This window comes from Roseibium sp. AS2, from assembly GCF_038900065.1.
In the GTDB taxonomy this organism is placed as follows: domain Bacteria; phylum Pseudomonadota; class Alphaproteobacteria; order Rhizobiales; family Stappiaceae; genus Roseibium.
This window is the reverse complement of record NZ_JBBMQN010000011.1, coordinates 56,703-114,373: the sequence shown is the minus strand read 5'-3', so window position 1 is coordinate 114,373 and position 57,671 is coordinate 56,703. Positions and strand designations below refer to the sequence as shown.

The following is a 57,671-nucleotide window of genomic DNA, read 5'->3' as shown; positions in this document are numbered from 1 at the left end:
TCCTGGCCAAAGCCGGTGATCGAGCAATAGATCAGCTTCGGATTGACCTGCCGCAGGCTGTCGTAGTCCAGTCCGTATTTGGCAAGACCGCCGACCTTGAAGTTCTCCACCAGGATGTCGGCCTGGCCGACGAGCCGGCGGACGATGTCCTGGCCTTCTTCGGTGCGGAAGTCGACCGTGATCGAGCGTTTGCCCCGGTTGCAGGCGTGGAAATACGCCGCATCGCGGTCGTTGCCGTCTTCGTCGCTGACGAAAGGCGGTCCCCAGCCCCTTGTGTCGTCCCCTTGCGGACTTTCCACCTTGATGACGTCCGCACCGAGATCGGCGAGTGTCTGTCCGGTCCATGGACCGGCCAGTATGCGGGCGAGTTCAACGACCTTGATGCCTTCCAGCGGCGCGCTCATTTCGGAATTCCTCGCGTGGCCCCGGTATCAGGCCTCGGCAGTCTTGCGGTAGATGTGATAGCGGCCGGGATGAATGCCATCGGGTTTTTCGAGCACCTCGAAATTCGGCAGCGAGAGGTCAAGCGCCGTCAGCACGAAGCCTCCGACCGCCATGCGCTCGTCGACAAGCGGGGCGAGCCAGTGAACGATCGCAAGATCGTTGGTCGGGTCCGCCGATCCGATATCGATGTGAGCGAAGGAGGCTCTGGCCTTCACGCGCGGACCGCAGAACGCGAGCGTGTCGCGAATATCCCCGAGGATCATGTGCTCGGCATCGGGCGCGCAGCTCGGATGGCAGTTCATCGTGAGATCGAAAACGAAAATTTCCTTGTCCGGATAGATTTCGCGCAGATGATCGTAGGTTCTGCCGTTGCCCAGCCCAAGTTCCAGAACCGGACCCTCGACTTTATTGACCCTGTCGACGAGGTACTCCAGCAAAATTTTCTGCGATGTCATGCGGCGGATAAAACTGTCCAAGCGGCTCATAAACCAAAATCCCCATTCGACAGGTTCTTCGCCGGATCCTGCCCCAGCTTCCCTTGCCCCATCTCGTGTGGTGCTGTTTGGCCCATTTTCCCGTATAAGGAAACCCCTCGAAACGAAGGAATTCGATTATGGAGTTTGATCCGGAAAGACGGCCAACTCCCGTCGGCCGACGTTGCGGCAAGCCTTCCGAAATGCCGCAGGGATGCCGGTATCCGGCGAAATTTCCGTTCCGGCCGTTGTGACAGAACCCGCGCGCTCCTGAACGGACGGATCCGCGCGTGCCGGGTGTGCACGTCACGGGCACCTGTTCGAGAATGCGCAATTGGCTGTTCTCCCGGTTCGTGGTAACGCGGTACCAGCGCGCCCTATGGCCGCATTGTGTGCAGACCGACTGTCCAGGAGTTCCAGATGCGTTCCGAAACGGCGCCGGCCATCCGGCTGGAAGACTACAATCCGCCCGCCTACCGCATCGACACGGTGTATCTGAATGTCGAACTCGAGCCAAAGGCGACTCTGGTCACCGCGACTATGTCCGTGCACAGACAACCAGAAACGGCCGAGGGCACGCCCCTCGTTCTGGACGGCGACGAGCTGACCCTGAAGGCCCTCAAGCTGAACGGAGAGCCCCTGCCCGCCAGTGCCTTTGCCGCCTCCGACGACCGGCTCGAACTGCGGACGCCGCCAGGTGAGCCGTTCGAACTCACGCTCGAAACCGAAATCGATCCGGACGCCAACACCAAGCTGATGGGTCTTTACCGGTCCTCCGGAACCTACTGCACGCAATGCGAGGCGGAAGGCTTTCGGCGCATCACCTATTTCCTGGACCGGCCGGACAATCTGGCGGTCTATACGACCCGGCTGGTCGCACCGAAGGCGACGTGTCCGGTCTTGCTGGCGAACGGCAATCCGGCAGAGACCGGCGATCTGGAGACCGGCAGCCGCCACTATGCGGTCTGGCACGACCCCCATCCCAAGCCCGCCTATCTGTTCGCCCTTGTCGCCGGCGACCTGGCCCGGGTCACGGACACCTTCACCACCGCGTCCGGCAGGCCGGTCACGCTGAACATCTATGTCGAGCACGGCAAGCAGGACCGCTGCGGCTGGGCCATGGATTCGCTCAAGCGCTCCATGCGCTGGGACGAGGAGGTCTTCGGTCTAGAATACGACCTGGACGTCTTCAACATCGTCGCCGTGTCGGACTTCAACATGGGTGCGATGGAAAACAAGGGCCTCAACATCTTCAACGACAAGTATGTTCTGGCCGACCCGGAAACCGCGACCGACCAGGACTACGCCAATATCGAAGCGGTGATCGCGCACGAGTATTTCCACAACTGGACCGGCAACCGCATCACGTGCCGTGACTGGTTCCAGCTGTGCCTGAAGGAGGGCCTGACCGTGTTTCGCGATCAGGAGTTCTCTTCCGACATGCGCTCGCGCGCGGTCAAGCGGATTTCCGACGTGCGCCTGCTGAAGTCGCACCAGTTCCCGGAGGATGCCGGTCCGTTGGCGCATCCGGTTCGCCCGAAAATTTATCACGAGATCAATAACTTCTACACAGCGACCGTTTACGAGAAGGGCGCGGAAGTCGTCCGCATGCTGAAGACGCTCCTGGGCGACGACGCCTTCCGGGCGGGCCTGGATCTCTATTTCGACCGCCATGACGGCGACGCAACCACCATCGAAGCCTTTCTGGCATGTTTCGAGGATGCCACCGGCTCGGACCTGTCCCGGTTCTCCCTGTGGTACGAGCAGGCGGGCACACCCGTCGTCACCGTCGAGACCGAATACGATCCCGGCCGCATGACCTTCGAGCTGTCGCTCAGCCAGGAGATCCCGCCGGTTCCCGGGCAGAAAACCGGCAAGCCCGCCGTCATCCCCCTGCGCTTCGGTCTTCTCGGTCCCAACGGAGAGGACCTTGAGGTGACGTCCGCGGAGGGCGCGCAGATTTCCGGTGATGTTCTGATACTGGACCAGGCCCGCCAGAAGGTCCGCTTCGGCAACATCGCCTCAAGGCCCGTTCTGTCGCTTCTGCGCGGATTTTCCGCTCCTGTGCGTCTTGATCAGCAGCAGGATCCGCAAGACCTTGTCTTCCTGGCGGCCCATGACAGGGACCCGTTCAACCGCTGGCAGGCGGTCCAGGATATTGCCATGCAGGACCTTGTGCGGCTGACCGCGCTCCACGGGGATGGCCATCCGCCTGTGTGTTCGCGCAACGTGATCGACGTGTTCGGCGCCACCTTGCGCGACATGTCCCTGGACGAAGCGCTCCGCGCCCTGGCCCTGACCCTGCCGGGCGAGGCCGATATCGCGCAGGAAATCGGCAAGAACGTGAACCCGGATCACATTCACGCCGCCCGCGCGGTCCTGCGCCGGGAAATCGGCCGGGCGCATGTTGCGGCGTTTCTGGAACAGGCGACGGAGCTTGTGCCGGCTGGCGCCTACGCTCCGGACGCGGCGTCCGCGGGAAAACGCGCTCTCGCCAACCGGGCGCTTCATTATTGCGCGGTGTCCGCATCCGGAGCGGCCGGGATCGTGCTGGAGCGGTTCACGTCAGCCGACAACATGACGGACAGGCTGGCGGCGCTGACCCTGCTTGTCCATGACGCAATGCCGGCAAAAGACGAAGCGCTGGAACAGTACCGCGCCCGCTATGAACACAATTCCCTGGCAATGGACAAATGGTTCATGACGCAGGCCACAGACCCGGGTCCCGAGACCGTTGAAAAGGTCAGGGACCTGATGATCCATCCGCTCTACGATCCGACCAATCCGAACCGCGTGCGAGCGCTGCTCCAGTCCTTCGCGACCGGCAATCCCACCCAGTTTGCCCGGCCCGACGGAGCCGGTTTCGAGCTGATTGCCGAATCGGCTCTCGAGATCGACAAGCGGAACCCGCAAGTCGCCTCGCGACTTCTGACAAGCTTCCGCTCCTGGCGCGCCCTTGACCCACAGAGATCTGCCCTTGCGGAATCCGCGCTCCTCAGGGTTTCTTCCTACGAAAATCTATCGAGAGACAGCCGCGACATTGTCGACAGATCCCTGCAATAGTGCGCAATACTGAAAGAGGTTAACGCAAGAGCAGAAAAACCCGGCGCGCGTTAACCATTTTCTTCTTGCCCGGGTCTGGACAACACCAAACCTTTTGATTCAAATGGAAGTGATTCGGGGAGATCTCCGAAGCGGCGGATTTTGAGGCACACTTTCCATGGCGCGAACACTGGCCGGCGACGCATCCGAGCGGCGCGGCGACAAGGATTCCGATGTTGAGAATAGCGCGGCCCTGACGGGTCTGCCGCTGCGCTCGATGGTCGGTTCCTTTCGTGACGGCCTGGCACGCTCCGACGCGCTGATGCGCCGCCTCATTCCGGGCCTTGCCATCCTGTTCATATTCGTGCTCGCCGTCTTCCGTGCCGGCGAACTTGCCAATGACCACACCCAGACCCGGCAAAGCGCGCAAACAACCCTCAGCCTGATGGCCTCTGTGGTCGCCAGCGGCCTCGCCCTTCCGGAAGAAGGCCTGCCGAAGACCGGTTACCGGACCACCCTCAAGCGCATCCTGGCCGACAGCCTTCCGGCGGGTGCCACCAGCAAGGGGCGCATCTTTCTGGTCGCCGACCAGGCCGGCAGGATCGTCGCCTCGGCCCCGGCCCAGCCCTCACTGGAAAGCCGCCCGATCAGCGACATCCTCGGCCCCTCGCAACCGCTGACGGTGTTCGGCGCCCGCGCGGGCGTCCTGCCTGTTGCCGTGGACTTCGGCGATGGCGCCGGTGACGTCCAGTCCCTTGTGACCGTCCACCATCTTGAAGGGCAACTGGGCATGATCGCCGTGCTCCAGCCGGAAAGCGCGATCTTCTCCAAGTGGCGGGACGATCTTTCGGCGAATGTGACCCTGTTCGTCGGGACATCTCTCGTTCTCCTGGCCGTCATCTACGGCTTCTTCAGCCAGGCATCCCGCGCAGAAGCCGCGGACGACATGTATGCCGCCACGCGGGGACGCATCGACACCGCCCTGACCCATGGCCGGTGCGGCCTGTTCGACTGGGACCTTTCCCGCGGGCGGATGTTCTGGTCGTCATCGCTTTACGAATTGCTCGGGCGTGAACCCAAGGACGACATTTTGAGCTTCGGGGATGTTGCCGACATCACCCATCCAGACGACATCGACCTGCTCGGCCTGGCCGAACACCTGCTGGAGAGCGGCGAGACCCTTGTCGATGAAACCTTCCGCATGCGCCACGCGGATGGCAGCTGGATCTGGTTGCGCGCCCGCGGCGAGATCCAGTCCGAGCCGGGACGGGCCGAACCGCACCTGATCGGGATCTGCATCGACATCACCGAACAGCACGAACTGGCAGAGCAAAGCCGCATGGCGGATCTGCGCCTGCGCGACGCGATCGAGACGATTTCCGAAGCCTTCGTGCTGTGGAACCTCAAGAACGAGCTGGTGATCTGCAATTCCAACTACCAGTCCCTGCACAACCTGCCCAATGCGGTGATCAAGCCCGGGACCCCCTACAAGGACGTGATGGCCGCGGCTTCCAATACGGAAATCGCGCCGCAGCGGGTCACCGTGCGCCAGCGCGGCGGTGCACCGGAAGGCTCCTATGAAGCCCAGCTCGAGGACGGGCGCTGGCTTCAGATTTCAGAGCGCCGCACCAAGGATGGCGGCTTCGTGTCGGTCGGCACGGACATCACCGCCCTGAAAAAGCACGAAGAGAAGCTGATGGAGTCGGAGAAGCGGCTCAAGGCCACCGTCTCCGACCTGCAGAAATCCCGGCAGACCCTGGAATTCCAGGCCCGTCAGCTGGTTGAAATGGCCGACAAGTATCAGGAAGAGAAAACCCGGGCGGAAGCCGCCAACAAGGCCAAGTCCGAGTTTCTTGCAAATATTTCTCACGAACTCCGCACGCCGCTCAACGCCATCATCGGGTTCTCCGACATCATGACCCAGGAAATGTTCGGACCGCTCGGCACCAACCGCTATTCAGACTATTGCAAGGACATCTATTCGTCCGGAACGTATCTCCTCAACGTGATCAACGACATTCTGGACATGTCGAAGATCGAGGCCGGGCGGATGAGTATCGAGACGGAGACCGTCAGTGCCGCGGCCGCCGCCGAGGATGCCGGCCGGATCGTCACCGGTGCGGCCACCGAGAAAAACATTACGGTCACGGCTGATGTGGCAAGCAATCTTCATGTGAAGGCGGACAAGCGCGCGCTGAAACAGATCCTGCTGAACCTGCTCGCCAACGCCGTCAAGTTCACTCCCGACAACGGCACGGTGACCCTCAAGGCGCACCCGCGCGGCGACAAGCTGCGGTTCGAGGTGTGCGATACGGGCATCGGCATTTCCGCCAGAGACATTCAACGGCTCGCGAAACCCTTCGTGCAGGTGGAAAACCAGTTCACCAAGACACACCAGGGCTCGGGCCTCGGCCTCGCCATTGCCCGTTCTCTGGTCGACCTGCACGGCGGCAGCCTGAGCATCCGCTCGGAGGTCCGCAAGGGCACCACGGTCAGTTTCACCCTGCCCCTGGCGGAGCAGGACGCCGCCTGAACGGCGGCGGCGCACGATCGGGGCCGTTCCTCAATGTGCCGGCGGCGGCGGCGGCGGCGGCGGCGCATTCAGGATCGGGTCACCCTGGGTTTCCGGATGGGCCGCATCCAGTCCCGCGAGCCGGAATATCTCCTCCACGCGCTGCTCGAACTCCATCTTCTGACCCATGTTCCGGACGGCGTTCACCTGCTTCTTCTGTTGCCCTGCAATGTCCAGATGCATTCCGTGTCTCCGGTTGGCATTCTGGAAACCGGTCAGATTGACACCCGCCCTGCTGAAATCCTGGGACATTTCCTCGGGGAACTGCGTGCGTTCGAGCGCGATGAAGATGAGCGTTGCCCGGTAGTAATTGAAGCTCTGGCCATCGGTGTCTCCGGCTTCGAACCTCTGGCTGTTCGGCCTTTCCGGGTGAATGTCCGGTGGCTCGGCGCCGTGTCCGATGCCCGTCCCTGCGGAAGCCACCAGTTTCGGCAGCTCCGAACCGAAGTATCTCAGGTTTCTTTTCCTGTACCTGGTGATGATCCTGATGACTTCCTGACGTGTTTCCCTGGTGTCGCAGTAAACAAGAACGGTGTCCGTCTTGACCGCTCCCGGCGCGGCAACCTTCGCGCTGCTGACGCCGGGCAGATGCCAGATCTTCTTCAGAATCGCGCTGAACGCATTCGCCCTCGTCGGTTCCTTGAGATTCACATAGACACGCTCGGTGCATACGGGCATCGGGCGCTTCTGAAAATGGATGAATGCGCCGACCCATTCTCTGGGCGCCGGAAAATTGGAAAGGTCCCTCATTTCCTTAACATCGTCGGTCTGGCAGAGATACCTGATACGGCCAGCAAGCTTGTTGTGGAGCTTCCTGTAGAGTGTCTGGGAAAATCTGGTCATCGTCCTTTCGGAAACAGCTGTTCCTTTGGCCGCGCCGCAGATATAGCCGTAAATCTCCTTGACCGCGGGATTGCCCCGCGCCAGATGTGTCTGTCCTTTCGGCCGGCCGGTGGCCCGGGCTTTCCGCATAAGGTCCGCTCTTGCCAGCCACGCCCAGTCAGTAATGTTCTTCAAATCCCGATGCAGCGCCAATTGAATTCTCCTTGCTCGGCTCATGACCGGTATATGGAGGATCCGGCGGCGGCATCCCTGTGCCGCGCGTCACCGCGCAAGCACGCAAGCCGGTCTTTTTCCAGGAAGGAGTTTTCAGTCGATGGGCTGCGGGAACCGTTGCAGGTCCCGGCCCAAGCGGGTCTCGTTTCTCATGGCGGGAACAGGACGCCGCGCGGACATGCGGGCAAGGGGAGAGCCCCGGCGGATCAGTTCTCGGCGGGTTGAACCCTTCCAACGAACCGTTCGAAGGTCGCCCGCACCCGCGACTGAAGATCGGCGAGTTCCGTTTCCACGCGCTCGAACGTCGGAACACTGGACGCCTGCACCAAAAGGTCGAGCACGCCGCGCGGCGCCTCGGCAGGCACGAATTTTCCGGACAGGGCAAGGCGCAGAACCTGGGTCAGGCGATGGTAGAGCCGCAGAGCTTCCAGCAGCAGTTCGGCGTCGTCAACGGCCAGGACGCCCGCGTCGCGGGCCGCTTCCAGGGCCTGCTCGGTCCCCTGGGCAAGAACCGACCTGTCCTCCTGAGCGTGGGCGAGCTGCAGGAATTGCGCGATGAACTCGATATCGACGAGGCCTCCGGCAACGTGCTTGAGGTCCCAGATGTATTTCGTGCCTTTTTCCTTCTCGATCCGCGCCCGCATCTCCCTCACGTCGTCGGCAAGCTTTTCCCGGTTGCGCGGCTGGACCAGGGTGCCGCAGATGCTGTCGTAGATCTTGTCGCGGAAGTCCGGCGAGGTCGAGGCGATCACCCGCGCCCGCGTCAGCGCCATGTGTTCCCAGGTCCACGCTTCCTTTTTCTGGTAGGCGATGAAGCCCGAAAGGTTCGTGGCAAGAGGACCGGCGTTGCCGGATGGCCGCAGGCGGAAGTCGACCTCGTAAAGCAGGCCTTCCGCCGTCGGGGCGGACAGCGCCGTGACCAGGCGCTGGGTCAGGCGGGTGTAATACTGGGTGACGGCGAGCGGCCGTTTGCCGTCCGACTGCCGGACGTCCTCCGGCGCCTCGTAAAGCAGGATCAGATCGAGGTCCGAGGCCGCCGTCATCTCCCGCCCGCCAAGCTTGCCCATGGCAAGCACCGCAACGTTGCCGCCCGGAACGTCGCCATGGCTCTCATTCACATGGGCGATCACCTGTGTCAGCAACCGGTCCACAACCACTTCGGCAAGCCGGGCCAGCGCGAAGCCGACCCGGTCGGCCGACAACGTGTCGGAAATCAGCCTGAGACCGATCAGAAACTGCTGCTCCTGGGTGAATATGCGCGCCCGGTCCAGCGCTTCTTCATAAAACCGCGCCTGGGAGAGCGTGCGGTCCAGACCCTGCCTGAATTCCTCGACACTCGGCATCGCCCCGAAAAACGCAGGATCCAGCACCGCATCGAGCACATGAACCCGCCGGGAAACGGTTTCGGCCATGCGGGGCGCGGCGCCCATCGTCGTCGCCAGCAGTGTCAGGAGCTGGGGGTTGGATCTCAGCAGCGAAAACAGCTGAACGCCGGCCGGAAGTTTCGCCAGAAAGCTGTTGAACGCGCGCAGCGCCGTATCCGCGTTTTCCGTGGCCGCGAGCGCGCCAAGCAGCGCCGGATGCATTTCGGTCAGCCGCTCGCGCGCCCTGGTCGAGCGCGTGCACGGATAGCGTCCGAAATGCCAGGACTTGACGATCGCGGCCGCTTCCGCCGGCTGTTTGAAGCCAAGTCCCGCCAGGGTTTCCAGCGTGTCCGGGTCGTGGTCGTCGCCGGTGAAGACCAGATTTCCAATCTCGGTGGACAGAGCCGGGACGTCCTCGAACAGTTCCGCATAATGTCCCTGCACCTTGTGCAGATGTTCCAGAAGAGCCGCTTCGAAGGCCTGCAGACTGTCAAACCCCATCAGTGCCGCCACCTGCCGCAAACCGTCCTCGTCCTTGGGCAGGAGCTGGGTCTGTTCGTCGTTCAGCATCTGGATGCGGTGTTCGACATCACGCAGGAAACCATAGGCTCCGGCCATGTCGTCCCGCGTGCGCGCCCGGATCCAGTCCGCGTCGCAAAGCGCATCCAGCATCTCGAGCGTGCGCCGCCCCCGCAGTGCAGGATTGCGCCCCCCGGCGATCAACTGCTGGGTCTGGACGAAGAACTCGACCTCGCGGATGCCGCCGCGTCCGAGCTTCACATTGTGGCCCGCGACCGCGATGGTGCCGTGGCCCTTGTGCATGTGGATCTGCCGCTTGATCGACTGGACGTCGGCAATGGCGGCGAAGTCCAGGTATTTGCGCCAGATGAAGGGGGCGATTTCATGAAGGAAGGACGCACCGGCCTCAATATCGCCCGCGCAGGGCCGCGCCTTGATCAGGGCGGCGCGTTCCCAGTTCTGGCCGAGGGATTCATAATAGACCAGGGCCGCCGGGACAGACATGGCAAGCGGCGTCGCGCCGGGATCGGGGCGCAGCCGGAGATCGGTACGAAAGACATAGCCGTCTTCCGTGCGGTCCTGCATGATCTTCACGAGCCGCCTGGTCAGCCGGACGAATTCGACCGGAGCTTCCGCATTGCCGGCCATCGGCGCTTTCGCCGGATCGTAGAGCACGATCAGATCGATGTCGGAGGAATAGTTCAATTCGTTGGCACCGTGCTTGCCCATGGCCAGCACGATCAGGCCGCTGTCAACTTCAGGCTTCTCCGGATCGGCCGGCTCGAACCTGTTGCGGCGGGCAAGGTCCGCAAGACAGAAGCGGATCGTGGCGGTCAGGGCCGCATCCGCGAACCCGGCCAGCGCATGGGTGACCCGGGTCAGATCGATGGCGCCGCAGATGTCGGCAAGTCCCAGCGTCAGGGCAAGGTCATGCTTGAGAAGTCGCAGGGATCGCATGATGCCGGCCTCGTCCTCGGCCCTGGCCTCACGGGCCGACACAAGCAGCCGGTCCAGCCGGACTTCGGGCGCTTCGCGCAGCAGATCGAGCAGACGCGGCGGATCGGCCAGCATCAGATCGCGCAAATAGGGTGAGTTGCCGATGATACCGGTCAGGAAGGCTTCCAGTCCGGCCTTCTCCCGCAACAGCGCGCTCAGAGCTTCCCCCGCCTGCGTGCAAGCCAGGAGATCCTTGAGAAACAGGGCGGCGTGGTACGGATTCGGGGTGCCGGGCATCACGGCGATCCGGTCGGCAAGAATGCCCGCGCAACCGTCAGGGCTGTCCAGGTTGTCCGGACTGTCCGGTTGTTCCACCTTGCTCATGCCCGCTCCTGCTGATGACCGGTTTCAGGTCGATCCGGGCCTTCAGTCCCGGCCCCTCATTCTTGAAGCGCAAGTCTCCCCCATGCAAGCGGGCAATCGCCTTGACCAGGCTCAAACCGAGGCCTGTACCGGGTTCCGAACGGCTTTCTTCAAGCCGGACAAACCGTTCCATCACCCTGTCCTGATCGCCTTCCGGAATTCCGGGTCCGTTGTCCGAGACTTCCAGGACCACGCGGCCGTCTTCCTCGCCTCCCGACAGACGGATCACCAGCTTCCCGTCTTGCGGACGGCCATATTTCAGGACGTTTTCGATCAGGTTGACCAGGGCCTGGCTGACAAGGTCGCGGTTGCAGTCCGCTCTGAGGCTTGGTGCCAGCGCCGTTTCCAGCCGGCCGCCCTCGTCCTCCACCAGGGGCTCGTAAAGATCCGCGACCTCGGCAACAAGCTTGTTGAGATCCGTCGGCGCCATCACCGATCCGGGCGCCATGGATTCGATCCGCGCGATGTGCAGCAGCGCATTGAAGACCCGCAGCAACTGGTCCGATTCCTCCAGTGCCGCCTCCAGGGCGCTCCGATAACCCTGTTCGCCCTTCGCCTCGCGCAGCGCCGTCTCGATCCGCGCTTGCAGACGCGCCAGCGGGGTCTTAAGATCATGGGCGATGTTGTCGGTGACATCCTTCATCGACTGCATCAGAACTTCAATGCGATCGAGCATGGTGTTCAGATTGACCGCAAGCCTGTCGAACTCGTCATTGGTACCGGCGATCGGCAGCCGTCCGGACAGGTCGCCCTGCATGATTGTGCGGCTGGTGGCGGACAGTTCGTCGATGCGCTTCATCACCCGCCGGCTCACGAACAGCCAGGTGATCGCGGCCATGACCACAACGACGATCAGCCAGAGGCGCAGCGCATTGGCCAGCAGATTGGCAAATCTGAGCTGGTCACCGAGATCCCGCCCGACCAGGAGGCGGAAACCGCCGCGCAGCTCGAACGTGCGCACCATGGCCTGACGTTCGACACCTTCCAGGTCCTGGCCGATACGGGTGTAGCGAACCCGGCGCAGGCCACCGTCCGCCTCTTCCAGAACGGTAGTCGGCAGCCGGGCGATGTTGCCCACAAGGGCGTTGCCCGCGAAGTCGACCAGAAGATAGAGGCTGGCATCGGGATGTCGGGACCGCCGGCCGATGGTGTCCACCAGTTCGCGGACACCGCCGCGCACATAGACATCCGCGAGATCCTTCATTTCGGAATCCACGGACTGCACCACCTGCTCCGACATCAGATGATCGGTGTTGTCTGCCACATACAGAAGAAGAAACCCCGACATCACCGTGAAAACGGCAATGTAAAGCAGCGACAGCTTGAACGCCGTCGTGCGTGTGAACCGTCTAAGCCGCGTCACGAATCGTGTATCCGGCACCCCGGATCGTATGCAGGAGAGGTGTCTCGAAGCCCTTGTCGATCTTGCCGCGCAGGCGCGAGATGTGAACGTCAATCACATTGGTCTGCGGATCGAAATGATATTCCCAGACATTTTCCAGAAGCATGGTTCGGGTGACCACCTGGCCGGCATGCTGCATCAGGTATTCCAGCAGGCGGAATTCGCGCGGCTGCAGCGGAATGTCGGTATCTCCCCGGCGGCAGGCATGCGCCATGCGGTCGAGTATCAGGTCGCCGACCTTGTAGGTCGTCTCGACCTGACTGGCCGATTTCGGGCGCCGCGCGAGTGCCTCGACGCGGGCCTGCAATTCGGTGAAAGCATAGGGTTTGGGAAGATAATCGTCGCCGCCGGCCTTCAGGCCCTTCACCCGATCGTCGACCTGACCAAGCGCGGACAGGATCAGGACGGGGGTGTGATTGCCCTGGGCACGCAGTTCCTGGATGACCGAAAGACCATCGAGCTTCGGCAGCATCCGGTCGACGATAAGGATGTCGTATTCGCTGTCCAGAGCCATCTGCAGCCCGGTCTGGCCGTCGCCGGCCCGGTCCGCGGTGTGGCCGAGCTCGCTCAGGCCCTTGACCAGGTAGTTCGCCGCTTCCGGGTCATCTTCAATGACAAGAATCCTCAACATGTCATCCTTCTACATTGAGTTGGGCGGGAAGAAAATGGCTGGTGGCGGCGCCGGATGTGAGACGCCACCACCAGAAGTCAGGGTTTGGGGCAAAACCCTCGGTCTGCCTTCCTTGTGCGGAGGCATGACGTTGGCGATGACCGGCCCGTCGGGGTTTGGGGCAAAGAGCAGGCCGGTCATGCCGTACAGGTGCCGGATTGCTCCGGCCCTGATCAGGCCAGGTTCATGGGCAGGGCCACAAACCGGGTGTTGTTGTTGGTCTCGACCCGGAAGAGCACGGCCTTGCGGCCATCCTTGCCGGCCTTTTCGAGCGCCTTGAGCACATCCTGCGGGCTGTCGACCTTCATGCCGGCAACTTCGAGAATGACATCGCCGGCGTTGAGGCGTTTCTCGGCAGCCGGGCTGTCCGGGTCGATTTCGGCGATGACAACGCCTTCGCCTTCCAGTCCGGCTTCGGCCTTGGTGGTCAGCACCAGCCCGAGGTCGTCAAGACTGGTCCTGGCCTTTTCGGCTTCCGGCTGAACCGCCGCGACCTGTTCCTGGTCCTGCAGGCGGCCAAGGGTCACGGTCACATCCTGTGTCTCGCCGTCGCGCCAGACAGTGATGTCGACCTTGGTATCCGGCTCGTAGGCGGCGATGATCTTGGACAGCTCGCGCGGGTCCTCGACGTCGGTGCCGTTCACGGCCAGGATGGTATCACCGGAACGCAGGCCGGCCTTCCGGGCAGGACTGTTTTCCTGCGCTTCGGCGACGATGGCGCCACGGGCCTCGTCAAGGCCGAGGCTTTCCGCGATGTCGTCGCTGACGTTCTGGATCTGGACGCCCAGCCAGCCGCGCACGACGGTGCCGCCGTTCCTCAGTTCCATGATGACGTCCTGAGCGGTCGATGCCGGGATCGCGAAGGCGATGCCGACATTGCCGCCGGACGGGGAGAAGATCGCCGCATTCACGCCAATCACTTCACCATGCATGTTGAATGCCGGTCCACCGGAATTGCCCCGGTTGACGGGGGCATCGATCTGGATGAAGTCGTCGTATGGTCCAGCGCCAATGTCACGGCCGCGTGCCGAGACGATACCGGCCGTCACCGAGCCGCCCAGACCGAACGGATTGCCGATGGCAACGGTCCACTCACCAACCTCGGGAGCTTCGTCGGCAAAATCGACATAGGTGAAATCCGTGTCGCTTTCGACCTTGAGCAGGGCCAGGTCGGTGCGCTTGTCGGCGCCGATCAGCGTCGCGTTATACTCGTCGCCGTTCTGGTCGATGACGGTGAATTCGGTGCCCTTGTCGATCACGTGGTGGTTGGTCACCACGAAGCCGTCCTCGGAGATGAAGAAGCCGGAGCCCTGGGACAGACCGTAGCTGCGCGGCTTGTCAGGCTGGGTCTTGCCACCCTGCCCCTTACCGCCGAATTCGCGGAAGAAGCGCTCGAACGGGTGGCCTTCGGGCAGTCCCTTGAAGAACTCCTCGAAACCGTTGCCATTTCCGTTGCCGCTGCCTTCACCGCCACGTCCGCCAAAATTCATCATGCGCGGCTCGACAGCCTGCTTCACCTGAACGCTTACGACTGCCGGGCTGACAGTGCGCACCACATCGGAAAAATCCGCAGGGGCGGCAGCTTCGACGCGCACGGCCTCGGCAAATGCCAGTTGGCCTGGAACGAGTGTCTGCGTGGTCATCAGACCGGCGGCACCGAGTGCGACGACACCGGCCAGCAACCTGGCACGGCGGGACCGCAGCGGAGAGACAGAGCGATTGGCTTGCATATTTTCTTCCTCTATCGACATTCGAATTGAAGGCCATTTCCCGAAGCGCACACGGGGACTCGTGCTTTCAGGTTCGAGTGGAAGATAGGGAAGCCATCCTTACGGGCGCCTGTCGGCGACATTAAGGTTTTGTAAGGTTGGGGATATGTGTGCCGTTATCCACCGGGGCCGTGTCGGCTTGCGGGCCGGCCTTTCCGACGATCCGTGGGACGGCCAGGCCGCATCCCGCTGTTACGGAAACAGGACAACGGCGTCTCCGGCGCGCCATTGAGGCCATTTCAACATCACGGCCTGGAAGCTGCGGGAAGCCTCAAAATTTTCCAGCCAGCGCCGCAGCTCACTCCAGTCCTGCCCGTCGAACCAGGCCCGATCCGTGTTTGCAAACTGCCTCACGAACGGAAGGATGGCATAATCCGCAAGGCAGGCGCGGCTGCCGCACAGCCACCCGCCCGGGGCAAGGCGTCCGTCGAGCGCGACAAGAAAGTCCGCCGCCGCCCATCGCTCTTCCTGCCGGTCCGCGTCCGGGTAACGCGTATCGTATTTGTAACGGTCGAGGTGGCGCTTGAACGGACCGTCACAGGTGCCTATCAGGTCCAGCGCTTCCTTCAGGCTGCCCGTTTCCGGTTGCAGCCATCGCTGCGGATCCGAGTGGTCCAGTGCCCACAGCATGATATCAAGGCTTTCGTCGATGACCTCGTCTGCGTGTTTCAGGCAGGGCACCGTGGCCGACGGTGATGTCTGAAGAAACTCCGGCGCCTTGTCCCGCAACACGATCTCGCGCAGCTCGACGCTGCAGCCACCTGCTGCAATCGCCAGCCGGGCCCGGATCGCATACGGACAGCGGCGGAAAGAATAGAGGATCGTGGACTTCATCATGACCGTCCATGACCCAATGCCGGCACATGGTCAACTCCCTCATCCAGTATCAAGCGTCGTTGATGACATGCGGGTTACTGGGAAATGCATCAGCAGTTGTGACAGGTCTTCTGCCGGTTTTCACCGGTTGTAAAGGAATATTGGTGAAACTCTGCCTGATAGGGTAACTCATGACCAATTCGCTTCTCGACCTTGCCAAAGGCAGTTCAAAGGAAAAAAAACACGAGCTCGCCGAGCACGTTACCGGACTGCTGGCCGCTCGTTCCGAAGACGCGGCGTCGGAAGAAGCGCATCTGCTGAACAATATGCTTGAGGGGGTCTATGATTCCCTTTCTCCCGAAGCCCGGCAGACCATGTCGGAGAAACTCGCCGATGTCAGGGCTCTGTCGCCCAATCTCGCCGCAACCCTTGCCAGCGATGACCTTCCCATTGCGGAGGCGGTGCTCGAACGCTCGACCTGTCTCAAGGAAAGTGACCTCCTGAAAATCGCCGAAACCCAGGGACAGGGACACCTTCTGGGCCTGGCCAAGCGAGACCACATCAGCTCCGACCTGAGCAAGATGCTGGTCAAGCGCGGCGACCGGAAAGTCAAACAAGCCGTCGCGGCGAACCTCGGCGCGGAGTTGACCATGCCGATGTTCGAAGCATTGGTGAAGGACATGCCTCAAAAACTGGGCGACCGTATTCGGCATCTGCGCAAGTCAAACGAGGCCATGCTCGAGGACCTGTTCCGCGACGACGGCAATGTCGCCACCGGAACGGAACTCCCGAGAAAACCATCAAAAATCAACCCGAAGGCCTGGCTGATGGGGATCCGTCTCGGCAAGACAACCCTGAACAAGGCGGTTTATCAGCTCGCCCGGGAACACAACCTGCTCGACGCGGTCTCACTGCTGGCGTTCTTCTCGGGGCTGGAGATGAAATACGTGCACAATCTGATGGTGCGCTTCGACTCCACCGGCATTGCCACGGTGTGCCGGGCAACCGGTATCGGTGCGATGGAATTTCAGGCAATCTGCAAGGAACGCTGCAAACACCTCAAGTTCCCTGAAAGCACCGGCAGCAAATGGCTTACAAACTATCACATGCTTGACCTGACCGATGCCCGCCGTCTGCTGGCACTCATGCAAATGAGGCTGAAGGCCGTCAAGCAGGAACAGGCGGCCTGAGGCCAGCTCCGGCTCGGAATCCAGAATGTCCGATGGCGAAGAACAACCGGGCGATCCCCCTTGCCACGCCCACTTGATCATCGGCGGTCACCTGGTTGACCGGCAAACCTTCCGGGATGTCAGCCGTTTCAGAAAATCCGAGCGCCTGCGCCTCTATGCAAGGCGCAAGCAACTGTCCCACACGGAACGGCAGGCTGCCACTGAAGCGCTGAGTGCTCATCTGTTGCACTTACTTGAGGCGCGGTCATTCGAAACGATTGCCGCCTAATGGCCGATCAGGGGCGAACCCGACCTGAGGCCGCTGATGGCCGAGCTGTGTCAACGGGGCAAGACCGTCCTGCTCCCCATCGTTGCGGCCAGGGAAGCGCCGCTGATCTTCCGGCCCTGGTATCCAGGCTGCGACATGGTCCGAGGCCTCTGGAACATTCCGGTTCCCGCGAGCGGAGAGCCACAGGCCCCCGACATCGTCCTTGCGCCAGTCGTCGGCATTGACCGGGATCTTTACCGTCTCGGCAACGGCGGCGGTTATTATGACCGAACACTGGCCGGCCTTCCGGCCAGGCCCTTTGTCATCGGAGCGGGCTTCAGTTTCAGCCGGATCCCCACAATCTTTCCGATGGGATGGGATGTCCCGATGGATGTCGGCGTTTCGGAAAAAGGCGTGACCCCTTAAACTGGTCAACCTGTTGGCCTGGCGTGACGATTTCTGCCCGTCTGCTTACACCTCCTGAATCAATTCAAATATTCGTACTGCAATATTAAAGTATTATACCTTACGTTATTTCACTTACACATCTTCAAAAGCATTGTTATTATTGACAATACCAATGATTTTCCATCCAAATTTGCCTGGGACTTTAGACACTTGTAAACTGTCTGTGCGTAAGATCCGGCAAGATCTGAACGGATGGCCTCATAATGCTTAATGAACTTCTGTCTCTGGCCCAGGAAAGCACGCCGGAAAAACGCCACCAACTCGTCGATCATGTGACCGATTTGTTCGTACGAGGGGCCGAGAACTACCAGATGGAGGAAATCACGCTCTTCAACACGGTGCTCGAAGGCATGCTTCCGACGATGGAATCCGATCAGAAAAGAATGCTCTCCGAGCAACTGGCCCCGATCGACAACACGTCCAACGCAGTGGCCTACGAACTGGCACGCGAAGAGATCGATATCGCCAGGCCGATGCTGACGTCATCCAACGTGCTCAAGACCGAAGACATCCTGAAACTTGCAAAGACGATGGGTCAGGGTCACCTGCTGGCGATTTCGAAACGCAAGCATCTGGAACCGAAGGTTACCGATGTGCTGCTGGAACGCGGCGAGAGCCCCGTCAAACAGTCGGTTGCCGCCAATGAAGGCGCGGAGATTTCCGAATGGGGATCACGGCTTCTGCTCAAACTGGCCGAGCGCGACGAGACCATCCGGGATGCCATGATGGAGCGCGCCGATATCACGGAATCCGATTATGACAAGCTGATCAACCAGATGCCTGATCAGCAGCAGTCCCGGATCCGCCAGTTGCGCGCAGACAACGAAGACCTCATCCGGGACCTGTTTCACAAGGCAAGCAAGGTCGTCGCGGGTTCCAGACTGGAGCGCAAGGCGACACGGATCAACGTCAAGGCCACACTGAAGGAAATCCGGGCCGGCCTGCGCTCGATCAGCAAATCGATCACACAGCTTGCCCTGTCCAACAATCTGCACGACATCAGTTTCCTGCTCTCCGAAATGGCGGGCCTTGAGCAGAAATACGTGACCAATGTGCTTGTCCGTTACGACGCCGCCGGGATTGCGGTGCTGTGCCGGGCGATGGGCGTGGAAAGCGACGATTACGCGGCCCTGTGCAAGGCGCGCGCGATGCACAACAAGCAATCGCAATCCACCGTCGACAACTGGGTGTCAGACTATCAGTCCCTGACGGAGCGGGACGCCCGCCGTCTGCTCTCCTACATGAAGATCCGGCTGCAGACGCTGCAGGGACAGGCGGCCTGAACCAGGGCAATGCCGCCGATCGCAACACTCAGTCCTTGTCGCCCCGGTAGTGCGTCACGACCGCCGCACCGGCTTCCAGCGTCTTGTGAACCGGGCACTTGTCGGCAATTTCCAGCATGCGCGCGCGCGTGTCGGGGTCGAGATCACCTTCCAGGGTTATGATCCGCTCGAACCTGTCGATCCGGCCGGCTTTCTCCCTCAGGTCCCGGGAACAATCCTCGCAATCGGCCGCATGGACCTTGCCATGCAGAACCTGCGTGCCGATCCTGTCGACATTCAGACCCTTCCGGTCGGCGTACATGCGCAGGGTCATGACCGTGCAGGCACCAAGCGCCGCGGACAGGAAGCCGTAGGGCGACATGCCACTGTCCAGCCCGCCGTAGGCAGCCGGTTCGTCGGCAATCAGCCTGTGCGGGCCGCCGGCGACCATCGCCTGAAACTTGCCCTGACCGGTTTCGACCACCTCCACCCCATCCCCGGCTTCACCGGCGGATGCAACGGGCTCGGGATCGAGATAGCCGCTGACCCAACCGGCAATCACCCGGGCCGCATAGGCGGCGTCCGTGCTTCTGCTCAGAAGATGATCGGCCTTGTCCAGGGACACGAAGCTTTTCGGGTGCCTTGCAGCCACAAAGATGCCGGTCGCGTTGTCGATACCGACCGTGTCATCGAGCGGCGCATGCATCACCAGAAGCGCCTTGCCGAGCCTGGACACCTTGTCGCGAACCGTCTGCTCGGCCAGATCATCCAGAAATTCACTGCGGATCGTGAAGGTCCGCCCCGCCAGGTCCACCTCTCCGGAACCGTCCCGGCGTATATTCTCTTCCGCACCGTTGAAGTTATGGAGCACGTGGTCGGCATCGGCGGGCGCTCCGATGGTCACGACAGCCCGCGCCTCGGGGATGTCCCCGGCAACCGAAAGCACGGCCGCCCCACCCAGGGAGTGACCGATCAGCAGTTGGGGCGCCTCGTAGTTCCGGCGGAGAAAGTCCGCCGCGAGTTTCAGATCCGCCACGTTGGAAGAAAAACCGGTCGAGGAAAAATCGCCGCCACTGCCGCCAAGCCCTGTGAAATCGAACCGGAGTACCGCAATCCCTTCGGCCGCCAAAGCACCGGCAATGTGGCGGGCGGCCGGAATATCCTTGGAACAGGTGAAACAATGGGCGAAGAGCGCGAAGGCCCGGATTCTGCCGGCCGGAAGATCGAGGCGGGCAGCCAGCCTGGCGCCATGGGCACCGTCGAATTCCAGTTTCATGGGTCGGATTGACATTCGGGAACCTCCAGCTTCACTGCATCAGAGGTAGGCACACGCGCAAGAGGTGCAAGTCACACCTTGGTGTGACAGCACCGATGCGCCCGCTGCCCGAGGTCCGTTCAAGGCAGCCCCCGGACAGCGGGCACGTTCGTGTGTCCTCAGGACCTCAGGATTTTCTTGCTCGAATTTACTGCGTTCGCGATGCGCGTATAATGCACCTTGCGCTTCTTGGCATTCCCGCCGGACCGGAGCAACTTTGTCGCGGCTTCACTGACTGCCTGGGAGGCCTGGCCGCTGGCCTGGCGCAGGGCCTTCCGGGTCACCGCCCGGTAGGACTTGTTGCCCACCTTGATCTTGCCCGCCTTGCGGTCGACATTCTTGCCGACAATCCCGTTCAAGGTCCTTGAAAGCTTGCGCAGTTCGCCATTCACTGCCGAATAGTCCCGGCGGTTCCCCGTTGCGCCCGCCGCCTGCTTGTAGACCTGACGCATGCAGTCGATCCGGTAGACCTTGTCGATGCGGCCGCATTCGGCGGTGCCACGGTTGATCTGTCGCACGATTGCCCCGGTCACATCATCGGCGAACACAAGCCTGACGGTGCCGGAACCCTCCGGACCGTAGCCGCGGTTGTCCGTCAGCAACCGCAATTCCGGAATGCCTGAAGGGGCCGGTTGCGGGTAGAGGTCTCCAGTGCGCGCGGCAAAGCCCGCCGCCGGGGTGGCGCAGACCATCAGCAAGCCCAGAAAAATGGAAAACAAATTGGCTGAATATGACTTTTGCATCAGAAATTTCCCTTGTGTCACCTTAAGAAGTCTTGTTTTCGGCCAGACCGGCCCTGAAATGGTGTCGGCCGGATCAAATCGTCTTATTCTGAAATTCCATAGGCGCGCCGCAGCCCCCGCTGGGTTTGCGGGCCGAATTGCCCGTCTATGGCACCATCGTAGAATGCTCTTTCAGTCAGTTTTTTCTGAAGCGCGCGCCGCGTGCCCTGCTTGAACATTGTCGGACGTTCCGAAAGCAGGTCGAGAACCTGTTCATTGCCCGTGCGCAAGGACTGGTAAAGATAGGCAGCCGCATCGTCGAGATCGCGGCCCTCCACCGTGCCGTCGTCTATCAGCGCGGCGAAATTGAACATGGCTTCGGGATGCCGAAGATCCGCGGCCCTGGCGAAATACGCCATCGCCTTGTTCGGATCGCGCGGAACGCCGAGCCCGCCCTGGAAATGCAGAAACCCGAGATCATTGATGGCGTCCGCGAAATCCTTGTCCGCGGACAGGTGGAACAGCTTCAGGGCCCGCTCGATGTCCTGATCGACGCCGATCCCCTGCTCATAGAGCCTGGCCAGTTCGAACATCGCCTCCGGGTCGCCTTCGTCGGCCGCCTTCTGCAGGAGCGCCACGGCTGCCGCCGGATCGTATCTTTCCTCGTTGGGGTTCAGCCGCATGTAGGCCAATCCCTTGAGCGCCCTGATGTCTCCCTTGCCGGCCAGCACGGCCAGCTGTTTTTCCTGATCGACCTCCAGCTCACTCCAGGCATTCTTCCGCTCTTTGGCTTCCAGCGTGTTGATTGCCTGCTTCCGGCCGGCCAGGAAATAGGGTTCCCCCGACAGCGATCCGTATGTGTGCGGTTCCTGAAAGTTGTTCGTCGCCTTGAGAACCGTGTCGCGCACCTGCCGGAACGCAAGTCCGATCTCCAGATCGCTGGACTTGAGGGTCTCAGAAATCGCCAGGGCGAAGGGACTGTTGCGGCCGTCCCCGTCCAGAGCCGTCGCACCGTCCTTCGCCGCAAAGGCAACGAGCGTGCCTCTCTCGGGAGAGGGAGGCGCCAGTCCGTTCACCGTGGCCGGCTGATCAAGCGTGACGATCTCGAGGCTGCCGTCACGCGCGAACGGATCGTTCCGGCAGCTGTCCAGGATGACGATGCGGAGCTGGCGGGCCTTGTCGACCGCCCCCAGAATATCCTGGAGGGAGACAGAAGTCTGTGCGACCTCCTTGCGGGAAGCCGCCGTGGAGTCCGCGGGAATCAGAAAGTTCTGACCGCCGACCTCGACCCCGTGACCCGCGAAATAGACGATCGCGACATCGGCGGTTTCGGCTTCGAACTCGAACCTGTCCAGAAGCGCGCGAAAGCCATTCAGACCGAGATTGTATTCCTCGATCACGTCGAAGCGCAAAGACCTGAGCGTGTCGGCGATCAGCGCACCGTCACGGACGGTGTTCTCCAGATCCGGAACGGTCAGATAGTCTGAAATGCCAACCACGAGCGCGAGCCGCTTCTCGTTGAAGGGTTCAGCTTCCGCCGCTGTCCCGCGCACCGCTCCCGGCAATTGCAGGATACACAGGACCAGCAGCGTGAGCCACGCCGCAAAAAGCCATTGCGATCGAACCGGTTGCAGCTTCGTGCCGCGCATAATGGACTGCCGTATCTCAAAACATAAAATAACTGCGAGATACTTGCCCGTATGCTTCTTGAAAGCAACCCTTGGCGGAAACTATCAGATGTCCGCACCCGATTTCAGGATGCCCCGCAGCTTGCGCTGTTCGTCTTCGCTCAGGGGAACATTTTCCTCGACAGAAGCGCCCCCCCTGCGTTTGCGGCGCAGGGCCAGAAAAATCGCGATCAGCCCGGCAATCAGCGCCAGCGGTCCGGCCGCCCACAGCATCAAGGTGTGCCAGGCGAAGCGCGGCTTCAGCAGCACAAATTCACCGTAGCGCGACACCAGATAGTCGATGACTTCCTCGTTGCTGTCGCCGGCCACCAGCCGCTCGCGCACCAGAACCCTCAGATCCTTCGCCAGCGGCGCGTCGCTGTCGTCGATGGACTGGTTCTGGCAGACCATGCAGCGCAGGCCCGCCGATAGCGTTCTGGCCCGGGTCTCGAGCGCCGGGTCGTCCAGGATCTCGTCCGGCGCCACGGCAAGCGCGGGCGTGGCGAAAACGCAAAGACACAGCAGCAGGGTTTTCATGAGGGTCCGGATCATCGCCCTACTCCGCCGCGGCCGTTTGGATCTTGCGCTTGCGCGCCGGCTTAGGCGCCCCCACCCGAAGCCGCCGGTCCGCCATGGAAAACACGGCGCCGAGCGCCATGATCACACAGCCGATCCAGATCAGGGTGATCAGCGGCTTGTAGTAGAGCCTGACATCGACCGCGCCGTCGCCCCGGCTCTCGCCAAGCGAGAGATAGAGCTGGGAGAAACCGGTCGTGAAGATACCGGCTTCGGTCGTGGGCATCTGACGGGCGGTATAGATCCGCTTGGACGGTTCGAGCTGTGCTGCGAGCGTTCCCCCCTTGCGGAGAGAAAAGTGCCCGACTTCCTCGGTGTAGTTCGGTCCGCGCCGGGGCGCGGCGCCGTCGAAGGCAACCTGATAGCCGGCAAGTTCAACCGCATCGCCGGGGCGCATGGTCAGAACATGCTCCTCCTGGAAGGCCGACGCGGTGACGATGCCAAGCACAGTCACGCCAACGCCGAAATGCGCGGTCGCGGTGCCCCAGGCGGATCCCGGCAGGCCGACGAGCCGGGCGACCCCGCGCCGGGGGCCGATTTCGAAAAACTTCACACGCGTCACGATTTCCGATACGGCCCCCGCCATGACCCAGACGGCCAGGCCGACGCCGAGCGGAGCAAGCACCATGTCCATGCCCCAGGCATAGAATGTCCCGAGTGTCAGCAGCAGCGCAAGACCGAAGGCCGCATACAGTCTCTGGCAGGCCGCCGCCAGATCGGCGCGTTTCCAGGAGAGCATCGGTCCAAAGGGAACGGCCATGAGCAGCGGCACCATCAGCGGACCGAAGGTCAGGTTGAAGAAGGGCGCGCCGACGGAGATCTTCTCGCCGGTGATCGCGTCGAGCACGAGCGGATAGAGGGTACCGACCAGCACCGCCGCGCAAGCCGCGGTCAGGAACAGGTTGTTCAGCACAAGACCGCCCTCCCGGCTGATGGGGGCGAACAGCCCGCCCTGCTTCAGCATCGGCGCCCGCCAGGCATACAGAGCCAGGGAACCGCCGATGAAAAAGCACAGCAGGGCAAGAATGAACACGCCGCGTGTCGGATCGGTCGCGAAGGCATGCACCGAGGTCAGCACACCCGAGCGGACCAGGAACGTTCCCAGCAACGACAGGGAGAACGTGAAGATCGCAAGCAGCACGGTCCACACCTTGAGTGCTTCGCGCTTTTCCATGACGATTGCGGAATGCAGCAGCGCGATGCCTGCCAGCCATGGCATGAAACTCGCGTTTTCAACCGGATCCCAGAACCACCAGCCGCCCCAGCCCAGTTCGTAATAGGCCCAGTAGGACCCCATCGCGATGCCCAGGGTCAGAAAACACCAGGCCAGCAGCGTCCAGGGACGCACCCACCGGGCCCAGGCGGCATCGATGCGCCCGAGAATGAGGGCGGCGACGGCGAAGGAGAACGTGATCGAGAACCCGACATAGCCGACGTAAAGCAGCGGCGGGTGGATCGCCAGACCGATGTCCTGGAGGATGGGATTGAGATCCGCGCCTTCCAGCGGCGGGTTGGACACCCTGGTGAAGGGGTTGGAAGTGGCCAGCAGGAACAGGATGAATCCCGCCGAAACCCAGCCCTGGACCGAAAGCGTCACGGCTCTCAGATCGGCCGGGAGATTGCCGCCGAAGACACCGACCAGGGCGCCGAAGAAAACCAGGATGAGTACCCAGAGCAGCATCGAGCCCTCGTGGTTTCCCCAGACGCCGGTGAACTTGTAGAGCAGCGGCTTGGCCGAATGGGAGTTTTCCACCACGTTCAGGACCGAGAAATCCGAGCTCAGGTACGCGGCGGTCAGGGCGACGAAGGACAAGAGGACCAGAACGAACAGGGTAACGGAGACAGGCGGCGCGATCGCCATCAGGCGGTCATCCCCGCTCAGGGCGCCCCAAACCGGCAGAACCGACTGGACCAGCGTCATGGCGAAAGCCAGTACCAGTGCGTAGTGTCCGAATTCGACAATCATATTCGATCCTCAGTCCAGCCGCGACCTGCCCGCAAATTCAATTGGCGGCCTCTTCGCCGCCCTGCCAGTGCCCCTGGTCCTTGAGCGCTTCGGCCACTTCCCTGGGAATGTAGTTTTCATCATGCTTCGCCAGAACGCTGTCCGCAACGAAGACCCCGTCGGCGCCCACGATACCTTCGGTCACGACCCCCTGCCCCTCGCGGAAGAGATCCGGCAGGATGCCCTTGTAGGTCACCGGTATCACGTTCTCCAGGTCGGTCACGCGGAACCGCACCACGGCATTGTCGGAGCGGACGACCGAGCCTTCCTCGACAAGCCCGCCCAGCCGGATGCGCTGTCCGTCGGGACGGGACTGCTCTGCTATATCGGTGGGGCTCTGGAAGAAAACGATCTCGTCGTTCAGGGCGACCAGGATCAGTGCCAGGGCGACCGCCAGGACCGCGCCGGCCGTTCCGATGAGTGTCAACCGTCTTTGTTTACGTGTCATATGCGCACCGTTCGAAGTCCAATTCCACTGCGTCCGGCGTTTCGGACAGGGCCTCGCCTGCCGTCACGATCCGGTGAGACCGAGCTGGCCCGCCGCATCCTCTATCCGGGTCAAGTCCTCGGGGGTGCCTGCGAACGCGGCCCGGGCCGATTCCAGGGCCCTTTCCGCATCCTGCCTCTCTCCGAGAACCATATAGGCACGGATCAGCCGGTTCCATTCCTCGACGGAGCCGCCTTCTGCCTGAAGACGCTCGGCGAGACCCGAGACCATGTTGCGGATCATCGATTGCTGGTCGTCCGCACTCATTTCCCGAGCCGCGGCAATGTCCTCGCCGCTCGGGCCGGGCAAGTCGGCAGCCGGTGCTTCGGTGCCCGTGAGGCCGGCGAGCTCCCGTTTTGCCGCTCCGACCCAGGGGGCCGCCGGGTCCGCGTCCATCAACAGCGCCTGCCACGCTGCGACTGCGTCGTCCGTGCGCCCTTCCTGTCCGAGCGCGATGGCGAGAAAGAACCTCGGCTTCACCGCGTCCGGGGAAAGAGTGACCGCGTGTTCGAAGGCCTGCCGGGCATCCGCCGTGATCAGCCCCTGGTTGGCGATCATCAGCGCCTCGCCCATGTCGGTGAGCCAATCCTGGCGGGGTCCGAGAATACGGATTGCATTGGCATAAGCCCTGGCCGAGGCCAAAGGCTGGTCCAGGGACATGTAGACGGGGGCGACCACCGCCCAGCCCTGGCCGTCTTCCGGATTGTCCGCAAGGTGCCGTTCCACCCGGGCGACGAGCACATCCACATTCTGGTTCTGAGCGGGCGCCGAAAGGCGGGCGACCAGCGGCTGGTCGGGCTGACCGGGCGATCCGAGCAAGAGATAAAGCCCGCAGGCGGCAGCGGGGAGCGCGAACAGAGCAACAGCCTGCGCCACCCTGAGCCGGGGACGTTTGCCACTCTTGAGCGACTGGTCGGTGTCCCTGTCGTGAGCGGCCAGAAGCCGGCGGGCGATCTCGGTACGCGCGGCCTCGGCCGCTTCCGCCTCGATGAGCCCGCGATCCAGTTCCGCTTCAATCGCCTGCAACTGGTCGCGGTAAACCGCCTCGTCGGCGTGCATGGCCCCATCGTCCGGCGAAGCGCGTTTGCGCGTCAGCGGTACCAACACCGACAGCGCGGCCACGCCTGTCAGAAAAGCGATCAGGATCCAGAAGGTCATCGCAGCACTATAGACCGCTCAATGCGGACAAAAGCAAGGCGGCTGTGCTGTGACCGGGGGTCGCGGCTCACACACCGCCGGCAGTTGCCCGAACGGCTCGGCATTCAGGGGCGGAAGACGAAAGTTCAGCGACGGCCGAGCGCATTGGCGACGAGCTTGCGCTCCGGACTTGGCGCGCCCGCCGTGCCAGCCTGATTGGCGTGGGCCTTGGCCAGGGCGGATTGACGGCTGCGGCGCAACTGGGCGGCATAATCCGAACCGAAATAGATTTCGGACAGCATGATGGCCACGTCCGCCGCCGCCATCTGGGCCTCCAACTGGGGAGCACGCAGTTTCCCCAGATCCGTGATCAGGGACCGGGCGAGGATCTCGAGCGTCTGTTCGACGGCTTGCCGGGTGCGCTTGCCGATGTCGTTCACGGCGAATGTCTCGGATGCATTGCGCACCATGTTGACGACACGAAGGGCGCGCACGGCATCGTCTATCGCCTTCTTGTCCACCTGCAACGTTCCGGTCTCGTCAAACTTGGGCACCTGCAGTGCCTTGCGGACGCTGCTGTGGGCGCCGTTCAGTTCTCCGGTGACCACACCTGAAATGCTGCGTTTGGTGTCGGCGAGCTGTTTTTGCCACTTGCCGGCTGCCGACAGGTCCATATCGCGTTCGACGCCGCGGACCAGCGTGTGATATTCGGACAGGGCCTGTGAAAAGGCGACCGGGTCCGGATTGTGGTTGCGGTGATCGAGGGCCAGGATCTGCAACCGTTCGGCTTCGCTCATGACCATGTCCACGAACGGGGCGAACGGCGACCCTGCAATCGCCTTGGCATCGCTGTCGCCGGCCAGACGGCCCGCGAAGGCACACAGGGCGGAGGGCGTCTCGGCGCGTTCCACCAGGGCTGCCGCGATCACCGGCACATGGTCCGGAAAGCGCGCGGAGCAGTTGCCCACCATTCGCAGGACATCGGTGTCGCGCTTCAGCCGGTTTTCATTGATGCGGTCCGGAATGTTCTGAAGGAACGGCATCAACCAGCGTTCGGCCGCAAAGATCTTCTGGATGTCGCGCAATTCGGCAATGCCGCGCGCGCCGCCGAGTTCGGCCGCCATCCGGCGGTGTTCCTTTTCGGAGATCTCTGCCTGGCGCAGCTTTTCACCGACAGCCTCGACCGCGCGCGAGCGCATGGCCTGAACGAGCGCATCGATGCGCTCGCCGCTGACGGCGGCATTGCCTGCCTGTTCGAGAACCATGCGGACATCGGCCGACATCACATCACGGCCGAGCCATTTCCAGACGCGGTCAAGCATGCCGCGGTGAACGCGGCCTTCCTGCCGGTTCGGCAGGGTTTCATTGATGAGAAAGGCCGTCAGCGGTGCGAAGAACATGCGCTGGATCTGGCCGCGCCGCTGCTCACCACCGGGAACATCCGTGAGGACCGGCTGCGGCTTGCGCAACAGCGCCACGGCGGCTGACAGGACCAACTGAAGATTCGGGTCGGCATCCTTCCGGGTCTTCGCCCGTTCCAGATTTCGGACCAAAGCCTGGACCGCTTGGGGGCGCAGGCTGCTGAGGTAAGTCTTCAGTTTGGTTTCAAGCTGGTCCGAATAGGTCATTCACAGCATCAACATCGCGATCCCTTTGGCGGCGATACTAACGGCAGAAGACTTAAGCAAGTATTGAGAAAAAGCAGTCACTTGGCGGCCGGAAAATGGCTCCCGGAACAGGTCAGCCGATCACCTGCCACTTGCCGCGTTCGGATTCGCAGGCGGCCCCGCGCGCCTGAAGCACGCGTCCGTTGACCACCATCTCGTGGGTGAATTCCCGGCAACTGGTGTCATTGACGAAATAGACGGGGCCGGGCCGGACCTGGCCGCTGCGTCCCGTGCGATCGTTCTGCCATGCCACCGAGACGCCGACACCGCGCGCGCGCAACGCCCTGTCCTGCGCCTCTTCCGCGGCCCGGCGATCGGATGGATCGAGCGCATCGCCCAATTCGTTGTTCACGAGGACGGATATCGCCGTATTTGCCTCCGACCTGGTCCCATTCGCGTTCGGGTCGCCGAAGAAGCTTCCCCAACCAGCCGGTTCCTTGGAACCGGACGTCAGGGAGCATCCGGCCAGGACCATGGCAAGAGCAAGACATGTGGCACCGCGCAAACGCATGCGTGAAAGCTCCCGGAGGGGTGGAAACCGGCGCGTGCCGGCAATCGACTCATTGTTATTTTCCATTTGTGGCCGAACTTGGCCACAAACAGGTCTTTGTGGGTGTGATTTGTGTCACACTTTATCACGGTAGCGGCATCGCCGCTCCGGCGAAGACCGACAGATAGCCGCTATTCCTTGCGCAGCGCCGGAAGGACGAGCCGCGCTCTCAATCCTCCCAGATCGGACCCGTCCAGATCGAACGTACCGCCGTAAAGGGCCACGAGATCGGCGACGATCGACAGTCCGAGACCGGTTCCCGGAACGGTCTCGTCAAGCCGTCTGCCGCGCTTGACGGCCTCGGCCCGCTGGCCGGGTGTCAGCCCCGGTCCGTCATCCTCCACCGTGATGGCGAACATGTCCCTGTTGCTGGCGGGATCGATCAGCGGCGCGACACGGACAGTGACCCTGGAGCCGGCCCATTTGCAGGCATTGTCGATGAGGTTGCCACCCATTTCCTCAAGATCCTGGCTTTCTCCGCGGAAACGGACCTCCTCCTGCTGATCGAAGCCGATCTCCATGCCCTTGTCCCGGTAGATCTTGTCCATGGCGCGGATCAGCCTGGACAGCACCGGTTCGGTCTCGCAGGACACCCCGATGACACGGTGCTGCGCCGCCATGCGCGCCCGCTCCAGGTGATGCTGGATCTGGGTGGACATGATCCCCGCCTGTTCGGAGACCTTGTCGGCCAGCGGACCTCCCGAGGCCCGCGCCTCGTTGGCGATCACCGACAGCGGGGTCTTCAGACCATGCGCCAGATTGCCCACATGGGTCCGGGCCCGCTCGACGATCTCCCTGTTGGAAACGATCAGCGCGTTCAGTTCGACCGCCAGCGGCGCGATCTCGCGCGGCAGGGCCTCGTCTATCCGGTCCGCCTCCCCCTGGCGCACGGCGGTGAGCGAGGCGCGCAGCCGGCCCAGCGGGCGCAAACCGATCCGGACCTGCAGGAAGATCGCAAGGATCAGCCCGATGCCGACGATGCACAGGGTCAGCGCGACCAGGCGCCCGAACTCGGAAACTTCCGCCCAGAAAACCGCTGTCGAAGCGCCCACGGCGATGACATAGGGAACATCCTCGATGGTGATGCGCTGCTGCAGGACCCGGATCTCGTCGCCCTTCGGTCCGACGATGAACCCGGCGCTGGTGTCGTCCTGCCCGATCGCAGGCGCGTTCAGCGGATCGCCGACAAGGGATTGCGATGCATAAAGGATAGACGGGTCATCCGCCCGGCGCACAGTCCAGTACCAGCCGGACAAGGGCAACGAGAAGCGCGGGTCGCCCCGGTAGCTCGGCGCGGTCACCTGCGCCCGTGGCGTGGCCGGCGAACCGTCCACGTCGGTTTGCAGCATTTCCGAAATCAGGGCGTTGATGTGAATTTCGAGCTGGGCATCGAAGGCCCGTTCGCTCGCCCGCTGGTAAAGGCTCACCAGAAAGATGCCGGCCAACGCCAGCGCGACCGCGGACCAGATGGCGGCAACAAAGACCAGACGGGCCGACAGCGACCGCTGCGGCCCGGACGTCTGCCGGATTGCGGCCGGGGCGGCCGGATCAGTCGTCACCTGCGGCTCCAAGGCGGTAGCCGAGGCCCCGGATGGTCTCGATCAGATCCGAGCCGATCTTCTTGCGCAAGCGGCCGACAAACACCTCGACCGTGTTGGAATCCCGGTCGAAGTCCTGATCGTACAGGTGCTCGGTCAGCTCCGTCCTCGATATCACCTTGCCCTGGTGATGCAGCAGATAGGACAGCAGACGGTATTCATGGGAGGTCAGCTTGATCGCGCCGCCATTAACCGTCACCCGGCCGGCGCGCAGATCGAGCCGGACAGGTCCGCAGGTCAGCTCGTTGGAGGCATGCCCGGCGGCGCGCCGGACCAGCGCGCGCACCCTGGCCAGCACCTCCTCCATGTGAAAGGGCTTGGCGACATAGTCGTCCGCGCCGGCATCGATCCCGGCGACCTTGTCGGACCAGCGGTCGCGGGCCGTCAGGATCAGCACCGGCATGGTGCGCCCGTCCCGGCGCCAGGTTTCCAGAACCGACAGACCGTCCAGCGTCGGCAGGCCCAGATCCAGCACCACCGCGTCATAGGGTTCGGTATCGCCCAGATGATGCCCGTCCTCGCCGTCCGTGGCGCTGTCGACCACATAGCCGGCCTCCTCCAGGGCAGTGACGAGCTGGCGGTTCAGATCGGTGTCGTCTTCAACAACAAGAATGCGCATGAGGTCCAGCTTTTCAAAGGTTCAGTGTGGTGAGACGGCTGTGCCAACGGATGCGGTGCCCCTCGGGGTACCAACTTAAGCGCTCCCTAACGGGCGTTGACTGTGACAGTTGTCACCTTGCCGCCGTTCTTGACCGACAGCACATAGACATAACCGCCGCCCTGCTCACAAAGCTGGGCTTTCAGAATGTCCCCCTTCACCCGGCCGGCGACAGAACCCAGCGGTGCCGCCTTGCCGCTGGCAACGACCTTGCGGGCCTGCGCATCCGACAGACAGGCCGCCTGCGCCGGAGCCGCCGCGGCGCACAAGAATATGAATAGGAAAAATATCTGTTTCACGGGTCCGATTCCGGTTCTGCTCACGAAGTGTTGGGCAAGGTGTAATCAATTTCACATGAACGCAAGCTGAACCGGGGAATGGGGGTGGGAGGAACCGTCAGGTCCCGGCCCTCGTTTCGGCGAAACAGGCCCTCAGAGCAATTGCATGCACCGTGACTTCCGGCCCTGAGCCATCATTCGAGTGATGCGCAGCAAAGGTCTGCTCCGAGCCCTATTGACCGATGCCGCACTTCATATGAAGGTCGGCTTTGCTAGCGCTTGGCCTATGCGCCAACTCCGTCGAACCAGATAAGGGCACTGGTTTTGAAGTTGTTGCATGTAAGTCTGACTGCACGCGATGCAGACGCACTCTCGGCCTTCTACAAAAGGGCTTTTGGGTTCGTTGAAAGAAGACCGCCAAAACAACTGTCTGGGGCAATCGTCTCGCGTGGTAACGGTCTTCCAAACTCCGACATCTATGCAATCTGGTTAAACTTGCCTGACGTTCAGGGGCCGTTTCTGGAGATATTGGCTTACAGCAAGACCTTGGAACGACCTAAGCCTGCGGTCAACGAAACCGGATATGCACATCTCGCGTTCGAGGTAGATGACTTATACGATTCTATCAGCACGGTGGTGCAGTCGGGTGGAAGTCTGCAAGGGGAAGTCACAAACTTCGGCACGCAGGATCAGCCCCACTTGATCGTCTATGTCCGCGATCCGGAAGGCAACATTTTAGAGCTGGAACAACCGGCAGGCTAATAAAAGCGGCCATCCGCCTAAAAACCACGAACGGCAACTTCGTCCGCATTGCGGACCTTAGTTTAACCCCCAGCAAAAGGTCCGCTCCGAGCCCTGGCCGGGCATTCAATCAGCCACGGTTAGCGACAGCATTCGAGGCGACGTCTTGTGCCCCCGTGAACACACGCATCCCTCAGCCCAACGCAACCGGCAAATCACGTGCCCCGTGCAGCACACGGACATCTCTCACCTCGTCGCTTGCTTGAAGTCAGAAAATCAGGTAGCGCCCGTGTCGAGCGTGAACGCACGCCCTCGCACATATCGTCACGCCGGGGAAAACGATCGGGACGTTCGGCGGCCTGGCGCATCGTGGCTTCGTTCTCGGCGAGAAACGACACCGCACGATCAGGACTGTCGCGGGCGATGAAGTCTCCGATTTCAACAAGATCATCCCGGGCAGCAGGCAGAATAACCAGGTCAGGCACGGGTCAGGGTTTCGCTGTGTACCGCGCGCGGAGTTCCGCGAAGATCTGATCCGCGGGAATGGCCGGGCCGCTGTCCAGACCGGCCTTGATCGCCGCGCGCAAGGCTTCCAGCTCCTGCCGCTCCGTGTCCCGTTTGCGGGTCCAGTCGCGCAATGCCTCGCGGACAACTTCACTCGTCGAGGCATATTCCCCACCGGCAACCGTCTGGCGCAAGGTTTCGGCCAGTTCGGGGGGCATGGTGATCGTCATTCGTTCTACTGCGGCCATAAGGGTCCCTCCTGCGGTCACGGCATACTTTATCATACTTATGATTCAGATGTCAGCATGAGGGGCGCGTATCACCGAGCCTGTTCGATGCCGAACAGGCGACGAAAGAGTTCCACGAACAGGCCGAATGGCCGCGCAAGCAGGACCATGAACACAATGGCCGAACCGATCGCGAAGAGGGCTTCCGTCGCGCTCGCCCCCGCGATCATGAGCGTCGCCCCATAGACGGGGACCTGGAACACCAGAAAGGCGGCAATATCCGCCGCCACGGCGCTCAAACGCCCGCGCGGTTGCACCTGTGAGAAAAGCCAGTCGCGCCAGAAGGTGTAGGGGCGTCCCGTCGCGATCATCACCGGGATCATGACAAGCCGGGTCGTCAGGACGGAGGCAAGGTCCATTCCCGCGATCACGAGTTCCGAAAAGGTTGCGAACACGGTGAAAAACACAATCGTGGCAATGGTGTCGATGATCGAGGTGCGCATGAAAGCCCTTTAACATGCCAGGGGCACAAGTAAATCAACCCGGCGGTTTCATCTACGGACGCCAACGGGCTGAACCGATGCATCCGCGGCGATCGGCTACCAGTCGGGCCGTCAGAAGGCACACAACGAAGGCCGGGACAATTCTACCAAGCTCAACAAACAGGAACCCGTTCGACCATGACATGAGAGTGTTCCGCGAGGCGCGCGTCGCGGAGCGAGGTGGGCTAGATCCCCGCGCGGTGGCGGGGAAGGCGCCTCGGGGGTGGCGGGGCTGCGGGTCCCGATAGCTCTCTCCGCTTGCAGCCGAGTGGGGCCCCCCTCTCGGCGTCATCAACTCTGTTGAATCAAGAAGAGGCTGATCACCACCCTCGGGGTCACCCCGGACGCAGCGCAGCGAAGATCCGGGGCCTACTCGTTTGCAGAGCTTCTGTTGGATGTCCTGTGAATCACCGCATATGCGAACCTCCTGGCCAGCGACAGGAGTGCAGCCATTCGCAGCACGGCTTGCGCAAACCGCTGTTGCTTCTGCAAGCGGCATCGCGAGTAGGCCCCGGCTCGGCGCTGCGCTTGGCCGGGGTGACACCGAGAGGGGGTAGTTAGCCTCTTTTTCGATCAACGGAGTTGATGACAGCAGAGACAGGCGCAAGCGCTGCCGCGCCTCAGAGCGCACTTGACCGGCCAGTCTATCCCGAAACGGCCACTCCCCTACAAAGCCACCAACTCATCCGTCTGCAAATCATCGTAACGGCCCTTGAAGTGGTCGAACACCTGCAGGGTGCGGCGGGCGATGCCGGTCCAGCCGAAGACGCGCCGGGCGAAGCGGGCGCCTTCAACGGACAGGGTCTCGCGCAGCCAGGGATATTGCATCGGCATGTTCAGCATGGCGGCGAATTCCTCCGGCCGCTTCGGATCGGCGACCAGGGCATGGCGGCCAAACTCGATCTGGTCGAACAGGCCGCCATGGACCGTGACCACGGTCGGCGTGCCGCAGGCCATGGCTTCGACCGCCGTCATGCCGAAGGGCTCGTAGCGGGACGGCAATGCGAAGATGCCCGGCGCCCGGTAGAAATCGGCAAGGTCCTCGTCGGCGACATATCCTCGCCAGCTTATGGAATCCGCCACGCCCTTTTCGGCAGCGACCTGCTTCCACTGGTCCAGGAGGGCGATGTCGCTGTCCGAATTGGCGCCCGCCGCCAGCACGAGACGTGCGTCCGGCTGAAGCTTCAGAAGGCTGGGAAGGGCCTCGATCGCAAGGTCGTACCCCTTGTTCTCGGCGGCCCGGCCGACGACGTAGATATCGGTGTCCCGAAAATCGTGTTTCTGGCGCACTGCCGCCACCTTGCCCGGCGTGGCGGGCGTAAAGCGGCCTTCGTCGATCCCGGGCGGGATCATGGAGATATGGTCCCTGGGGAGCTGATACTGCTCGACGATCAGGTCTGTCTGCTGCTCGGTCGTCGCAATGACATGATCGCAATTGCGGTAGAGCACGAATTCCTTCTGGATGCGTTCCTCGAAGCGGTAGCCCGCCATCTCCTCTTCGCTGGCTCCGGCCATGTCGTGGCGTTTCCACCAGCCGAGCGAATGCGGCGTGTGGATATGGGGGATCTGCAGTTCCTCGGCGATTTTCTGACCCGAGACGCCCGCATCCCAGTAGTGGCTGTTGATGACATCGTACTGGATGTTGCGGTGACGGATCATGGCAAGGGCGTTGGTGACAAAATCGCCGTACCAGTCGTGCATGTCCTCCTTGCGGATGAAGTCGTCGCCGCCGAAGGGAACGCGCACCACGCGCAGATTGTCATTGACGAAATCCTCGGCCGGCTGGCCTTCAAACTGGCGGGTCATGACATCGACCCTGTAGCCGAGCCGGGCAAAGCGCTTGGCAAGCTCCAGCACGAAAACCACCTGGCCGCCCGTGTCCGGTTTTCCGAGTTCGGGCGAGCCCGCGACATAGCCGTGCAGCGAAATCATCAGAAGTGATCCGATGTTGTGCTTGTTCATGTGGTCCAACCTTTTCCTGTGGGCGTGTGGCTCCATCTTCCCAGGCCATTTTTTTGTTTTTGGTCGTCGATCCGCCCGCCGTGTTCCGGCAGGTCGGGACATGCGGCCTACTGCTCCGGCAGCAGGCCGAATTCGATCAGCCCCTCGAGAACCCCGGCGGCGTGATGCGCGGTCGCGCGATAGGTCTTGTGACGCGGCATGGCCGCGAGCAGTTCCTCGCGCGCGTTGCCGACCGCGATGGCGCGGCCGGCGGCCTCGAACAAGGCCAGGTCGTTGCCTGAATCGCCCGCTGCGACAGTCCGCTCGACAGGGATGCCCAGGTGCCCGGCAAGGTGACGCATGGCGGCGTCCTTGCCGGCTTCGGGCGCCAGGATGTCCAGATCGGCGGCACCGGAATAGATCGACCTGAAGGCAATGCCCTCCTTCCGGAGACGCTCCAGAACCCTGTCCGCGTCCTCCCGGCCGGACACGGCGAAACTCGCCTTGCCCTCGGTCTGGAAGATGTCCTCGTGCGCTGTGTAGCCCATGCCCTCGACCAGTTTGCGGATTTCCCTGTCGGGCCAGTCAATGAATTGCCGGCGCCAGGTGTCCAGAAAGGAACGGCCCAGACGTATTTCGGTTCCCAAACCGGTGATGATCGCATCCGGCCGGAAGTCGTCCGGAAAATAATCCGCGAGTGTCCTGTCCACGCTCGCGGCCGGCCGGCTCGAGTTCAGGGCAAGGCGGATGGTGCCGGGGTGCGCCTTGAGACGATCCCACAATCGAGCGAGGTCGGCGCGGCTTCCGGTCAGGGTGTCGTCGATGTCGCTGACCAGCAGCCACTGATCCGGACTGCCGTTCGCCTCACTCACAAGTCCTCCGCCTCCGTATCGGGGGCCGGGTTCGTCGCGGTGTAGACCGTTTCAACGGCGTCCTCGCTGACAGGCCGGCTCAGGGTCTCGACGTGAAGATCCTTCAGGCAGACCGCCGCGCTTTCGGTGTAGAAGCCGATGCCGCCTTCGGTGAAACTGTCATCGACCAGCGACAGCACGACATGGCCGTCGATGGAGAACTCCAGATACATGCCGTGGGCAACCACCTCGATCCACCAGGGGCCGTGATCGCTGCCCCGGAATTGCGCTTCCTGAAGGGGTTCGTAGCGGAAGGCATGTTCGAATTCCGGTGTCGGGTTCGCCCCCCAGGCGCGGATCTGGGCGACGCCGTTGACCAGGTCCAGCGACAGGTAATAGCCGTCGCCCTCCTCGTTCATGCGCAGGACCAGTCCGGTCTTGCCGAGCCCTTCCAGCATCAGACTGGCGCGCAGCCGGAAGTCCTCATGCTGTCCGGGCACCATGAAGGCCTCGTATCCGCTCTTGCACGACAGGTGCAGGCCGTCGGGCCGGTCGACCGCGGACGCATGCGGATTGTCGTAAAGGAACTTGCACTGGTACGACGCGGTCACGATCTGCCGCCCGGTGATGAGCGAATCGAACACCGAACTGGATTTCAGTTTCAGACGCCCGGCACTGTCCGTGACCATTTCCTTCGGCGGCGGCAACAGCTTCTTCACCACTTCGCGTCCGTAGACATTTTCCGTCTTGGAGAAGAAGTTGAACAACAGCAACTTGTCGTCGGTGCGGCAGATGCGGCCCGCGTAGTTGCCCGTCGGCAGGATCACGTTGTTGAAGAAGTTCTGGTACGGGCCTTCGAGCGAGTCGGCATACCAGTAGTGGATCTTGATATCCTCCCGGATCGATCCCATCAGGTAGAAGCGCCCGTCCAGCTTGAACAGGTTCGGCACCTCGACATCGTCGTAGAGTCCGGGACGGTACAGCGGTGCCTCGAAGTCGAATACATCGGGCGTCACTTCCCGCGCCAGTCCGACACAGCCCCGGCGGATGACCGGTCCGTCCTTGATCCGCGCCGTGCTGAGCAGAAGCCGGTCGCCGGTCTCCGCGTCCTGATAGAAAAACGGGTCCCGGAAGCTGACCCAGCGCCGGCCCTCGTCGATCGAGCTCTCGTAGTGCGGCGCGGGAATTTCGAGCGGATAGTGGCCGTGATTGCAGCGGTCCCAGTGATAGAGATCCGTTGAACGGGCCACGCCGACCCTTTGCACCCGGCCGTGTTCGGACCGCGCCAGGCCCGTATAGAACATGCGCCATTCGCCCGGACGGTCGGGGTCGGGTGTGACATGCATCGTCCACAGCATGTCGTCGTCCCAGTCTCCCGGTTCGCCGACAAACAGCGCGTTCCTGACCCGGCGCCAGGTCATTCCGTCGGAACTGACCGCATGGGCGATGAAGTCGTGATTGGGCAGCACCAGATGGAAGAGATGATAGGTGCCGTCATGATAAACGACATCGACGTCGCCGATATCAGACCGCAGAAATCCATGTGATGCATACATGCCCTAACCCTGCCCCAGTTGTTTCGGCCGGTTCAAGAGGCTCACGGAAAAAAATTTGCAGTGCAGCATTTCGGCAGTCACGGGAGGGTCCTGTTCGGCGCCGCGAGGCCCGGGTCCCTTTCCCGCTCAATTGATTTGCCATCTTCCTCAAAGGCTCTAGGATTTCAACATGTCCGGTCGTCGCTTGCAGCCCTTGATGTCCCGGCGCCGGTTTTTCCTGCGCGAACGAGGTGTCATGGGGTGGTTGCAGCGGGTCCTCACCGTCACCTTTCTGCTCGGCTGCGCACCGCAGGCACATGCCTGCTCGCTGTCGCTTGTGCTTGCAATGGATGGTTCGGCAAGCGTCGATGCGCAAGAACACGCGCTCCAGATCAACGGTCTTGCGGATGCGCTTCGCGATCCCGAAGTGGTCCAGGCGATCATTGCCGTCGGCGGCATCTGGGTGACCAGTTTCGAGTGGAGTGGCCGGTACAAGCAACTGGAGCAACTCGGCTGGAAGCACCTTTGGGACAATGCCAGCGCGAACGAGGCCGCCGAGATCCTGCGCCAGGCGCCGCGCGGCTACACGGAGTTCCCCACCGCGATCGGCTACGCCCTCGGGCATGCCGCGGTGCGCATGCAACAGGCGCCCCGGCGCTGTGCCCGCAAGGTCATCGACGTTGCCGGGGATGGCATCAACAACGACGGCTTCGGCCCGGAAAGCGCCTACAAGGCGTTCAACTTCGAGGGCGTTACAGTCAACGGGCTGGTCATTTCCGGCGCCGATACGCCGGCGGCGCGCTATTACAGCGCCAAGGTCATCAGGGGCCCCGGTGCCTTCGTCGAGGTGGCGGCGACCTATGACGACTATGCCGTCGCCATGAAGCGCAAGCTCCTGCGGGAGATCTTCGGCAACGGCTACGCCGCTCTGGACGAGGATACGGCCCCGCCGGAGATGCTTTTCGCCGGGAGCCGCATCGTTCAGGATCACGTTCCTCCGTCGCGGGCCCTTCAGGCATCGCGCTTGCGTTTGTCCTTGCCCTCCTCCTCCTCGAACGAGCGGTAGAAATCCTTGAGGGTCTTGCCCGGCTCGGCAGCGAAATTGTCGCCTTCTTCCCGCAGTTCGGAAATCCGGTCGAGGCGGAAGACACGAAAGTCCTGGCGGAGTTCGCACCAGGCAACGAGCGTCCAGACCTTGCCCCAGAACCAGAGCCCCAGAGGCCGGATCACCCGGCGGCTCGGATCGCCCTTGCTGTCGCTGTAGGCGATCGACAACCGTTTGCGCGCATCCGCCGCGACCTCCAGAAAATCGATATGTGCCCGGACCTGCTGGGTCATTTCCGGCGCGAAGGCATGGATCTCGATCTCGTTCTGACGTATCCGCCTCTTTTCCGGCAGGACAGCATCAATCTTGACCATTGCCTCCTCGGCGGCCCTGGCCATGGCGACACCGCCCCAGGCCCTGATGAGACGCGCGCCGGCCAGCAGGGCAACGATTTCGTCGCGTGTGAACATGAGCGGCGGCAGGTCATAGCCATCCCGCAGGATGTAGCCGACACCGGCCGCGCCCTCGATCGGCACACCGGAGGCCTGAAGGTCGACCACATCGCGATAGATCGTCCTTTCGGAGACCTCCAGCCATTCGGACAGCTGCCGGGCCCTGACGAGCCGACCGCCGCGCAGGTATTGCACGATCTGAAACAGGCGGTCGGCTCGTCTCATGACGTCAGGTCCTCAGGAAGCGAACATTCCGACCGAATTGCCGTCCGGATCGATGCCATAGGCAAAGCGGCCCGCCGGAATTGCGATCGGATCGGAGATGACTTCGCCACCTGCTTTCGCAAATCGTTCCATGGTTGCTTCCAGGCTGTCCGGGCAAGCCAGGTGAATGGTCGGCCCCGTTCCCTTCTGCGCGGGCGTTCCCGGATAGAGGTGCCCCGCGACGCCACCCTGCTCTTTCGTTGGAAACATTGCAAATTCGTTCGGGCCCATGTCCTTGACCCGTCCAAGGTCCGTCTTGAACACGTCGTTGTAAAAGCGGATCGCCTTGTCCAGATCCGAAACCGGGATTTCCATCCAGATCGTGAAATTATCGGGTGTAAAGCTCATCGGACGTCTCCTTCGTTGGTGTAACGGAGACCACGCTTAGCAAACCCCTCCTGACAGCCTCCTGTCAGGAGAAAGCCTCAGCCTGTCTTTTGCAAGATCATGTGAAAACAGAACAAATTTTCGTACCTTTGCGTCGCTTCGAATGTCGCGTGACAATATCGGGCCAGCAATGACACCCCGCGGGCACATCGGAGCAATATTACCCGGGCCATCGACTTGAGCCCGCGGAGAATACCGGCGCCGGAGACAGTCGGGTTTGCGGACAGACATGCCTTCCGGATGCTGTTGCCGCGACCTTCACACAAGGAAAAGGGGTTAAGTGACATTAATGCTACCGGTTGACATGTTCTTAAGTCCGCGCGCGTTAGAAAATCTGCAGGAGAACCTTGCACATAAATGGCTCGACACCTGAACACGCTTTTTAACCGCCCCCTGTTGCCAGCCATTCTCGCCGGTCTGACGACGTTTGTCCTGATGATGATGCTGGCCTGGTCCGGCATCGCCTTCGAGGCACACCGGGACCTGCAAAAGCGGACATCGGGTCTGTTCAGCATCTGGCTTGCCAATATAGACGGGGGCAACAGGCTCTACGCCGAGCTGGAAGCTCTTCCGACGCAAGATTGCAGCACCGAGCACCTGAACCAGCTCAATACGATTGTCTACAACGACAATCACATCACAAACATCTGGTTTTTCCCCGATGGCGATACCAGAACGACCTGTGCCTCGAGTTTCGGCGGCTTCGACCCGGCTTTCGACTTTGGGCCGCCGGAAATCACCAGCCTGTTTTCGGACGGCCGCGAGGCCTGGTACCGGACACCGTTCAGGGGTGTTGCGGGTGTCGACGATGTCACTCTCATCAAGAAGAACCGCTACGCGGTGTCCTTTTACCGGACCGGGAGCCTTCCGGAAACCACCGATGGCCTGCTGTACATCTCGGACACGCAGGATCCGGATGCCGAACTTTTCCACATGGCGGGAAACCGCGGCCTGCTGAAACAGTCGCGCGACAGCTTCGGCCCCGTCTTCGGCCATGTGTACGCCCATGCTTGCGGCGACGGTCCGGTCAGGCTTTGCTACCTGACCATGATCCATGCCGGCAAGGTCATGAGGGACAATGATTCCCTGATCGCCATATTCACCGTGTTCAGTCTCATTACCGGTATTCTCGTGTCCCAGCGGCTACGCCGCATCGTGCGGCAACGCAACAGCCCCGCCGGCCGGATCCGGCGCGCCATCAGGAATGGCGGCAGGGGCTTCGAACCCCACTTCCAGCCGTTCGTGACCCTGAACACGATGACATGCGAGGGCTGCGAGGTTCTGGCGCGATTCGAGGATGCGCAGGGAAAGCTGTTTCCCGATGAATTCATTGCCATCATCCAGGAACAGGGACTGACCTGGGAATTCACGGAGATCATCATCGCGAAGGCGCTGCAGGATCTGACGCCCCTGCTGGCCGGACGTCCGGGCTTCAAGGTCGGCGTCAATTTCTTTCAGGTGGATCTGGACGACGAACGAATCCAGACCGTGATCAAGTCGCCGGTTTTCGAAACCGCGACGCAGGCGAACATATCGCTGAGCTGCGAAATCCTGGAAACCGGCATCGGCACCGGGACCAGCATCGCCAAATCGCTCGAGTACCTGCGCAGCATCGGCTGCCAGATCGCGATTGACGATTTCGGCACGGGGTATTCCAATCTCGCCCAGATCAAGGCCCTGAACCCCGACGTGGTGAAGATCGACAAGATGTTCATCGACGACCTCGGCACGACGACGGAGAGCGCGCGCGGGGTCTTTGTGCACGCGATCCTCGGCATTGCCGATGCGCATGCCATGAAAGTCTGCGCGGAAGGCGTCGAGAGCGCCGAACAGCTTGCGTCCCTGCGGACCCGGAATGTCGACTATGCGCAAGGCTATTATTTCGCCCGGCCCATGCCGATCCGCGACTTCGCGCTCTACCTGCTTGAACAGACCCTCAAAGACAGGATGCCCGCGGAAGGCCGTTTGCCCAAGTTGAAACAGGCTGCCGCCATCTGACGACTTTCTGCGCCCGGGAAGCACTCCCGGCCGGCGACGGTGTCCCAATTCTCCCTTCCAAATCCGAACGCTCAGGGATGGCCTGCCGCAGGGCGGCTTGCCGTCATTTGCGGATTCGAGCCAGATCGATCGGCCCCGACCGATTTCAGCCACCGCAAATGCGCTGCCGATTGATCTGTCTCAAGGTCGGCGCAGCCGGTTGGCGGCACGTTGTGCATCTCATAAGGAGGCAAGAATGAGCCACGTGCCACACGAACTTCACGAAGAATTCCCGGAAGCGGCGGAAGCGCTGCACACCCTGAAAACCAGTGACGCGCATTTCGCGCGCCTGTCCGATGAATATCACACCATCAACCGGGAAGTGCACCGGATCGAAACCGATCTGGAACCGGCATCCGATGACGCTCTGGAGGAGCTGAAAAAGAAAAGGCTTCACCTGAAAGATCAGATTGCTGCCTTGCTGGCGGCTGCGGCTAACACCGCGACCTGAGCCCCTCCTTTTCAGGCCGGTGTTAGAGCCCGCGCCGTCCCCGTCCGACGGCGCGGGCCACCACGCCCCTTCACGGCATTGATGCTGACGTGCCGGGCGTGACGTGGACAGGCGCGCCCCGATCGGGACGCGCCGGACACCCGGCGATCCTACAACAACACCGTCCTGATAAAAAAGAAGGCGCCGCAGCTTCTGCGAAGCACGGCGCCAGTCTGGGGAGGAACGACCCTCATCGTTCACCTTACGATGTGGGTCCGCCGGTCGAGACTTGCAAGGCAAGCCTGCGTGAAGCTGGTGTGATCCGTGACCGCCGGCAGCTCCGGCCACATGGCCTGTCCGCCTGACTTGCCCTGATAACCGGTTGGTGACTGGCACGAGAACTGGCATGACGGCTGGACGTCTTGACACGACCGGACCACTGCCATCTCCTTAAGGGCATCAAATCACCTTCCGGATCAGCCCATGAGACTTGCCCCCACCCTATTGTTATCGCCCTGGCTGTTTCTGACAGGCCTTTTCCCTGCCGCCGCCGTCGCGGCGGATCACTGCGTCGACGTTCAATCCCGCAAAGGCTGGCAGCAACTGTCCCTGCCCACCGGCAAGATCCGCAAGGTCGGCTATTCCGGCACGTGGAGCGTCATTGCCGGCCAGGCCGCGCCGGTCGGTCCGCGCGGCTATTCCGGACAGGCGGCCAAAAAGCTCGGCCCGCTCTTCGGTTACAAATTCGACCAGTCCTACGCGTTCGGCGAGATGCTGGTGCGCGACCAGGCGGGCCGGATCGTTCCCTTCGCCGAATTCGCCGCGCTTGCCGTGAATTCGCGTGACCCTGCGGGCGTCTACGCATTCCGGATCAACGACAAGGACATTGCCCTTTGGGACAATGCAGGCGCGATCCGGATCTGCGTCTCGATGCGCTGACAGGCCAGGCACGCCTTTCCGATCGATTCGACCGGCTTCGGAAGCCGGTCGGCATAGTTTCAGCCTCCCCCATTCAACGGATATCCGCGACATGACCCAGAAGACCGTTCTCATCACCGGTGCCGCCAGGGGCATCGGTCTCGCCACGGCAAGGCTCATGCTCGAACGGGGCTGGCAGGTCGCCATGCTGGACCGGGACAGCGATGAACTCGCCGTCGCCGCCAGGGACCTGAATGGCGCCGCGCCCTTTGTCTGTGATGTCTCGATCGCGGCACAGGTCGATGCGACCGTCCCGGCGATCCTGGACCGGTTCGGCCGGCTCGATGCCTTGGTGAACAATGCCGGGGTCGCCGAATTCGGACCGATCGAACAGTGCGATTTTTCCATGTGGCGCCGGGTGATGGAGACCAATCTGGACGGGGTCTTTCTCGTGTCGCAGGCAAGCATCCCGGCACTGAAGGACACCCGCGGAGCGATCGTCAACATCGCGTCCATCTCAGGCCTGCGGGCCTCGACCCTCAGGGTCGCCTACGGCACATCCAAGGCGGCTGTCATACAGTTGACCAGGCAGCAGGCCGCCGAACTCGGCGAATACGGTATCCGCGCCAATTGTGTCTGTCCCGGACCGGTGCGCACCAAGCTCGCCATGGCGGTACACAGCCAGGAGATCATCGACGCCTACCACGATGCGATTCCGCTCAACCGGTACGGCAGCGAGCAGGAGATCGCCGAGGTCATCGCGTTCCTGTGTTCAGACCAGGCCAGCTACGTCACCGGCCAGATCATCGCGTCGGACGGCGGTTTCGAGAGCACCGGCGTCGGCCTGCCAGCTCTGCGGGGCTGAGGGTCTCCGGCTTACCCGCAGCTTTGCCGAAGCAAGGCTGTCGGGCTATCGCCAGACCGATACCGGGCCGATGCTGACCTATGTGACAATCGTCACAAGTTTTCGCGATTCCTCTTTGTTTTCAGTGCGGACTTCCGGGGCAGGTATCAGCGACCGGTCAGAAAATGCGCCGCCACCTGACGCTGGTGCGGGCGGGTCCTGTGCTCGAACAGATAGATCCCCTGCCAGGTGCCCAGCACCATCCGGCCCGCCTCGACCGGAATGGACAGGGAGACAGGCAGAAGTGCCGCCTTGATATGGGCGGGCATGTCGTCCGGGCCTTCCAGAGTGTGGACCAGATAGGACATGACCGGATGATCCGCCGGCGGCACGAGCCGTTCGAAAAAGGCCTTCAGATCGCGCTGCACGTCCGGATCGGCGTTCTCCTGGATGAGCAGCGAGCAGGAGGTGTGGCGCACGAACAGCGTGAGCAGGCCGTCCGCCGCGTCCGCCTCCTCCAGCCAGGCCGCCACCTGGTTCGTGAATTCGTACAGGCCCGTCCCATGCGTGCGGAGGGTGAAACTGGTCAGCATCAGGGGGCCTTCCTCCGGCATTTCGAATTCCGCCGACTGGTCCAGGCGGGTTGCAATTGCGGCCTCGGCCCTCCATGTCAACCGGACCGGTGGATAGCAACAAAAGAGCACTGTATGTCCTTGTCCCGCAAGAAAATCCTGATTGCGAGCCTGGGCACACGGGGCGATGTCCAGCCTTATGTCGCCCTGGCAAGGGCGCTCACCGCGCAAGGTGCCGAGGTTACCCTGGTGACCGGCGAAGGTTTCGACGACATGATCGAAGCTGCCGGCGCCCGGTCCCGGCCGGTGCCGATCAACTATCAGACGCTTCTGCAAAGCCCGGAGGTGCAAGCCGCCCTGTTCACCTTCAAGGGCAAGATCAGGGCCGCCCGGCAGAATATCGACCTGCAAAAGGAGATCTCCCGGCAGCTCTGGCAAACCGGCCTGGAGGAACGCCCCGACCTCATTCTGTTCAACCTGAAAGCCTGCGTGATGACCCTGGTCGGCCGCAGGCTGAACGTCCCGGCCCTGCCGACGGCCCTGCAGCCGGTGACCGCCCCGACGGGTGATTTCCCGATCCCGCTGTTCGGCCTGCCGGATCTGGGCCGCGGTCTCAACCGCTGGAGCTATCGCGCAGGCCGTTTCCTGATGGAGGCCGGGCTTCGTCCCGTGCTCAAGCCGGTCAGGCTTGAGGCCAAGACGGAGTATGCCGTGCCGGGCAGCCTTCTGGACGGTCACGAGCCCGGCGGTGACCCGCCGATGTCCCTGCAGGCTTTTTCGCGCGCGCTCGTGCCCATACCGGCGGACTGGCCAGCGGAAACCTGGCAGTGCGGCTACTGGCTGACCGAGCCGGATGCGGACTATCGACCGCCGCAAGAGCTTGCGACCTTTCTCGAGGCGGGGCCTGCGCCGGTCTTTCTCGGCTTCGGCTCCATGCCGAGCCGCGATCCGGAGAAATTGACAGCCACGGTTCTGGAGGCGCTTCGAACCACCGGCCGGCGGGCAATCCTGTCAACGGGATGGGGCGGGCTTTCGTCTCGCGACCTGCCCGAAAACCTGGCCGGACGCGTCCTTCTGGTCGAGAAAGCTCCGCACAGCTGGCTGTTTCCGCGCTGCTCGGCCATCGTGCATCACGGCGGCGCCGGCACGACCCACGAAGCGCTGCGCTGGGGCATACCATCGCTCATATGCCCGGTCTTCGGCGACCAGCCCTTCTGGGGACAGCAAGTGTGGAAGATCGGCGCCGGCCCGAAGCCGATCCGGCAGCAGGCGCTGACACCGGACAATCTCAGGCACGCCCTCCAGGAGCTTGAGACGCCTGCCTGCAAAGCCGGAGCGGAGCGTGCATCGGCGGTCATGTCTGCAGAACCCAGTGCCCTGGGAACCGCTGCGAGGCTGATCGACTTGCTTGCGGCAGAACCGGCTTCCTGACGGTTTCTTCAGCGTGGCGACGGGTCGGCGAATCGGGGGTCCGCGCGAAAAGCCTGAGTCAAAAACCGCGTCAGGGCGCGAACTCGCGCGACGTTTCTCAAATCGGGGTGAGTCAGGAGCCAGAGCTGATTGCAGCCGGACTGCCCGACAGAGCCGGCACGGGCCAGACCGACTGCCACGTCGGCCGGCAGCAAGGCAATACCCTGCCCGCTCAGCGCAAATGCCGCCATCGTCATCAGATCGTCGCTGCGGCATATCACCCGGCCGCGGAAATCACGGTCGAGTGAAGCAAATCTCTCCTGGCGCGCCATGGCTCCTGTCGCTCCGATCACATCGTGATGCGTCAGATCCCGCGCATCCGAAGGAGTGCCCCTTCGCTGCAGGTAGTCCGTGCTCGCGTAGAGGCCCCAGGGAATGTCGACCAGTTTCCGCCCGATCAGATGGTCCGGCGGTGTGTGGGTGATCCGAAGCGCGATGTCCGCCGCGCGTCCCGCCATGTTGAGTTCCTCGTTGGACGTGAGGAGGTCGACCGTGATGTCCGGGAAAGCGTCACGAAACCCGGCGAGATAGCCGGGCAGGAAATGACAGGAAAAACTGCCCGGGGCCGTCAGTCGGACACGGCCCTTCAACTGGACATCCGCGCCGGAGCTCCTTCTGTCGATATCCTCGACGGCAACCGACACGGTCCGAGCGAGATCGAGGATATCCTCCCCGGCCTCCGTCAGCTCGTACCGCCCCCTGACCTTTTCGAACAGGCGTGTTCCCAGACCGGTTTCAAAGGCTCTGACATGGCGAAACGCCGTGGCGTGACTGATCGCCAGTTGAGCAGCGGCTCCGGCGAGACTGCCGGTCTCGGCAACCGCCAGAAAAGTACGCAGATAATTCCAGTCCATTTTTTCATCTTTGCAAATCAAGTCCTCAATTATGCCTATTCTTTTCATTTCTGCAATCGCCTAGATCCAACCTGCCGGTCTCAGCGGCAAGATATTCAGGAGCAGAAAATGATCGGATACACCTCTCTCGGCACGAATGACCTCACCTCGTCCGCAGCGTTCTATGACGCGCTTCTCGCAGAGCTGAAGGCGAAGCGGATCATGGAATTCGAGGATTTCATCGTCTGGGGCGCCGGCGACGCAAGCCCGGCCTTTTCCGTGCACATTCCGTTTGACGGACACAAGGCGACCGCCGGTAACGGCGTGATGGTCGCGCTGACCGCCGGAAGCCGGCAGCAGGTCGACGCGGTCTATCATCGGGCGATGGCGCTCGGCGCCGCCGACGAGGGCCAACCGGGCCAGCGGGCGGACAACGGATTTTACGCGGCCTATTTCCGCGATCCCGACGGCAACAAGCTGAACGTGCACCACATTGGCTGACCGGGCTCGGGCGGTCGGCGCGGCGGATCGCCCTTTTCTTTTTCGCACGGTCCTGACACAAGTAGACAGCCCGCCCGAAAAGGAGTCCCGGTCCCGTGTTTCCAGCCCGCTACGCCGTCCTAGGCTCATGCCTGTTTCTGACACTCGTCACCCTGGTGCTCATGGTCTCCGTGAGCGGGTATTTTTTCTGGCCGTTCCTGGTGCTTGCCGCGCTCTCCGGCCTTGGCTGCCGCGACCTGCTGCAGACCCGGCATGCCGTTCTTCGCAACTATCCGCTGGCCGGTCATTTCCGGTTCCTGTTCGAGGCGGTCCGGCCCGAACTCAGACAATATTTCTTCGAAAGCAACCAGGACGGCCGGCCGTTCTCCCGGGAACGTCGGTCCATGGTGTATGACCGGGCCAAGAACGTCGAGGACGTGCTGCCCTTCGGCACGGAACTCGATGTCTATGACAGCTCCTATGGCTGGGTGAACCATTCGATCTGTCCCAAACCGCACGGGCAGGACGACATGCGCGTGACCATCGGCGGACCGGATTGCGCGCAGCCCTATTCTGCGTCGCTCTACAACATTTCCGCGATGAGCTTCGGTTCCCTGTCGGGCAACGCCATTCTGGCGCTCAACAAGGGTGCAAAGGCCGGGAATTTCTATCACGATACCGGCGAAGGCAGCGTCTCGCGCTACCACCGCGAGGGCGGCGGCGATCTCGTCTGGGAACTGGGCAGCGGCTATTTCGGCTGCCGGGCCGACGACGGCGGCTTCGATGCGGAGAAATTCCGGAAGCAGGCTGTCGATCCGCAGATCAAGATGATCGAGATCAAGATGAGCCAGGGGGCCAAGCCCGGTCATGGCGGCGTGTTGCCGGGCCCCAAGGTGACGGCGGAAATCGCCGAGGCCCGGGGCATTCCCGTCGGCAAGGAATGCGTTTCGCCCGCGTCCCACTCCGCGTTCTCGACACCGGTCGAACTGCTGGAATTCATTGCCAGACTGCGGGAGCTTTCAGGTGGAAAGCCGATCGGCTTCAAGCTGTGCATCGGCCATCGCTGGGAATTCATGGCCATCGTCAAGGCGATGCTGAAAACCGGAATCAAACCCGACTTCATCGTTGTCGACGGCGCGGAAGGCGGCACCGGCGCAGCCCCCCTGGAATTCGCCAATCGCCTGGGGACGCCGCTGCGCCAGGGCCTGACCTTCGTGCACAATTGCCTGGTCGGCACCGGACTGCGCCAGGACATCAGGATCGGCGCCAGCGGCAAGCTGATCAGCGCGTTCGACCTTGCCGGGGCGATGGCGCTGGGGGCGGATTGGGTCAATGCCGCACGCGGTTTCATGTTCGCCGTCGGCTGCATCCAGTCGCAGAGTTGCCACACCAACCGCTGCCCGACGGGCGTCGCCACCCAGGACCCTCTCCGCCAGAAGGCGCTGGTGGTGCCGGACAAGGCGGAGCGGGTGGCGAATTTTCATCACAACACCCTGAAAGCCCTGGTCGACTTCACCGCGGCCGCCGGTCTCGATCACCCCAATGAATTCAAGCCGGAACATTTCTACCTGCGCGAGGGCCTGCGCGAGATCATGCCGGCCAGCGTCGCGCTCACCTGGCTCAGGCATGGTGCGCTGCTCGACAAGTCGCACAACATCCCGGGCTTTTCCACCTACTGGGACATGGCCGAAGCCGACAGTTTCAACCCGGTAAAAACCGTCGCCGCCGCCAAATCGACCCATCATCAGGGCGCGCATTGACGGCAAAGCGTTGGCGGTGGGAACAGCCTCTTTTCCGGAAACGGCAACGGACGGCGGCAATGTTCAGATCTTCCGGCTCAGATCGACCGCGAAATCTCCGGCTTCGTGCGAGCGGATTACCGCATGGCGGACGAGGTCGTCGAAGTGACCGGAGAACAGTTGCACGTGGCGGGTGTTGGAAAAGGCCAGGTAGCGCTGGCCCAGATAGAGCGCCGCCCATTTCTGGCCGAAGACCGTAAAGGGCGCCGAAAACCGGTCGGTGGCGCCGAACAGATGCAGGCGGAGCGAAGGATAGAGGTCGCTCAATGTATGGCCCATCACCTCCAGCTGCTGCCGGCGCGCCTCCACCGGCAAGCCTGCCCAGAGCCCCTCGCCGCGCGCGAACCCTTCCAGTGCTTCCTTCGAGAGCGCGATTTCCATGTCCGATTCGGCCCGGTGCAGCAGGGCTCGCTGGTCCCGCGTTCCGGTGATCGCCTGCCCCGCGGTGCGCAGGGTTTGCCCGGCGTATTCATACGCCAGCACGCTTTCGGTCTTCAGGACATCCGGCAGGTTGGCCGGCACATGGCGGATCTTCACCCCGACCGCGTCCCTATACCAGGCAAGCAGGTGCTCATCCACCGGATGCCGGTCGGTCTCGGCCACCTGGACCGCCTGGTCGAGGATCTCAGCCGCCGCACCGCGGTGGGTCGACAGACCCAGCAACCAGTCCGAGGAGACGTTCAAGGCGGTCGCGATTGCCGCCAGCGCCTGACCGTTCGGCAGCCGCGGCGCATCTTCCGACAACAGCTGGGATACGGTCGAACGGTCCAGCCCCGCCCCCCGGGCCAGGTCGCTTCGGTTCATCTCCCGGCTGCGCAAAGCGTCAGACAGGCGCTCGCGGAACAGAACGGCGCGGTCTCTCTTGTCCATGCGTGAGTATTGTCAGCCGGATTTCGGAAAATCAACATGTTGCGGACGATATTCAGTTCCGCGGAAGCCCTCCGCCGGATTGCCAGGCCGGAGTACCAGGCCAGGTTACCAGGCCGGATTACCAGGCCGGATTACCAGGAATGCAGCGCCCGAAGGGTCGGGGTCTTCTTCATCATGTGGCCTTCCATGCGTGCGACCAGGCGGTCGAGCAGTTCAACCGCCTCGCCGACCGCCGGGCCCTTGTTCAGCATCACACATTCGGCGCGTGCGGCCATCGCCGCGTCGGTCATGTCCCCGCGCGAGGGGCTGCCGAACTTCACCAGGCTTTCGAGCACCTGGGTCGCCCAGATCACCGGTGTCGAGGCGGCCTCGCACAGCCACAGGATTTCCTCCTGCATTTCCGCAAGCCGCTCGAAGCCGATCTCGGAAGCCAGGTCCCCGCGCGCGATCATGATCGCCAAAGGGCGCTTGCCACCGGCACGGGCGATCAGGGCCGGGAGGCTCCGGACCGCTTCCGGCCGTTCGATCTTGGCGACCACGCCCAACGGGCTGTGCCTGGCGCCAATGTCTTCGAGCGCGTCTTCGAGGAGGTCGATATCCTCCGGGCGGCTGACGAACGAATATCCGACCATGTCGGCGAGTTCGATGACGGTTTCCAGGTCGGTCCTGTCCTTTGAAGTCAGCGGGCACACGCCCAGAGCCGTATCGGGAAGATTGAGGCCTTTCCCGGGCTTTATCTTCACGCCATCGGCGGCGCATCGTGTCACCCGCACGGTCGCGGTACCCTCGGCTACCGTTTCGACCACCCCCTCCAGCTTGCTGTCGTCATAAAGCACCCGGTCGCCGGCCTGCAGCCGCTCGACCATCTGCGGCAGCGATACGCTTGCGCTGACATTCATGTCCGGCTTCGGTCCAGGCGCGGACTCCAGCACCAGGCAAAAGCGGTCGCCTTGCCGCAGCCGGGACGGTTTCCTGAGACGGAAGACCGACTCGGTCCGGATCTTCGGGCCCGCGATGTCCAACAGGATGCGTACATCCCGCGCCTCCTTCTTTGCGGCGGCCCGCACATGGCCAGCCATTTTCCGCCAGGTATCGGGATCGTCATGCGCGCAGTTGATCCGGGCGACATTCATGCCCTTGCGCACGAGGTCGCGCACGAACCCCGCGTCTTGCGCGGCTTCGGCCGGAAAGGTGACCATGATCCGGCCCCTGCGGGTTTCCGGTTTCGGGCCGAACAGAACGGCGGCGGCCTCCTCAAGCCTGCGCTCACCGGCAAAAAACGCGTGATCCGTGTGGAACGTTGCGAGCTGCTTCCGGCTCGTCATGGCGGACAGCGCCGCCAGGACCGCGTCGAGCGTCGGCACCACCCGGCTTTCCAGCCGACCCATGGAAGACAGGCCAACACGCATCAAATGGCGCTGCAGGGACCGGATATCCCGACGACGCAGGCAGACATAGTGAGCCAGGTTGACGATCTCCGGGCCCGGATCGGAGACCCCGTAGTCCTTTAAAAGCAGGTCCGCCTCCGTTTCCACATCCCTTTTCAGGGTCGCCACGTCACGGAAAAGCGCTTCCAGATCCCCGGTGCCATGAGGCATGCCATCCGTCCCTAGGGGGCCGCTGTCGCCACCGCCCTCGCCGTGCAGGTTCATCCGAAGTCTCCGATTCACGCGCGCTTTTCGCAGCCGGTCTGCAGACGCCGGTCCGGCTGGACGCGCTCACTCTAAGATCAGCCGTTCTTCACGCATATGACGCTGGTCAATCGGGGTTCTGTTCGACCGCGTCGAAAGGGCCTCACTCGGCCGCATTGAGCGCCAGAAAACCGCCCGACTGGCGTTCCCAAAGAGCCGCGTAGAGCCCGCCCGCGGCCAGCAGTTCCCGATGAGATCCCGCCTCGACGATCCGGCCCCTGTCCATGACCACAAGCCGGTCCAGCGCCGCGATCGTCGACAGCCTGTGGGCGACCGCCAGGGTCGTGCGTCCGTCCATCATCCGGGAAAGGTTCTGCTGGATGGCAAGCTCTGCCTCGCTGTCGAGCGCGGACGTCGCTTCGTCCAGGATCAGCACCGGCGCGTCCTTCAGGAGCACGCGGGCTATCGTGATGCGCTGCCGCTGGCCGCCGGAGAGCTTCACACCCCGATCGCCCACATGTGCGTCCAGTCCGGTGCGGCCCTTGCTGTCCTTCTGCTCCATGATGAAATCAAGGGCTTCGGCGGCGCGGGCGATTTCCAGGATTTCATCGTCGCCCGCATCCGGGCGGCCGTAGCGGATATTGTCGCGAATGGACCGGTTCAGCAGCGAAATGTCCTGGGTCACGACGCCGATCCGGCTGCGCAGCGACGCCTGGGTGACCTCCCGGACGTCCTGTCCGTCGATCGTGATGCGGCCGGCCGACACGTCCCTGAGACGCATCAGCAGCGATATCACCGTCGATTTGCCCGCGCCGGACAGTCCGACAAGGCCAACCCTCTCGCCGGCACTGATAGTGAGATTGAAGTCTTCCAGGACAGGTTTCCTGTCCTCGCCATAAGCGAATGTGACCTTCTCGAAGCGGATCTCTCCCCTGGCCACACTGAGTTGCCCGGCCCCGGGGCGGTCGGTGATTTCCGGACGGCTGGTCATGATCGGCATGGCGTCGCGGATGGTGCCGAGCGTGCTGGTAATGGCCTGCCCGACACCGATGAAACTCGACGAGGCATGCGAGAGCGAGCGGGTCACCGTCAGCCCGGCGACAAAATCACCGATCGAAACCCAGCCTTCCGTCAGGCCCCAGAAGCCGATGGACACCACCCCCAGGATCATCAGGACATTGAGAAAATAGACGCTGCTGTCCGTCAGGATGTAGGAGCGGTTCTCGCTGTGACGGGTGTCGATGGTCTCGCCGATGACCTTGCGGATGGCACCGGCCTCCGAATCCTCGGCCGCGAACAGTTTCACCATGGCAATGTTGGAATAGACGTCCGTCATTGCGCCGGTTGCGCGCGAGTTGGCCGCGGCGACCTTCTCCGCGCGCTGCATGTAGGTCGGAATGGCCGCCCAGGCCACCAGGATGTTGGCACCGATCCAGACGAACACCGGGATCGCCAACGGCCAGGCGAGGGCCAGAAGCAGAAGGAAGGAACCGCCGAACTGGATCACCAGAAAGGGAACGGTTTCGATTGCCAGCATCATCTGACGATGCACCGACATGGTGACCTGCGCGATCCGGGACGCGACCTGACCGGCGAACGTGTCCTCGAAGAACGAAAGGTCCTGGGTTTCCACCGCCTTGTGCGCCTGCCAGCGCATGGCGGCGGGCAGCAGGATCCGGACCGTCTGGAAGGCGTAGGTCTGGCGCAGCAGAAAGGCGAGCGGGTCGATGATGACGAACAGACCGAAGAAGCCGGCCAGCAGCCAGACATTGCCGCGCAGAAACGACGCGGCCCCGGCCTCGGTGACGCCGTCAACCACATACGCGATGGCCCAGATCCCCGCCAGACCGAGACCGGAGGAAATCATCGCAAGCACGCTGACGATCGCAAGCTGCCACCGGAACAGTTTCGCGAAATGCCAGACGAGGTGCAGCGGTCCCTTGTCCGGCAGCGGTGTCACCGGGAGGTCGAGCGGTCTGATATGCGTTTCAAAGGGGCGAAAATAGCGCTCGACGATCCCTGCCAGGAGCGGTTTATTGACAGTCACCCGATACTCCTCGTCCGGCCAGCCACGTCGCGTCAGGCGTGCGGTTCGATCCTGTAGACACAGCGCCGGTCTCCCGACAACTGGTGTTCCGTGCGTTCGACCGAGACTTCAGACCCCAGGACGTCCTTGAAGAGCTTGAGTTCGGACCGGCAGAACCCCTGACACGCGGTCGCGGCGGCGCAGATCGAACAGTGGTTTTCGATCAGCAGATATCCGCTTTCATCCGCCACCACTTCCGCCATGTATCCTTCCTGATTGCGCAAGTGCGCAAGGACATCCAGCCTGCCGGGCAGATCCTCGGCGCCGGCCACGGCAGCCATGTAGGCGGTGCGGCTTTGCTCTTCCCGGTGCGCGATCAGCTTGTCCAGCCCCTCGGCGCCGAAAATGTCGCCGAGACCGTTCAGCAGACCCAGCACCAGATTGGCGTGATTGTCGGGAAACTGCTGATGACCGGCCCGGGTCAGGGCCCAGACCCGTTTGGGCCGCCCCACCGATCCCTTGAGGTCCTCGAAATCCACCAATCCGTCCCGATGCAGACCTTCAAGATGCTGCCGGACGGCAACCGTCGTCACCTTGAGCCCGGTTGCCAGATCCGCAGCCGTTTGCGGGCCTGCGGATTTAAGCGCATTCAAGAGACGGGTTCGCGTACGGTCTGCCATGCTTCACTATATAGCCCATTCTTCTCATTAAAAAATAGTCTGCTTTTCTTATTCCGGCAGAGACGTGAGGGGGCAAACGTGACAACGACGCACTGTTAACTCTTTAGACAAAAGACAAATATAGTGTGGCCGCGAATTTAAACTGCTAGAATAAAGACTCAACAAATTCAAACGCAAGGCCATGAACAACCCGGAGGGAACAAGGAAAAACCCGTGCCGTTTCATGATTGACGCGAAGGCATCGAGTCGCTCCGCGCAGCCGGCTAGTATGTTCCGCGCCACATAAAAAGTTCATGATCCGTTTTGCAAGGAAATGCCAAGTCCCACGCACGATGCATCAATTGCAGGAAGAGTAAGCTCTACCTTGAGCCGTGACATAGATTGAATTTATACTGACTTTTATCTCGATATCGCGTGAACCCCGGATATCAAGCGACCGAAAAAACAAAAAACAAGCATTTTTTTACATTCTTTCCGCTAGAAAAGAATAGAACAGGAGAGCATGATGGAAAAGATCCGGGCCTTCGCAAGATGGATGATGATCGATCCCCGTCATCCGGAAATCGCGCAGGCGCAGTACAATGAGCTGAAAACCCAGATCCCTTCCCTCTATGCTCTACTGATGGTCAACGCCATCGCGGTCTCCTACACCCATTACGACGTTGCGCCGACCTATCTGACCGTCGGAATCCTGGGCCCCATTCTGGTGCTGACCACGTTCCGTCTCGTGGCCTGGATCCGGGCAGGCGCAAAGACCCCGGGACCGGACGAAGCCATCCGGAAAATGCGACAGACCGTCATTCTCGGCAGTATCGTCGCCGCCATCTACATTACCTGGTCTCTCAGTCTCGACACGTTCGGCGGCCCATCTGAACGCGGGCATGTGGCCCTTTTCATCGCGATCACCGTCATGGGATGCATCTTCTGCCTGATGCATCTGCCGCAAGCCGCCCTGATGGTGATGCTCATCGTCACCATACCCTATCTTGTCCACTATCTCAGCCAGAACCAGGACGTCTATATCGCTATTGCGCTGAACATCTTCCTGGTTTGCGTGGTCATTCTCCAGGTGCTGTTCACCGCCTACAACGGTTTCTGCAAGCTGATCAGGTCCCAGTCGGAGCTGGCCGCCAAGCAGAAGGAAACCCAGCGGCTGAGCGCTGAAAATGCCCGGCTCGCGGAGACCGACGCCCTGACCGATCTGCCCAACAGACGCTACTTCTTCAACCGGCTGGAGGGCTTGATCCGGGACGTTGCCGACCGCGATGGCGTTTTTGCCGTCGGCGTGATCGATCTGGACCGGTTCAAGCCGATCAATGACACCTACGGTCATCAGCTCGGCGACCAGCTTCTGAGCGAAGTCGGCAACCGCCTGAAACTGATGGATCTGCAAGATGTCGAGATCTGCCGGCTCGGCGGTGACGAATTCGGGTTTCTTTATATGGGAGCGCTGGAGGACGCGGCGGAAACAGGCAAGCAGATCTGCCGGATAATCAGCGACCCCTACCACATCGGCGCCCTGCAGGTGTCGGTGGGAGCTTCCTGCGGCATTGCCTATTACCCGGAAGCGGGTAAAACCGCCCATAGCCTGTTCGATCGTTCCGACTATGCCCTCTACAATTCAAAGACCACGATCCGCGGATCGACGACCGTCTATTCCTCCGAACACGAGGCGCGGATCCGCTCCGAGCGGGCAATTGAAAGCGCGTTGCAGAGCGCCGATCTGACACGGGAGTTTCAGGTCTTTTTCCAGCCTGTCGTATCCTTGCCCGCGCGGGTCATCGTCGGGTTCGAAGCTCTGGCGCGCTGGACCAGTCCCGTTCTGGGCAAGGTTCCGCCGGACGAATTCATTCCGATTGCCGAGCGTACCGGCCTGATCCACCGGCTGACCATCGCGCTGTTCTGCAAGGCCGTGGATCAGATCAACGCGCTGCCCGGCGGCCTCAGCCTGGCATTCAACCTTTCAGCCCAGGACATCACCTCAGACGCGACGGTGACCGAGCTGCTGAATATCATTCGCCAAAAGGAGGTCGATCCGCGCAGGATCACCTTCGAAATCACCGAAACCTCCGTAATCGGGAGTTATGAAACGGCGGAGGGCTGCCTGCGCTTGCTGCGGGAAGCCGGGGTCAAGCTGGCGCTGGACGATTTCGGCACCGGCTATTCCAGTCTCGGCTATCTGCACCGGCTGCCGATCGATTGCGTCAAGATCGACCGCAGCTTCGTTGCCGGCATCAAGGACCCGGTTGCCAGCGGTGTTGTCACGTCAATCCTCAACCTGTGCCGGTCGATGCAGTTGCAATGCGTGGTGGAAGGTGTTGAGGAACTGCACCAGCTGGATCTGCTGGAGGCCATGCAGTGCAAGTTCGTGCAAGGTTATCATTTCGGCCTGCCGCTTCCCTTCGAAACCGTCTTGAGAGAAGCCGCCTCGGGCGAACATGTCTCGGGCCTTCCTCTCGCGCACACCGACGCCGCAATCCGCCAGATACGCTCCAGGGCGTGACCGGCGACGTCCGCTCCTTTCCGGCAACATCATGACCGGAGGCACCAAACGCCAGAAGAGCATGCGCAAGGCCGTGCGCGTCCTGATCCCCAGGGTTCCCATGGCGGATGCCGAGGCGATCCTGGCGCTCGCCCTGGCCGGCCACCTGCGTCACCTGCCGCCCTCCATCGCGCTGTGGCAGGCCACCACCAGTCATGTGCGTCACGCCCTGACGGATTACGACACGCTGCTGGACGAAGGCTATGACCGCGACGCGGCGCGCCATTTCGTGCGGGAGGACATGAACGACGTGCTGCGGGGCTGGGGCTGCAACAGGGAAGTCCCGGACGATCCGGAGGACTGACGGGTCATGTGCGGCTGGAGCCGCCCCTGGGAACCATGGACCGGTCAGGGCCTGCGGGCGACCAGGTCGATTTCGACAAGGGCATCCACCGCAAGACCCGAAACCCCGACGCAGGTCCTGCCCGGTAGCCTGCCCGGTTCAAAGAACGCGCGGTAGACCGCGTTCATCGCCTGATAGTCACGCTTGAACTCGGTCAGATAGACCCTGGCGAAGGTCACGTTCTGCAGACCGAGCCCAAGACCTCCCAGCACCAGCTTGAGATTTTCCATCACTCTTGACGTCTGCGCCTCGATCCCCTCCGGCAGAGGTGCGTCCGGGTTGTCCGGACAGGTCGGCATCTGCCCCGTGACAAACACCCAGCCATCGGCCTCGACCGCGTGGGAAAACGGCGCAACCGGCTCCGGTGCCTGTTCGATCAGGTGGTGTATCGGCA

At 62.3% G+C, this 57,671-nt stretch carries 51 protein-coding genes (2 of these 51 cut by a window edge); 17 read left to right on the top strand and 34 right to left on the bottom strand.

Features of this window, described 5'->3' with window-relative positions; translation table 11 throughout:
- Positions 1-404, bottom strand: the beginning of a protein-coding gene (locus tag WNZ15_RS25135) for a CaiB/BaiF CoA-transferase family protein (protein ID WP_342895794.1). Its footprint begins 796 nt before the window's first position; only the first 404 of its 1,200 coding nucleotides appear in the window; the start codon lies at positions 402-404; its stop codon lies beyond the left edge, outside the window.
- Positions 405-431: 27 nt separating this feature from the next.
- On the bottom strand, positions 432-929 hold the full coding sequence (locus WNZ15_RS25130) for a class I SAM-dependent methyltransferase (RefSeq protein ID WP_342895793.1): 498 nt from the start codon (positions 927-929) through the stop codon (positions 432-434).
- 408 nt (positions 930-1,337) lie between these two features.
- Between WNZ15_RS25130 and pepN the strand changes: the two genes are divergently transcribed.
- Together pepN and WNZ15_RS25120 are read left to right on the top strand one after the other, a co-directional pair.
- On the top strand, positions 1,338-3,980 hold the full coding sequence (pepN, locus tag WNZ15_RS25125; RefSeq protein WP_342895792.1) for an aminopeptidase N: 2,643 nt from the start codon (positions 1,338-1,340) through the stop codon (positions 3,978-3,980).
- Between the two features lie 157 nt (positions 3,981-4,137).
- A complete protein-coding gene (locus tag WNZ15_RS25120; protein WP_342895791.1) occupies positions 4,138-6,492 on the top strand; it encodes an ATP-binding protein in 2,355 nt (784 codons plus the stop codon).
- A 30-nt stretch (positions 6,493-6,522) separates the two neighbouring features.
- Here WNZ15_RS25120 and WNZ15_RS25115 read toward each other — a convergent pair whose 3' ends face one another.
- The 6 genes from WNZ15_RS25115 to WNZ15_RS25090 all read right to left on the bottom strand — a co-directional run bounded on the left by WNZ15_RS25115 (position 6,523) and on the right by WNZ15_RS25090 (position 15,507).
- Positions 6,523-7,209, bottom strand: coding sequence for a hypothetical protein (locus WNZ15_RS25115; protein WP_342895790.1), 687 nt, complete (start codon positions 7,207-7,209; stop codon positions 6,523-6,525).
- A gap of 584 nt (positions 7,210-7,793) precedes the next feature.
- Positions 7,794-10,790: a bifunctional [glutamine synthetase] adenylyltransferase/[glutamine synthetase]-adenylyl-L-tyrosine phosphorylase gene (locus WNZ15_RS25110; protein ID WP_342895789.1), complete on the bottom strand. Its 2,997-nt coding sequence runs from the start codon at positions 10,788-10,790 to the stop codon at positions 7,794-7,796.
- Positions 10,741-12,192 carry a HAMP domain-containing sensor histidine kinase gene (locus WNZ15_RS25105; protein ID WP_342895788.1) on the bottom strand — a complete coding sequence of 484 codons (1,452 nt, stop codon included), beginning with the start codon at positions 12,190-12,192 and terminating at the stop codon, positions 10,741-10,743. The genes WNZ15_RS25110 and WNZ15_RS25105 overlap by 50 nt, the downstream gene beginning before the upstream one ends.
- Positions 12,179-12,862, bottom strand: a complete 684-nt coding sequence (locus WNZ15_RS25100) for a response regulator transcription factor (RefSeq protein ID WP_342895787.1) — start codon at positions 12,860-12,862, stop codon at positions 12,179-12,181. Before WNZ15_RS25100 ends, WNZ15_RS25105 begins: the two co-directional genes overlap by 14 nt.
- 212 nt (positions 12,863-13,074) lie before the next feature.
- A complete protein-coding gene (locus WNZ15_RS25095; RefSeq protein ID WP_342895786.1) occupies positions 13,075-14,631 on the bottom strand; it encodes a Do family serine endopeptidase in 1,557 nt (518 codons plus the stop codon).
- Positions 14,632-14,862: 231 nt separating this feature from the next.
- Positions 14,863-15,507, bottom strand: coding sequence for a glutathione S-transferase (locus tag WNZ15_RS25090; protein WP_342895785.1), 645 nt, complete (start codon positions 15,505-15,507; stop codon positions 14,863-14,865).
- 170 nt (positions 15,508-15,677) lie between these two features.
- Here WNZ15_RS25090 and WNZ15_RS25085 point away from each other — a divergent pair, with 170 nt between their 5' ends.
- The 4 genes from WNZ15_RS25085 (at position 15,678) to WNZ15_RS25070 (ending at position 18,674) form a co-directional block, all read left to right on the top strand.
- Positions 15,678-16,676 (top strand): DUF2336 domain-containing protein, encoded by a 999-nt coding sequence (locus WNZ15_RS25085; protein WP_342895784.1) that lies wholly within the window; start codon positions 15,678-15,680, stop codon positions 16,674-16,676.
- 25 nt (positions 16,677-16,701) lie between these two features.
- Entirely contained in the window at positions 16,702-16,944 is a 243-nt protein-coding gene (locus WNZ15_RS25080; protein ID WP_342895783.1) for a hypothetical protein, read from the top strand.
- A gap of 6 nt (positions 16,945-16,950) precedes the next feature.
- Positions 16,951-17,349, top strand: coding sequence for a 5-formyltetrahydrofolate cyclo-ligase (locus tag WNZ15_RS25075; protein WP_342895810.1), 399 nt, complete (start codon positions 16,951-16,953; stop codon positions 17,347-17,349).
- Between the two features lie 245 nt (positions 17,350-17,594).
- The gene (locus WNZ15_RS25070; protein WP_342895782.1) at positions 17,595-18,674 is read left to right on the top strand and encodes a DUF2336 domain-containing protein; all 1,080 of its coding nucleotides are present in this window, start codon (positions 17,595-17,597) and stop codon (positions 18,672-18,674) included.
- A 28-nt stretch (positions 18,675-18,702) separates the two neighbouring features.
- Here WNZ15_RS25070 and WNZ15_RS25065 read toward each other — a convergent pair whose 3' ends face one another.
- The 12 genes from WNZ15_RS25065 to WNZ15_RS25010 form a co-directional block, all read right to left on the bottom strand.
- Positions 18,703-19,944 carry a bifunctional alpha/beta hydrolase/OsmC family protein gene (locus WNZ15_RS25065; RefSeq protein WP_342895781.1) on the bottom strand — a complete coding sequence of 414 codons (1,242 nt, stop codon included), beginning with the start codon at positions 19,942-19,944 and terminating at the stop codon, positions 18,703-18,705.
- Positions 19,945-20,087: 143 nt separating this feature from the next.
- On the bottom strand, positions 20,088-20,711 hold the full coding sequence (locus WNZ15_RS25060) for a hypothetical protein (protein ID WP_342895780.1): 624 nt from the start codon (positions 20,709-20,711) through the stop codon (positions 20,088-20,090).
- 83 nt (positions 20,712-20,794) lie between these two features.
- The gene (locus WNZ15_RS25055; protein ID WP_342895779.1) at positions 20,795-22,339 is read right to left on the bottom strand and encodes a caspase family protein; all 1,545 of its coding nucleotides are present in this window, start codon (positions 22,337-22,339) and stop codon (positions 20,795-20,797) included.
- Between the two features lie 84 nt (positions 22,340-22,423).
- The gene (locus tag WNZ15_RS25050; RefSeq protein ID WP_342895778.1) at positions 22,424-22,909 is read right to left on the bottom strand and encodes a cytochrome c-type biogenesis protein; all 486 of its coding nucleotides are present in this window, start codon (positions 22,907-22,909) and stop codon (positions 22,424-22,426) included.
- A gap of 4 nt (positions 22,910-22,913) precedes the next feature.
- Positions 22,914-24,899 carry a heme lyase CcmF/NrfE family subunit gene (locus WNZ15_RS25045; RefSeq protein WP_342895777.1) on the bottom strand — a complete coding sequence of 662 codons (1,986 nt, stop codon included), beginning with the start codon at positions 24,897-24,899 and terminating at the stop codon, positions 22,914-22,916.
- 37 nt (positions 24,900-24,936) lie between these two features.
- Positions 24,937-25,386, bottom strand: a complete 450-nt coding sequence (gene ccmE / locus WNZ15_RS25040; RefSeq protein WP_342895776.1) for a cytochrome c maturation protein CcmE — start codon at positions 25,384-25,386, stop codon at positions 24,937-24,939.
- Positions 25,387-25,449: 63 nt separating this feature from the next.
- Positions 25,450-26,583, bottom strand: coding sequence for a c-type cytochrome biogenesis protein CcmI (gene ccmI, locus WNZ15_RS25035; RefSeq protein ID WP_342895775.1), 1,134 nt, complete (start codon positions 26,581-26,583; stop codon positions 25,450-25,452).
- 125 nt (positions 26,584-26,708) lie between these two features.
- Entirely contained in the window at positions 26,709-28,190 is a 1,482-nt protein-coding gene (locus WNZ15_RS25030; protein ID WP_342895774.1) for a hypothetical protein, read from the bottom strand.
- Between the two features lie 112 nt (positions 28,191-28,302).
- Entirely contained in the window at positions 28,303-28,740 is a 438-nt protein-coding gene (locus WNZ15_RS25025) for an RT0821/Lpp0805 family surface protein (protein WP_342895773.1), read from the bottom strand.
- Between the two features lie 170 nt (positions 28,741-28,910).
- Complete coding sequence (locus tag WNZ15_RS25020) at positions 28,911-30,338, bottom strand: ATP-binding protein (RefSeq protein WP_342895772.1); 1,428 nt, start codon at positions 30,336-30,338, stop codon at positions 28,911-28,913.
- A complete protein-coding gene (locus tag WNZ15_RS25015) occupies positions 30,328-30,996 on the bottom strand; it encodes a response regulator transcription factor (RefSeq protein WP_342895771.1) in 669 nt (222 codons plus the stop codon). Before WNZ15_RS25015 ends, WNZ15_RS25020 begins: the two co-directional genes overlap by 11 nt.
- An 86-nt stretch (positions 30,997-31,082) precedes the next feature.
- Entirely contained in the window at positions 31,083-31,334 is a 252-nt protein-coding gene (locus WNZ15_RS25010) for a hypothetical protein (protein WP_342895770.1), read from the bottom strand.
- 258 nt (positions 31,335-31,592) lie between these two features.
- On the opposite strand from WNZ15_RS25010, the gene WNZ15_RS25005 reads away from it, so the two are divergent.
- Complete coding sequence (locus tag WNZ15_RS25005) at positions 31,593-32,075, top strand: VOC family protein (RefSeq protein WP_342895769.1); 483 nt, start codon at positions 31,593-31,595, stop codon at positions 32,073-32,075.
- Positions 32,076-32,542: 467 nt separating this feature from the next.
- Here WNZ15_RS25005 and WNZ15_RS25000 read toward each other — a convergent pair whose 3' ends face one another.
- From WNZ15_RS25000 to WNZ15_RS24980, 5 genes are all read right to left on the bottom strand, one after another.
- Positions 32,543-32,806 carry a type II toxin-antitoxin system ParD family antitoxin gene (locus WNZ15_RS25000; protein ID WP_342895768.1) on the bottom strand — a complete coding sequence of 88 codons (264 nt, stop codon included), beginning with the start codon at positions 32,804-32,806 and terminating at the stop codon, positions 32,543-32,545.
- Positions 32,807-32,877: 71 nt separating this feature from the next.
- Positions 32,878-33,288: an L-alanine exporter AlaE gene (alaE, locus tag WNZ15_RS24995; protein WP_342895767.1), complete on the bottom strand. Its 411-nt coding sequence runs from the start codon at positions 33,286-33,288 to the stop codon at positions 32,878-32,880.
- 705 nt (positions 33,289-33,993) lie between these two features.
- Positions 33,994-35,289: a glycosyltransferase gene (locus WNZ15_RS24990; RefSeq protein WP_342895766.1), complete on the bottom strand. Its 1,296-nt coding sequence runs from the start codon at positions 35,287-35,289 to the stop codon at positions 33,994-33,996.
- A gap of 107 nt (positions 35,290-35,396) precedes the next feature.
- On the bottom strand, positions 35,397-36,140 hold the full coding sequence (locus WNZ15_RS24985) for an HAD-IIB family hydrolase (protein WP_342895765.1): 744 nt from the start codon (positions 36,138-36,140) through the stop codon (positions 35,397-35,399).
- The gene (locus tag WNZ15_RS24980; RefSeq protein WP_342895764.1) at positions 36,137-37,675 is read right to left on the bottom strand and encodes a glycosyl hydrolase; all 1,539 of its coding nucleotides are present in this window, start codon (positions 37,673-37,675) and stop codon (positions 36,137-36,139) included. The genes WNZ15_RS24985 and WNZ15_RS24980 overlap by 4 nt, the downstream gene beginning before the upstream one ends.
- Before the next feature lie 169 nt (positions 37,676-37,844).
- On the opposite strand from WNZ15_RS24980, the gene WNZ15_RS24975 reads away from it, so the two are divergent.
- Positions 37,845-38,720, top strand: a complete 876-nt coding sequence (locus WNZ15_RS24975) for a DUF1194 domain-containing protein (protein ID WP_342895763.1) — start codon at positions 37,845-37,847, stop codon at positions 38,718-38,720.
- On the opposite strand, the gene WNZ15_RS24970 is transcribed toward WNZ15_RS24975, so the two are convergent.
- Positions 38,666-39,376, bottom strand: coding sequence for a YafY family protein (locus WNZ15_RS24970; protein WP_342895762.1), 711 nt, complete (start codon positions 39,374-39,376; stop codon positions 38,666-38,668). The genes WNZ15_RS24975 and WNZ15_RS24970 overlap by 55 nt on opposite strands.
- A 12-nt stretch (positions 39,377-39,388) precedes the next feature.
- Positions 39,389-39,763, bottom strand: a complete 375-nt coding sequence (locus WNZ15_RS24965) for a VOC family protein (protein WP_342895761.1) — start codon at positions 39,761-39,763, stop codon at positions 39,389-39,391.
- A 396-nt stretch (positions 39,764-40,159) separates the two neighbouring features.
- On the opposite strand from WNZ15_RS24965, the gene WNZ15_RS24960 reads away from it, so the two are divergent.
- From WNZ15_RS24960 to WNZ15_RS24945, 4 genes are all read left to right on the top strand, one after another.
- Positions 40,160-41,800 carry an EAL domain-containing protein gene (locus WNZ15_RS24960; protein WP_342895760.1) on the top strand — a complete coding sequence of 547 codons (1,641 nt, stop codon included), beginning with the start codon at positions 40,160-40,162 and terminating at the stop codon, positions 41,798-41,800.
- 235 nt (positions 41,801-42,035) lie between these two features.
- Complete coding sequence (locus WNZ15_RS24955; protein ID WP_342895759.1) at positions 42,036-42,290, top strand: DUF465 domain-containing protein; 255 nt, start codon at positions 42,036-42,038, stop codon at positions 42,288-42,290.
- A 462-nt stretch (positions 42,291-42,752) separates the two neighbouring features.
- On the top strand, positions 42,753-43,208 hold the full coding sequence (locus WNZ15_RS24950; protein WP_342895758.1) for a hypothetical protein: 456 nt from the start codon (positions 42,753-42,755) through the stop codon (positions 43,206-43,208).
- Between the two features lie 91 nt (positions 43,209-43,299).
- Entirely contained in the window at positions 43,300-44,052 is a 753-nt protein-coding gene (locus WNZ15_RS24945) for an SDR family oxidoreductase (protein ID WP_342895757.1), read from the top strand.
- Positions 44,053-44,198: 146 nt separating this feature from the next.
- Here the strand turns inward: WNZ15_RS24945 and WNZ15_RS24940 are convergent, their stop codons facing one another.
- Positions 44,199-44,624: a secondary thiamine-phosphate synthase enzyme YjbQ gene (locus WNZ15_RS24940; RefSeq protein WP_342895756.1), complete on the bottom strand. Its 426-nt coding sequence runs from the start codon at positions 44,622-44,624 to the stop codon at positions 44,199-44,201.
- Between the two features lie 114 nt (positions 44,625-44,738).
- Here WNZ15_RS24940 and WNZ15_RS24935 point away from each other — a divergent pair, with 114 nt between their 5' ends.
- A complete protein-coding gene (locus WNZ15_RS24935; protein WP_342895755.1) occupies positions 44,739-46,034 on the top strand; it encodes a glycosyltransferase in 1,296 nt (431 codons plus the stop codon).
- Positions 46,035-46,042: 8 nt separating this feature from the next.
- On the opposite strand, the gene WNZ15_RS24930 is transcribed toward WNZ15_RS24935, so the two are convergent.
- Positions 46,043-46,927: a LysR family transcriptional regulator gene (locus WNZ15_RS24930; RefSeq protein ID WP_342895754.1), complete on the bottom strand. Its 885-nt coding sequence runs from the start codon at positions 46,925-46,927 to the stop codon at positions 46,043-46,045.
- A gap of 108 nt (positions 46,928-47,035) precedes the next feature.
- On the opposite strand from WNZ15_RS24930, the gene WNZ15_RS24925 reads away from it, so the two are divergent.
- Complete coding sequence (locus WNZ15_RS24925; RefSeq protein ID WP_342895753.1) at positions 47,036-47,407, top strand: VOC family protein; 372 nt, start codon at positions 47,036-47,038, stop codon at positions 47,405-47,407.
- A gap of 161 nt (positions 47,408-47,568) precedes the next feature.
- Positions 47,569-49,146, top strand: a complete 1,578-nt coding sequence (locus WNZ15_RS24920) for an FMN-binding glutamate synthase family protein (protein WP_342895809.1) — start codon at positions 47,569-47,571, stop codon at positions 49,144-49,146.
- Between the two features lie 63 nt (positions 49,147-49,209).
- On the opposite strand, the gene WNZ15_RS24915 is transcribed toward WNZ15_RS24920, so the two are convergent.
- From WNZ15_RS24915 to WNZ15_RS24900, 4 genes are all read right to left on the bottom strand, one after another.
- Positions 49,210-50,055: an XRE family transcriptional regulator gene (locus WNZ15_RS24915; RefSeq protein ID WP_342895752.1), complete on the bottom strand. Its 846-nt coding sequence runs from the start codon at positions 50,053-50,055 to the stop codon at positions 49,210-49,212.
- A gap of 131 nt (positions 50,056-50,186) precedes the next feature.
- Positions 50,187-51,707: a pyruvate kinase gene (locus WNZ15_RS24910; RefSeq protein WP_342895751.1), complete on the bottom strand. Its 1,521-nt coding sequence runs from the start codon at positions 51,705-51,707 to the stop codon at positions 50,187-50,189.
- Between the two features lie 142 nt (positions 51,708-51,849).
- Entirely contained in the window at positions 51,850-53,733 is a 1,884-nt protein-coding gene (locus tag WNZ15_RS24905; protein WP_342895750.1) for an ABC transporter ATP-binding protein, read from the bottom strand.
- A 32-nt stretch (positions 53,734-53,765) separates the two neighbouring features.
- Positions 53,766-54,392, bottom strand: coding sequence for a metalloregulator ArsR/SmtB family transcription factor (locus tag WNZ15_RS24900; RefSeq protein ID WP_342895749.1), 627 nt, complete (start codon positions 54,390-54,392; stop codon positions 53,766-53,768).
- A gap of 505 nt (positions 54,393-54,897) precedes the next feature.
- Between WNZ15_RS24900 and WNZ15_RS24895 the strand changes: the two genes are divergently transcribed.
- The gene (locus WNZ15_RS24895; RefSeq protein ID WP_342895748.1) at positions 54,898-56,895 is read left to right on the top strand and encodes an EAL domain-containing protein; all 1,998 of its coding nucleotides are present in this window, start codon (positions 54,898-54,900) and stop codon (positions 56,893-56,895) included.
- A 31-nt stretch (positions 56,896-56,926) separates the two neighbouring features.
- Complete coding sequence (locus tag WNZ15_RS24890) at positions 56,927-57,238, top strand: DUF2293 domain-containing protein (RefSeq protein ID WP_342895747.1); 312 nt, start codon at positions 56,927-56,929, stop codon at positions 57,236-57,238.
- Between the two features lie 44 nt (positions 57,239-57,282).
- On the opposite strand, the gene WNZ15_RS24885 is transcribed toward WNZ15_RS24890, so the two are convergent.
- Positions 57,283-57,671, bottom strand: the 3' portion of a protein-coding gene (locus tag WNZ15_RS24885; protein WP_342895746.1) for a RidA family protein. It continues 4 nt past the right edge of the window; the window shows 389 of its 393 coding nt (coding positions 5-393); its start codon lies off the right edge, out of view; it ends in the stop codon at positions 57,283-57,285.

Bases quoted from the DNA above. Each gene is read 5' to 3' on its own strand.
- WNZ15_RS25130 (WP_342895793.1), bottom strand. From the start codon at position 929: ATGAGCCGCTTGGACAGTTTTATCCGCCGCATGACATCGCAGAAAATT.
- pepN (WP_342895792.1), top strand. From the start codon at position 1,338: ATGCGTTCCGAAACGGCGCCGGCCATCCGGCTGGAAGACTACAATCCG.
- WNZ15_RS25120 (WP_342895791.1), top strand. From the start codon at position 4,138: ATGGCGCGAACACTGGCCGGCGACGCATCCGAGCGGCGCGGCGACAAG.
- WNZ15_RS25115 (WP_342895790.1), bottom strand. From the start codon at position 7,209: ATGCCCGTATGCACCGAGCGTGTCTATGTGAATCTCAAGGAACCGACG.
- WNZ15_RS25110 (WP_342895789.1), bottom strand. From the start codon at position 10,790: ATGAGCAAGGTGGAACAACCGGACAGTCCGGACAACCTGGACAGCCCT.
- WNZ15_RS25100 (WP_342895787.1), bottom strand. From the start codon at position 12,862: ATGTTGAGGATTCTTGTCATTGAAGATGACCCGGAAGCGGCGAACTAC.
- WNZ15_RS25095 (WP_342895786.1), bottom strand. From the start codon at position 14,631: ATGCAAGCCAATCGCTCTGTCTCTCCGCTGCGGTCCCGCCGTGCCAGG.
- WNZ15_RS25090 (WP_342895785.1), bottom strand. From the start codon at position 15,507: ATGATGAAGTCCACGATCCTCTATTCTTTCCGCCGCTGTCCGTATGCG.
- WNZ15_RS25085 (WP_342895784.1), top strand. From the start codon at position 15,678: ATGACCAATTCGCTTCTCGACCTTGCCAAAGGCAGTTCAAAGGAAAAA.
- WNZ15_RS25080 (WP_342895783.1), top strand. From the start codon at position 16,702: ATGTCCGATGGCGAAGAACAACCGGGCGATCCCCCTTGCCACGCCCAC.
- WNZ15_RS25070 (WP_342895782.1), top strand. From the start codon at position 17,595: ATGCTTAATGAACTTCTGTCTCTGGCCCAGGAAAGCACGCCGGAAAAA.
- WNZ15_RS25065 (WP_342895781.1), bottom strand. From the start codon at position 19,944: ATGTCAATCCGACCCATGAAACTGGAATTCGACGGTGCCCATGGCGCC.
- WNZ15_RS25060 (WP_342895780.1), bottom strand. From the start codon at position 20,711: ATGCAAAAGTCATATTCAGCCAATTTGTTTTCCATTTTTCTGGGCTTG.
- WNZ15_RS25055 (WP_342895779.1), bottom strand. From the start codon at position 22,339: ATGCGCGGCACGAAGCTGCAACCGGTTCGATCGCAATGGCTTTTTGCG.
- WNZ15_RS25050 (WP_342895778.1), bottom strand. From the start codon at position 22,909: ATGATCCGGACCCTCATGAAAACCCTGCTGCTGTGTCTTTGCGTTTTC.
- WNZ15_RS25045 (WP_342895777.1), bottom strand. From the start codon at position 24,899: ATGATTGTCGAATTCGGACACTACGCACTGGTACTGGCTTTCGCCATG.
- ccmE (WP_342895776.1), bottom strand. From the start codon at position 25,386: ATGACACGTAAACAAAGACGGTTGACACTCATCGGAACGGCCGGCGCG.
- ccmI (WP_342895775.1), bottom strand. From the start codon at position 26,583: ATGACCTTCTGGATCCTGATCGCTTTTCTGACAGGCGTGGCCGCGCTG.
- WNZ15_RS25030 (WP_342895774.1), bottom strand. From the start codon at position 28,190: ATGACCTATTCGGACCAGCTTGAAACCAAACTGAAGACTTACCTCAGC.
- WNZ15_RS25025 (WP_342895773.1), bottom strand. From the start codon at position 28,740: ATGCGTTTGCGCGGTGCCACATGTCTTGCTCTTGCCATGGTCCTGGCC.
- WNZ15_RS25015 (WP_342895771.1), bottom strand. From the start codon at position 30,996: ATGCGCATTCTTGTTGTTGAAGACGACACCGATCTGAACCGCCAGCTC.
- WNZ15_RS25000 (WP_342895768.1), bottom strand. From the start codon at position 32,806: ATGGCCGCAGTAGAACGAATGACGATCACCATGCCCCCCGAACTGGCC.
- alaE (WP_342895767.1), bottom strand. From the start codon at position 33,288: ATGCGCACCTCGATCATCGACACCATTGCCACGATTGTGTTTTTCACC.
- WNZ15_RS24990 (WP_342895766.1), bottom strand. From the start codon at position 35,289: ATGAACAAGCACAACATCGGATCACTTCTGATGATTTCGCTGCACGGC.
- WNZ15_RS24980 (WP_342895764.1), bottom strand. From the start codon at position 37,675: ATGTATGCATCACATGGATTTCTGCGGTCTGATATCGGCGACGTCGAT.
- WNZ15_RS24975 (WP_342895763.1), top strand. From the start codon at position 37,845: ATGTCCGGTCGTCGCTTGCAGCCCTTGATGTCCCGGCGCCGGTTTTTC.
- WNZ15_RS24970 (WP_342895762.1), bottom strand. From the start codon at position 39,376: ATGAGACGAGCCGACCGCCTGTTTCAGATCGTGCAATACCTGCGCGGC.
- WNZ15_RS24965 (WP_342895761.1), bottom strand. From the start codon at position 39,763: ATGAGCTTTACACCCGATAATTTCACGATCTGGATGGAAATCCCGGTT.
- WNZ15_RS24960 (WP_342895760.1), top strand. From the start codon at position 40,160: ATGGCTCGACACCTGAACACGCTTTTTAACCGCCCCCTGTTGCCAGCC.
- WNZ15_RS24955 (WP_342895759.1), top strand. From the start codon at position 42,036: ATGAGCCACGTGCCACACGAACTTCACGAAGAATTCCCGGAAGCGGCG.
- WNZ15_RS24950 (WP_342895758.1), top strand. From the start codon at position 42,753: ATGAGACTTGCCCCCACCCTATTGTTATCGCCCTGGCTGTTTCTGACA.
- WNZ15_RS24945 (WP_342895757.1), top strand. From the start codon at position 43,300: ATGACCCAGAAGACCGTTCTCATCACCGGTGCCGCCAGGGGCATCGGT.
- WNZ15_RS24940 (WP_342895756.1), bottom strand. From the start codon at position 44,624: ATGCTGACCAGTTTCACCCTCCGCACGCATGGGACGGGCCTGTACGAA.
- WNZ15_RS24935 (WP_342895755.1), top strand. From the start codon at position 44,739: ATGTCCTTGTCCCGCAAGAAAATCCTGATTGCGAGCCTGGGCACACGG.
- WNZ15_RS24930 (WP_342895754.1), bottom strand. From the start codon at position 46,927: ATGGACTGGAATTATCTGCGTACTTTTCTGGCGGTTGCCGAGACCGGC.
- WNZ15_RS24925 (WP_342895753.1), top strand. From the start codon at position 47,036: ATGATCGGATACACCTCTCTCGGCACGAATGACCTCACCTCGTCCGCA.
- WNZ15_RS24920 (WP_342895809.1), top strand. From the start codon at position 47,569: ATGGTCTCCGTGAGCGGGTATTTTTTCTGGCCGTTCCTGGTGCTTGCC.
- WNZ15_RS24915 (WP_342895752.1), bottom strand. From the start codon at position 50,055: ATGGACAAGAGAGACCGCGCCGTTCTGTTCCGCGAGCGCCTGTCTGAC.
- WNZ15_RS24910 (WP_342895751.1), bottom strand. From the start codon at position 51,707: ATGAACCTGCACGGCGAGGGCGGTGGCGACAGCGGCCCCCTAGGGACG.
- WNZ15_RS24900 (WP_342895749.1), bottom strand. From the start codon at position 54,392: ATGGCAGACCGTACGCGAACCCGTCTCTTGAATGCGCTTAAATCCGCA.
- WNZ15_RS24895 (WP_342895748.1), top strand. From the start codon at position 54,898: ATGGAAAAGATCCGGGCCTTCGCAAGATGGATGATGATCGATCCCCGT.
- WNZ15_RS24890 (WP_342895747.1), top strand. From the start codon at position 56,927: ATGACCGGAGGCACCAAACGCCAGAAGAGCATGCGCAAGGCCGTGCGC.